Annotated in this window: 57 protein-coding genes and 1 pseudogene (2 of these 58 only partly in view); 28 read left to right on the top strand and 30 right to left on the bottom strand. The window is 69.1% G+C overall.

Annotated features, from left to right (window positions below; all coding sequences use genetic code 11):
* The 6 genes from NK1_RS21755 to NK1_RS21780 all read left to right on the top strand — a co-directional run.
* Positions 1–1,318 carry the 3' portion of an aldehyde dehydrogenase family protein gene (locus NK1_RS21755; RefSeq protein ID WP_063011362.1) on the top strand. Its footprint begins 164 nt before the window's first position, so only the last 1,318 of its 1,482 coding nucleotides appear in the window; its start codon lies beyond the left edge, outside the window; it ends in the stop codon at positions 1,316–1,318.
* Positions 1,315–2,532, top strand: coding sequence for a CaiB/BaiF CoA transferase family protein (locus NK1_RS21760; RefSeq protein WP_063011364.1), 1,218 nt, complete (start codon positions 1,315–1,317; stop codon positions 2,530–2,532). Before NK1_RS21755 ends, NK1_RS21760 begins: the two co-directional genes overlap by 4 nt.
* A 22-nt stretch (positions 2,533–2,554) precedes the next feature.
* Entirely contained in the window at positions 2,555–3,742 is a 1,188-nt protein-coding gene (locus tag NK1_RS21765; protein WP_063011366.1) for an OB-fold domain-containing protein, read from the top strand.
* A complete protein-coding gene (locus tag NK1_RS21770) occupies positions 3,739–4,899 on the top strand; it encodes a thiolase C-terminal domain-containing protein (RefSeq protein WP_063011368.1) in 1,161 nt (386 codons plus the stop codon). The genes NK1_RS21765 and NK1_RS21770 overlap by 4 nt, the downstream gene beginning before the upstream one ends.
* Before the next feature lies 1 nt (position 4,900).
* A complete protein-coding gene (locus NK1_RS21775; RefSeq protein WP_063011370.1) occupies positions 4,901–5,284 on the top strand; it encodes a hypothetical protein in 384 nt (127 codons plus the stop codon).
* A gap of 85 nt (positions 5,285–5,369) precedes the next feature.
* On the top strand, positions 5,370–6,314 hold the full coding sequence (locus NK1_RS21780) for an alpha/beta hydrolase (RefSeq protein WP_063011372.1): 945 nt from the start codon (positions 5,370–5,372) through the stop codon (positions 6,312–6,314).
* Positions 6,315–6,458: 144 nt separating this feature from the next.
* Here the strand turns inward: NK1_RS21780 and NK1_RS21785 are convergent, their stop codons facing one another.
* A complete protein-coding gene (locus tag NK1_RS21785; RefSeq protein ID WP_063011374.1) occupies positions 6,459–7,028 on the bottom strand; it encodes a CGNR zinc finger domain-containing protein in 570 nt (189 codons plus the stop codon).
* Between the two features lie 130 nt (positions 7,029–7,158).
* Here NK1_RS21785 and NK1_RS21790 point away from each other — a divergent pair, with 130 nt between their 5' ends.
* The 4 genes from NK1_RS21790 (at position 7,159) to NK1_RS21805 (ending at position 11,930) form a co-directional block, all read left to right on the top strand.
* A complete protein-coding gene (locus tag NK1_RS21790; RefSeq protein WP_063011491.1) occupies positions 7,159–8,334 on the top strand; it encodes an epoxide hydrolase family protein in 1,176 nt (391 codons plus the stop codon).
* Between the two features lie 46 nt (positions 8,335–8,380).
* On the top strand, positions 8,381–8,836 hold the full coding sequence (locus tag NK1_RS21795; RefSeq protein WP_218023153.1) for an HIT family protein: 456 nt from the start codon (positions 8,381–8,383) through the stop codon (positions 8,834–8,836).
* Positions 8,837–9,022: 186 nt separating this feature from the next.
* Positions 9,023–9,928 (top strand): hypothetical protein, encoded by a 906-nt coding sequence (locus NK1_RS21800; protein ID WP_063011376.1) that lies wholly within the window; start codon positions 9,023–9,025, stop codon positions 9,926–9,928.
* A 70-nt stretch (positions 9,929–9,998) separates the two neighbouring features.
* Positions 9,999–11,930, top strand: a complete 1,932-nt coding sequence (locus NK1_RS21805; RefSeq protein WP_063011378.1) for a M3 family metallopeptidase — start codon at positions 9,999–10,001, stop codon at positions 11,928–11,930.
* Positions 11,931–11,986: 56 nt separating this feature from the next.
* On the opposite strand, the gene NK1_RS21810 is transcribed toward NK1_RS21805, so the two are convergent.
* A complete protein-coding gene (locus tag NK1_RS21810) occupies positions 11,987–12,598 on the bottom strand; it encodes an NUDIX hydrolase (protein WP_063011380.1) in 612 nt (203 codons plus the stop codon).
* Positions 12,599–12,670: 72 nt separating this feature from the next.
* On the bottom strand, positions 12,671–13,600 hold the full coding sequence (locus NK1_RS21815; protein WP_063011382.1) for an NmrA/HSCARG family protein: 930 nt from the start codon (positions 13,598–13,600) through the stop codon (positions 12,671–12,673).
* A gap of 92 nt (positions 13,601–13,692) precedes the next feature.
* Between NK1_RS21815 and NK1_RS21820 the strand changes: the two genes are divergently transcribed.
* Entirely contained in the window at positions 13,693–14,298 is a 606-nt protein-coding gene (locus NK1_RS21820) for a TetR/AcrR family transcriptional regulator (protein WP_063011384.1), read from the top strand.
* A complete protein-coding gene (locus NK1_RS33915; RefSeq protein ID WP_369689826.1) occupies positions 14,295–14,597 on the top strand; it encodes a LysR family transcriptional regulator in 303 nt (100 codons plus the stop codon). The genes NK1_RS21820 and NK1_RS33915 overlap by 4 nt, the downstream gene beginning before the upstream one ends.
* Here NK1_RS33915 and NK1_RS21825 read toward each other — a convergent pair.
* From NK1_RS21825 to NK1_RS21870, 10 genes are all read right to left on the bottom strand, one after another.
* On the bottom strand, positions 14,515–15,765 hold the full coding sequence (locus NK1_RS21825) for an acyl-CoA dehydrogenase family protein (RefSeq protein ID WP_063011386.1): 1,251 nt from the start codon (positions 15,763–15,765) through the stop codon (positions 14,515–14,517). The two genes, NK1_RS33915 and NK1_RS21825, sit on opposite strands and share 83 nt — an antisense overlap.
* Positions 15,762–16,895, bottom strand: coding sequence for an acyl-CoA dehydrogenase family protein (locus tag NK1_RS21830; protein WP_063011388.1), 1,134 nt, complete (start codon positions 16,893–16,895; stop codon positions 15,762–15,764). The genes NK1_RS21825 and NK1_RS21830 overlap by 4 nt, the downstream gene beginning before the upstream one ends.
* A gap of 157 nt (positions 16,896–17,052) precedes the next feature.
* Positions 17,053–17,355: a DUF4286 family protein gene (locus NK1_RS21835; protein WP_063011390.1), complete on the bottom strand. Its 303-nt coding sequence runs from the start codon at positions 17,353–17,355 to the stop codon at positions 17,053–17,055.
* Positions 17,356–17,402: 47 nt separating this feature from the next.
* Positions 17,403–18,653: an amidohydrolase family protein gene (locus NK1_RS21840; RefSeq protein WP_063011392.1), complete on the bottom strand. Its 1,251-nt coding sequence runs from the start codon at positions 18,651–18,653 to the stop codon at positions 17,403–17,405.
* Positions 18,654–18,811: 158 nt separating this feature from the next.
* A complete protein-coding gene (locus NK1_RS21845) occupies positions 18,812–20,197 on the bottom strand; it encodes an amidohydrolase family protein (RefSeq protein WP_063011394.1) in 1,386 nt (461 codons plus the stop codon).
* Positions 20,191–21,519 carry a CoA transferase gene (locus tag NK1_RS21850; protein ID WP_084461334.1) on the bottom strand — a complete coding sequence of 443 codons (1,329 nt, stop codon included), beginning with the start codon at positions 21,517–21,519 and terminating at the stop codon, positions 20,191–20,193. Before NK1_RS21850 ends, NK1_RS21845 begins: the two co-directional genes overlap by 7 nt.
* 36 nt (positions 21,520–21,555) lie before the next feature.
* Positions 21,556–22,614, bottom strand: a complete 1,059-nt coding sequence (locus NK1_RS21855) for an enoyl-CoA hydratase/isomerase family protein (protein ID WP_063011495.1) — start codon at positions 22,612–22,614, stop codon at positions 21,556–21,558.
* A 50-nt stretch (positions 22,615–22,664) separates the two neighbouring features.
* Positions 22,665–24,092, bottom strand: coding sequence for a FadD3 family acyl-CoA ligase (locus NK1_RS21860; protein ID WP_063011398.1), 1,428 nt, complete (start codon positions 24,090–24,092; stop codon positions 22,665–22,667).
* A 40-nt stretch (positions 24,093–24,132) separates the two neighbouring features.
* The gene (locus tag NK1_RS21865; protein WP_063011400.1) at positions 24,133–25,314 is read right to left on the bottom strand and encodes an amidohydrolase family protein; all 1,182 of its coding nucleotides are present in this window, start codon (positions 25,312–25,314) and stop codon (positions 24,133–24,135) included.
* Between the two features lie 35 nt (positions 25,315–25,349).
* Complete coding sequence (locus NK1_RS21870; protein ID WP_063011402.1) at positions 25,350–26,903, bottom strand: AMP-binding protein; 1,554 nt, start codon at positions 26,901–26,903, stop codon at positions 25,350–25,352.
* 111 nt (positions 26,904–27,014) lie between these two features.
* Here NK1_RS21870 and NK1_RS21875 point away from each other — a divergent pair, with 111 nt between their 5' ends.
* Both NK1_RS21875 and NK1_RS21880 read left to right on the top strand, forming a co-directional pair.
* The gene (locus tag NK1_RS21875) at positions 27,015–27,755 is read left to right on the top strand and encodes an enoyl-CoA hydratase/isomerase family protein (protein WP_063011404.1); all 741 of its coding nucleotides are present in this window, start codon (positions 27,015–27,017) and stop codon (positions 27,753–27,755) included.
* A 165-nt stretch (positions 27,756–27,920) separates the two neighbouring features.
* Entirely contained in the window at positions 27,921–28,193 is a 273-nt protein-coding gene (locus tag NK1_RS21880; protein WP_063011406.1) for a hypothetical protein, read from the top strand.
* A 9-nt stretch (positions 28,194–28,202) separates the two neighbouring features.
* On the opposite strand, the gene NK1_RS21885 is transcribed toward NK1_RS21880, so the two are convergent.
* Together NK1_RS21885 and NK1_RS21890 are read right to left on the bottom strand one after the other, a co-directional pair.
* Complete coding sequence (locus NK1_RS21885; RefSeq protein WP_063011408.1) at positions 28,203–28,409, bottom strand: ferredoxin; 207 nt, start codon at positions 28,407–28,409, stop codon at positions 28,203–28,205.
* Positions 28,406–29,701 (bottom strand): NADH-ubiquinone oxidoreductase-F iron-sulfur binding region domain-containing protein, encoded by a 1,296-nt coding sequence (locus tag NK1_RS21890; RefSeq protein ID WP_063011410.1) that lies wholly within the window; start codon positions 29,699–29,701, stop codon positions 28,406–28,408. Before NK1_RS21890 ends, NK1_RS21885 begins: the two co-directional genes overlap by 4 nt.
* Before the next feature lie 74 nt (positions 29,702–29,775).
* Here NK1_RS21890 and NK1_RS21895 point away from each other — a divergent pair, with 74 nt between their 5' ends.
* A complete protein-coding gene (locus NK1_RS21895; protein ID WP_063011412.1) occupies positions 29,776–30,249 on the top strand; it encodes a hypothetical protein in 474 nt (157 codons plus the stop codon).
* Positions 30,250–30,260: 11 nt separating this feature from the next.
* Here NK1_RS21895 and NK1_RS21900 read toward each other — a convergent pair whose 3' ends face one another.
* From NK1_RS21900 to NK1_RS21935, 8 genes are all read right to left on the bottom strand, one after another.
* A complete protein-coding gene (locus NK1_RS21900) occupies positions 30,261–31,118 on the bottom strand; it encodes an alpha/beta fold hydrolase (RefSeq protein ID WP_063011414.1) in 858 nt (285 codons plus the stop codon).
* Between the two features lie 23 nt (positions 31,119–31,141).
* Positions 31,142–31,537, bottom strand: coding sequence for a Rieske (2Fe-2S) protein (locus NK1_RS21905; RefSeq protein ID WP_063011416.1), 396 nt, complete (start codon positions 31,535–31,537; stop codon positions 31,142–31,144).
* A 1-nt stretch (position 31,538) separates the two neighbouring features.
* Entirely contained in the window at positions 31,539–32,693 is a 1,155-nt protein-coding gene (locus NK1_RS21910) for an amidohydrolase family protein (protein ID WP_063011418.1), read from the bottom strand.
* Between the two features lie 27 nt (positions 32,694–32,720).
* Positions 32,721–33,812: an amidohydrolase family protein gene (locus NK1_RS21915; protein WP_063011497.1), complete on the bottom strand. Its 1,092-nt coding sequence runs from the start codon at positions 33,810–33,812 to the stop codon at positions 32,721–32,723.
* 304 nt (positions 33,813–34,116) lie between these two features.
* A complete protein-coding gene (locus NK1_RS21920; RefSeq protein ID WP_063011420.1) occupies positions 34,117–35,412 on the bottom strand; it encodes a TetR/AcrR family transcriptional regulator in 1,296 nt (431 codons plus the stop codon).
* Between the two features lie 65 nt (positions 35,413–35,477).
* A complete protein-coding gene (locus NK1_RS21925; protein WP_157104385.1) occupies positions 35,478–36,974 on the bottom strand; it encodes a CoA-acylating methylmalonate-semialdehyde dehydrogenase in 1,497 nt (498 codons plus the stop codon).
* Positions 36,975–37,015: 41 nt separating this feature from the next.
* A complete protein-coding gene (locus tag NK1_RS21930; protein ID WP_063011422.1) occupies positions 37,016–37,234 on the bottom strand; it encodes a GIY-YIG nuclease family protein in 219 nt (72 codons plus the stop codon).
* Between the two features lie 58 nt (positions 37,235–37,292).
* Positions 37,293–38,114: an SDR family oxidoreductase gene (locus NK1_RS21935; protein WP_063011424.1), complete on the bottom strand. Its 822-nt coding sequence runs from the start codon at positions 38,112–38,114 to the stop codon at positions 37,293–37,295.
* Positions 38,115–38,188: 74 nt separating this feature from the next.
* Here NK1_RS21935 and NK1_RS21940 point away from each other — a divergent pair, with 74 nt between their 5' ends.
* The 3 genes from NK1_RS21940 (at position 38,189) to NK1_RS21950 (ending at position 41,243) form a co-directional block, all read left to right on the top strand.
* Entirely contained in the window at positions 38,189–39,766 is a 1,578-nt protein-coding gene (locus NK1_RS21940) for a methylmalonyl-CoA mutase family protein (protein WP_063011426.1), read from the top strand.
* Positions 39,766–40,179, top strand: coding sequence for a cobalamin-dependent protein (locus tag NK1_RS21945; protein ID WP_063011427.1), 414 nt, complete (start codon positions 39,766–39,768; stop codon positions 40,177–40,179). Before NK1_RS21940 ends, NK1_RS21945 begins: the two co-directional genes overlap by 1 nt.
* A gap of 323 nt (positions 40,180–40,502) precedes the next feature.
* Positions 40,503–41,243, top strand: a complete 741-nt coding sequence (locus tag NK1_RS21950) for a PP2C family protein-serine/threonine phosphatase (RefSeq protein ID WP_051025388.1) — start codon at positions 40,503–40,505, stop codon at positions 41,241–41,243.
* Here NK1_RS21950 and NK1_RS21955 read toward each other — a convergent pair.
* Positions 41,234–42,334, bottom strand: coding sequence for a lycopene cyclase family protein (locus tag NK1_RS21955; protein ID WP_063011429.1), 1,101 nt, complete (start codon positions 42,332–42,334; stop codon positions 41,234–41,236). The genes NK1_RS21950 and NK1_RS21955 overlap by 10 nt on opposite strands.
* A gap of 150 nt (positions 42,335–42,484) precedes the next feature.
* Here NK1_RS21955 and NK1_RS21960 point away from each other — a divergent pair, with 150 nt between their 5' ends.
* Positions 42,485–43,345: a hypothetical protein gene (locus tag NK1_RS21960; RefSeq protein WP_157104381.1), complete on the top strand. Its 861-nt coding sequence runs from the start codon at positions 42,485–42,487 to the stop codon at positions 43,343–43,345.
* 21 nt (positions 43,346–43,366) lie between these two features.
* On the opposite strand, the gene NK1_RS21965 is transcribed toward NK1_RS21960, so the two are convergent.
* From NK1_RS21965 to NK1_RS21980, 4 genes and pseudogenes are all read right to left on the bottom strand, one after another.
* Complete coding sequence (locus tag NK1_RS21965; protein ID WP_063011433.1) at positions 43,367–44,131, bottom strand: SDR family oxidoreductase; 765 nt, start codon at positions 44,129–44,131, stop codon at positions 43,367–43,369.
* A gap of 11 nt (positions 44,132–44,142) precedes the next feature.
* A complete protein-coding gene (locus tag NK1_RS21970) occupies positions 44,143–45,054 on the bottom strand; it encodes a DUF1003 domain-containing protein (RefSeq protein ID WP_063011435.1) in 912 nt (303 codons plus the stop codon).
* On the bottom strand, positions 45,051–45,527 hold the full coding sequence (locus NK1_RS21975; RefSeq protein ID WP_063011437.1) for a DUF1003 domain-containing protein: 477 nt from the start codon (positions 45,525–45,527) through the stop codon (positions 45,051–45,053). The genes NK1_RS21970 and NK1_RS21975 overlap by 4 nt, the downstream gene beginning before the upstream one ends.
* A gap of 142 nt (positions 45,528–45,669) precedes the next feature.
* Positions 45,670–45,960, bottom strand: a pseudogene (locus tag NK1_RS21980) (TetR-like C-terminal domain-containing protein); the annotation flags it as partial.
* Positions 45,961–46,043: 83 nt separating this feature from the next.
* Between NK1_RS21980 and NK1_RS21985 the strand changes: the two are divergent.
* On the top strand, positions 46,044–46,637 hold the full coding sequence (locus NK1_RS21985) for a TIGR03086 family metal-binding protein (RefSeq protein WP_063011441.1): 594 nt from the start codon (positions 46,044–46,046) through the stop codon (positions 46,635–46,637).
* Here the strand turns inward: NK1_RS21985 and NK1_RS21990 are convergent.
* Positions 46,615–47,496 carry an alpha/beta fold hydrolase gene (locus NK1_RS21990; RefSeq protein WP_063011443.1) on the bottom strand — a complete coding sequence of 294 codons (882 nt, stop codon included), beginning with the start codon at positions 47,494–47,496 and terminating at the stop codon, positions 46,615–46,617. The two genes, NK1_RS21985 and NK1_RS21990, sit on opposite strands and share 23 nt — an antisense overlap.
* Positions 47,497–47,565: 69 nt before the next feature.
* On the opposite strand from NK1_RS21990, the gene NK1_RS21995 reads away from it, so the two are divergent.
* The 7 genes from NK1_RS21995 to NK1_RS22025 all read left to right on the top strand — a co-directional run bounded on the left by NK1_RS21995 (position 47,566) and on the right by NK1_RS22025 (position 55,014).
* Positions 47,566–49,491 (top strand): AfsR/SARP family transcriptional regulator, encoded by a 1,926-nt coding sequence (locus NK1_RS21995; RefSeq protein WP_063011445.1) that lies wholly within the window; start codon positions 47,566–47,568, stop codon positions 49,489–49,491.
* 30 nt (positions 49,492–49,521) lie between these two features.
* A complete protein-coding gene (locus tag NK1_RS22000) occupies positions 49,522–49,749 on the top strand; it encodes a hypothetical protein (RefSeq protein ID WP_063011447.1) in 228 nt (75 codons plus the stop codon).
* Between the two features lie 18 nt (positions 49,750–49,767).
* Positions 49,768–50,787, top strand: a complete 1,020-nt coding sequence (locus NK1_RS22005) for an alpha/beta hydrolase (RefSeq protein WP_063011449.1) — start codon at positions 49,768–49,770, stop codon at positions 50,785–50,787.
* A gap of 20 nt (positions 50,788–50,807) precedes the next feature.
* Positions 50,808–51,710 (top strand): SDR family NAD(P)-dependent oxidoreductase, encoded by a 903-nt coding sequence (locus NK1_RS22010; RefSeq protein ID WP_063011501.1) that lies wholly within the window; start codon positions 50,808–50,810, stop codon positions 51,708–51,710.
* A gap of 1 nt (position 51,711) precedes the next feature.
* Positions 51,712–52,632, top strand: coding sequence for a ferritin family protein (locus NK1_RS22015; protein ID WP_063011451.1), 921 nt, complete (start codon positions 51,712–51,714; stop codon positions 52,630–52,632).
* Positions 52,629–54,155, top strand: coding sequence for a flavin-containing monooxygenase (locus NK1_RS22020; RefSeq protein WP_063011453.1), 1,527 nt, complete (start codon positions 52,629–52,631; stop codon positions 54,153–54,155). The genes NK1_RS22015 and NK1_RS22020 overlap by 4 nt, the downstream gene beginning before the upstream one ends.
* An 85-nt stretch (positions 54,156–54,240) precedes the next feature.
* Positions 54,241–55,014: a MerR family transcriptional regulator gene (locus NK1_RS22025; RefSeq protein ID WP_310398583.1), complete on the top strand. Its 774-nt coding sequence runs from the start codon at positions 54,241–54,243 to the stop codon at positions 55,012–55,014.
* Positions 55,015–55,030: 16 nt separating this feature from the next.
* Here the strand turns inward: NK1_RS22025 and NK1_RS22030 are convergent, their stop codons facing one another.
* A complete protein-coding gene (locus NK1_RS22030; RefSeq protein WP_063011457.1) occupies positions 55,031–55,750 on the bottom strand; it encodes a TetR/AcrR family transcriptional regulator C-terminal domain-containing protein in 720 nt (239 codons plus the stop codon).
* Between the two features lie 202 nt (positions 55,751–55,952).
* Here NK1_RS22030 and NK1_RS22035 point away from each other — a divergent pair, with 202 nt between their 5' ends.
* On the top strand, positions 55,953–56,273 hold the beginning of the coding sequence (locus NK1_RS22035; protein ID WP_063011459.1) for a TetR/AcrR family transcriptional regulator. It continues 336 nt past the right edge of the window; 321 of the gene's 657 nt are visible here — the first part of the coding sequence; its start codon is at positions 55,953–55,955; the stop codon falls past the right edge of the window.

Consider the following 56,273-nt stretch of genomic DNA (forward strand, 5'->3'; position numbering starts at 1 on the left):
GGCGATCGCGGCCGCGCGCCGGGCCTTCGACACCACCGACTGGTCCACGAACACCGAATTTCGCGCGCACTGCCTCGAGCAGTTCTACGCGGCCCTGCGCGCCGACGTCGAAGACCTGCGCGAGCTGACCATCGCCGAGGTCGGCGCGACCCGGATGATGACCCACGCCAATCAGCTCGAGACGCCGTTCGAAATCGTGCACTACTTCGCCGGCCTCACCCGCACCTACCCCCGCATCGAGGAGCTGGGTGAGGTGGAGGACCGCGGCCGGATGCACCGCCGCTGGGTGGAGCGCGAGGCCTCCGGTGTGGTCGCGGCCATCGCGGCCTACAACTATCCGCATCAGCTGGCGCTGGCGAAACTGGCCCCGGCGCTGGCGGCCGGCTGCACCGTGGTGCTCAAGGGCGCACCCGACACGCCACTGGCCACGCTGGCCCTCGGCGAGGTGATCGCTCGGCACACCGACATCCCCGCGGGCGTGGTGAACGTGCTGTCCGGATCGGATATCGAGGTGGGCAAGACCCTGACCACCCACCGCGACGTCGACGTCGTCAGCTTCACCGGATCCACCGCGGTCGGCCGCCAGATCATGGCGGCGGCAGGCGATTCGCTCAAACGGGTCTTCCTCGAACTGGGCGGTAAATCCGCGATGGTCGTGCTCGACGACGCCGATTTCGGCACCGCCGCGATGTTCGGCGCCTTCAGCATCTGCAGCCACGCCGGGCAGGGCTGCGCCATCACCACGCGCATGCTGGTGCCACGCGAGCGCCACGACGAGGTGGCCGAGATGGTCGCCGGATTCATGTCCAAGGTCAGCTACGGCGATCCGGGCGACCCGAACAACTATATGGGCCCGCTGATTTCGGAACGCCAGCGCGACAAGGTGCACGGCCTGGTGCAGCGCGCGGTAGAGGCCGGCGCGAAACTGGTGTACGGCGGTGAGAAGGTCGACCCCGGCTACTTCTACACCCCGACCCTGCTCGCGGGAGTCGACCCGGACAGCGAGATCGCCCAGGAAGAGGTGTTCGGGCCGGTGCTTGCCCTGATCCCGTTCGACGACGACGAGGACGCGGTCCGCATCGCCAACAACTCCGTCTACGGGCTCTCGGGCGGCGTGTTCTCCGCCGACGAGGACCGGGCGCTGGCGGTGGCGCGGCGCATCCGCACCGGAACGATGAGTATCAACGGCGGCAACTACTTTCACCCCGATGTGCCATTCGGCGGCTACAAACAGTCGGGCATCGGCCGTGAGATGGGCGTGGCCGGCATCGAGGAGTTCCTCGAACAGAAGTCCTTCGCCGCGGTGGTGGCCCGATGAGCGGCGGCGGCAAACCCCTGGACGGCATCCGCGTCCTCGAGGTCGCGATGTACGGATTCGTCCCCTCGGCCGGCGCGGTGCTGGCCGAATGGGGCGCGGACGTGGTGAAGGTGGAGCACGCCCGCACCGGTGATCCACAGCGCGGGTTGCGCCAGATCGGCCGATTGAAGGTCGAGGGCGATCCGAACCCCAATATCGAACACGCCAATCGCGGCAAACGCAGTATCGGGCTGGACATGTCGGTCCCCGAGGGGCGCGAGGTGATCTACGAGCTCGCGAAGACGGCCGATGTGTTCCTCACCAGTTTCCTGCCGCAGGCGCGCGCCAAATTCGGTATCGATGTCGACGACATCCGTGCGGTGAAGCCGGATATCGTCTACGCGCGCGGCAGCGCGCTGGGACCGCGCGGCGAGGAATCGACCAAGGGCGGCTTCGATATGACCGCCTTCTGGTGCCGGGGGTCGGTCGCCGCGACCATCACCCCGGAAGGGATGGACGGGCTGATCTCCCCGCCCGGGCCGGCGTTCGGCGACACCATCTCCGGAACGAATCTCGCGGGCGGCATCGCGGCGGCGCTGCTGAAACGCGAACGGACCGGCGAACCATCGGTGGTCGACGTCTCGCTGCTGGGCAGCGGCCTGTGGTCCATGGGTCACACCATCGCGCTGTCTGGGCATCTGCGGCAGCCGTTGATCGCGCCCGCTCCCGGTTCGCACGGGGCGCCGACCAATCCGCTGTCGGGTCTCTACGAAACCGCCGACGGCCGCTACCTCTCGCTGGTCATGTTGCAGCCCACCAAGTTCTGGGCCGACGTCATGCGCCATATCGATCGCCCGGAGCTGGCCGACGATCCGCGCTTCGCCACCGCGGAGTCGATCGCCGCCAATACCGAAGCGGGCGTAGCCATTCTGCGCGAGGCGATCGGACAGCGCACCCTCGCCGAATGGACCGAGAAGCTGGCGACCATGGCAGGACCGTGGGCGCCGGTGCAGGACAGCCTGCAGGTCGGGTCCGATCCGCAGATCCGCGCCAACGACTACCTGGTGCGGGTCGGCAGCCTCGAAATGGTCGCCAACCCGGTGCAATTCGATCTCACCGCACCCGATACCGGGCCCGGTCCGGAATTCGCGGCGCATACCGAGGAAGTGCTGCTGGAGCTGGGATTGGACTGGGATCGCATCATCGCGCTCAAGACCGCCGGCGCCATCACGTAGTTCCCGCAGGAAGGCTGACGGCATGCCCTGTGTCGCATCGATCGGAACCTATCTGCCCTGCTGGGGCGGACCTCGCGGCCGCGTTCCCGGCGCGGACGAGGATGCGGTGACCCTGGCGGTGGAGGCCGGGCGGGCCGCCCTGTCGGGCGCCCCGCGCGCCACCGCCTACGTCGAGCGCGTCGTCGTGGTGAGCCGGGATCTGCCGCTGCTGGAGAGCAGCAATGCCGCGGTGCTGCTGGCCGGGCTGGGTCTGGATCCCGAACTCGAGGTGATCGAACGGCTCGGCGGCGCGCCCGCGACACTCGACGCGCTCAGCTCCGCCCGCCCGCGCACGCTGATCATCGGCGTCGACCTGGATCCGGCCGGGGCGGCGGCGGCTCTGGTCGCCGAGCGCGGATTGGCGGTGCGGACCGCGGCCCGGGTGGCGCGTAGCCTGCCGGTGCGCACCCGCAACGCCACCGGCGACGTCCACGACTACGGCGATCCGCGGCTGCTGCACGAGCGGGGCCTGCTGGCATCACTGGCCGCGGCGTGGGTGGATACGCCGGTGATCGTGTCGGGCGTCGACCACGCGCAGGCGGCTCACCTGTGCGTCGGTGATCCGCCGCGACTGCCGACGACGGGGGCCGGGTCGAGTCTGTTCGCCCTTGCGGCACTGGCCGACTGGGAACAGACGGGTCTGCTGGTCGGGGTCGAGCAGGCCAGTCTGTCGGGGGTCACGGTGTCTGCCGGGCCCGTGCGGGTGTACCGGCGGGAACCGGCGGTGCGAACCGAACCGGAGGCGGTCGCGGTACCGGGTGCCGACATCCCGATCTCGCTGGCCGCCTACGAGCGGGCCTTCGAGGCCAAGGTGCGCTGGGAGGCCGGTCGCCACCCGGGCCGCGACGAGCTGGATTTCCCACCGCGCTACCGCCTCGGCGAAGATGGCAGCCTCAGCACCGACTACACGCTGATTCCCTTGCCGCGCAGCGGAACCGTGTACACCGAGGTGACGGTCCACGTGCCGGTGCCCGGGCTGCGGACACCGTATTCGCTGGTGATCGTCGAACTCGACGAGGTGGACGTGCGGGCACTGGTGAAGGTCACCGGAACCGATCCGGGCACGGTCCGCATCGGCGACCGCGGGCGCATGGTGCTGCGCCGGGTCGCGGTGCGCTCCGGGGTGCCGGATTACGGGTACGCATTCGAGCCGGATACGGAGGCGGTATGAGACGGGTGGCGTTGGTCGGTGCCGGGATGACGCCGTTCGCCGAACATTTCGCGCTCGGCATCAAGGATCTGCTGCCGATGGCCTTCGCCGAATGCGCGGCGTCGGTGGACAAGGGCATCGCGAAGTCCGACCTGCAGGCGGCGTGGTTCGGCGCGATGGGCACCCCGGACGGATTCCCCTCGGGCATTCTCGCCGACGTGCTCGGCGTGCCGGACCTCCAGGTCACGCGCGTCGAAAACTCCTGTGCCACCGGCAATGACGCGGTGCGCAACGCCTTGTACGCCATCGCCTCCGGTGCCTACGATGTGGCACTCGTGATCGGTGCGGACAAACTCCGCGAAACCGCCTCCAAGGACATGTTGTGGGAGTGGGAGGCGATGACCCGCGATATGGCGTGGGACTACCCGCTCGGGCTGATCGCACCGGCCGGCTTCGCCCTGCACGTCGCCCGCTATCTGCACGAATCACCCGCCGGCCGAGAACATCTGGGCATGATCGCGGTGAAGAACCACCGTCACGGCGCGTCGAATCCCAAGGCGCGCTTGCGGTTCGAGATCTCGTTGGAGCAGGCCCTCGCGGCTCCGATGGTGGTGGATCCGTTCGGCGTGTACGACTGCGCCCCGCAGAGCGACGGTGCCGCCGCGCTGATCCTCGCCGCCGACGATGTGGTGGACCGCTACACCGATCGGCCGGTCTGGATCAGGGGAGTGGGCCTGGGCCTGGATTCGGTGATGCACCAGCACAAACGGGATATGACCACATTCCCGGCGACGGTCCGCGCCGCGAAACAGGCCTTCGCGATGGCGGGGCTCACCCCGGCCGATATCGATGTCGCGGAGGTGCACGACTTTTTCACGGGCATCGAACTGATCAGCTACGAGGACCTCGGTTTCGCCGACCGCTTCGAGGCCTGCAAACTGGTCGACACGGGCGCGACCAGCGTGGGTGGCCCGTTGCCGGTGAATCCGAGCGGCGGATTGAAATCCAAGGGCCATCCGCCGGGGGCGACCGGTGTGGCGCAGTGCGTGGAGTTGTTCGAGCAGTTGCGTGGTCACGCCGTCAATCAGGTCGACGGGGCGCGAATCGGGTTGGCGCACAACCTCGGCGGCCCCACGGCGGTGTCGGCGGTGACGATTCTGGAGGGTCCCCACGGCTGAGATGTCTCCGCGCTGCGAATCCGAGGTCGTCGCGCTCGTCACCGGGCGCGTGGCCCGGCGGCGTGTGGTACTGGATTGGGCCGCCCATTATGTCGGCCGCGACGGAACGGTGCATGTCGTCTGTGACGGGACGCTGGCTCCGGCGCTGGTGAGTTCGATCATGGTCGGCATGTTCGTCGACGCCGAACAGGTCGAACATGCCGATTTCGCGCAGACCGCGATGCTGCTGTCGCCGCACGGCTGCAACTGGACGTGGCAGCACCTGCCCTTCGGCGCCGTCGGGCACGCGGTGGCCCTGGCGCGGCGCAAGAGCCTGCTCGCGGTGGTGCCGGCGCGGTCGCAATTGCTCCGGCCGCCGTCGGTCCGGATCGTCTGCCCGCAGTGAGTGTCACTGCGCTACCCGGCAATCGGCAGCTGTGGGACACCTGTCCGAACTATAGTTTCGTTTCGGGTGTGAGAAGGAGATCGCGATGGACCTGTCTCTCGTAGCGCCGGAACTGCGCGGACCCGCGCGCTGGTTGCCGCCGCTGACGATCGGCCGCCGCTGGGCATTACGCCTGGTGCGCCTGGCCGCCGCCCACCGGCCCGCCCGACGGGTAGCGGGCGTGCGCGTCGAGCATCTCGCGGCCGGCCGCGTACCGCTGCGGATGTATCGCCCCACCGGTGCCCATTCGCCGGTCGCGGTGTTGTGGATCCACGGCGGCGGCTACGTCCTGGGCAGCCCGGTCCAGGACGACACCTTCTGCTCGATCACCGCCCGCGACCTCGGCGTCACGATCGTCTCGGTCGACTATCGCCTCGCACCCGAACATCCCTTCCCGGCTCCGCTGCAGGACTGCTGGATCGCATGGATGTGGCTGCAGCGCAACGCTTCCCGATTCGGTGTCGACCCCGCCCGGGTGGTTCTCGGTGGACAGAGCGCCGGCGGTGGACTGGCCGCGTGCCTGTGCCAGCGCCTCGTCGCCGACGGCGGCTCCCGCCCCGCCGCCCTCTGGCTGAGCGCGCCGATGCTCGACGACCGCACCGCCGCCCGCCGCGACCTGGACGCCCTGCGGCATCTCGGCTGGACCAACGACAACAACCTCTACGGCTGGAGCAGCTACCTCGCCACCCCGCCCGGCGCCTCCGACGTGCCCGAATTCGCCGTTGCCGCCCGCCGCGACGACCTCACCGGCACCCCGCCCACCTGGATCGGCGTCGGCACCATAGACCTGTTCCACGACGAGGACGTGGCCTACGCCGAGCGTCTTCGCGCGGCGGGCGTGGAGGTGGAACTCGACATCGTGCCGGGCGCGCCCCACGGTTTCGACAGCTGGGCGCCGGGGGCGGGACTTGCGCGGGAATTCCATGCACGGGCCCGGCGCTGGCTGGCTACGACGATGGGGTTGACCGTTCACGAGCGCGCGCGTCCCTGATCATCGTTTCTCCGACCACGTTTGCGTCGGTCCCGACGCAGGTGTCGCCCCATCGGGCTCCGAACTGACTCCGCGGTGTAGTTCATGGCGCTGCATGGTGTTCGACAGAATCGAATACATTGCGAGCCAGCGACTTTCGCGTCGTCAGCTCCGGGTGTTCTTGCGGTGGGTGGCGTTGAAGCGTGCTTTCTTCTGGCGGTTACCGCAGGTGTTCATATCGCACCATTTGCGGGTGCGGCTCTGGCTGGTGTCGAAGAAGGCGGCTCGGCACGTCGGCGAAGCGCACAAGGCCAATTTTCCGTCTCGCTCGCCGGAGATGATGTCGATCGCGTCGGCGGCGATGACGCCCAGTGCGTCTTCGACGCAGGAGGGCGAACTGAGCCGCCATCGGCGATGGCCCTCGGGCGTCAGGATTGCCGCGGCCCGGCCCTGAATGCTGCCGTCGTTGATGATTCGGACGGCAGACGCGGGAAGCGCGTCGCCGAGTGCGGCCGCTGTCGCGGCGGCGTGTATTGCTTCCCTCAATTCCCGGGCCAGGTCGAGCTGGGCGGGGGTGCAGGAATCGACGGCCAGGCCGTTCACCTCCAGCCAATCGACGAGTCGCTGCGGTGTGGGAATGCGTTCCACAGGCTCGCCGTGCCGCTCCGACAGAGTGCCCGTGAAGCTGGTCGCCAGCACGGTGCCGAGGCGGAAATCAGGAAACCCAGCAGGCATGGAACCACCTTAGCTGGTTGCGGCCTGCCACGCCGTCATGTTAGAACCGTCTTAGCCGGTTCACGACAGGCGGTAGCCGGTTCCGCGATGACCAGGAGGTCTCATGTCCGCACTCGGCCACCTCGATCCGATGTCCACGTCCGATTCCATCGACGTACAACCATGTGAAGCCCGCGCAACCGACGCCGACCTCGACGACCTGCGAGCTCGATTGGCCGCCGCTCGACTACCGGAGGCCGAGACGGTCTCCGGCGCCGCGCCCGGCCCTCAGCGATGGGCACAGGGCGTTCCTCTTGCGGACCTCGTCGATGTCGTGAACTACTGGCGCACCGAGTACGACTGGCGGTCGTTCGAAGAGCGCCTCGATCGAATCGGCCAGTACCGCACCACAATCGATGGCCTGGGAATCCACTTCCTGCATCGGCGATCCGCACGGGCGGATGCCACTCCTCTGATCCTGACGCACGGTTGGCCGGGCAGCATCGCCGAATTCATCGATGTAGTAGACGAATTGGCGGATCCGAAAGACGCGGCCGCGCCCGCGTTCCACATCGTGGTCCCGTCGCTACCGGGCTTCGGCTACAGCGATAAACCGGCCACCACCGGGTGGGGCACCGAAAAGATCGCTGCCGCATGGGTGGAACTGATGGACAGGCTCGGCTACCGGAAGTTCCTGGCCCACGGCGGCGACTGGGGAGGCAATATCACCACGGTTCTCGGCGGCAGGTTCCCGGAACACGTTCTCGGCATCCACTCGCTGTTCGCGGAAGCGCCGCCCGGGATGCCAACGGACGGTCTGACCGCGACCGAACGCCAGTGGGCCGAGGAAACCCGTCATTTCTGGCGCCACCGCGCCGCCTACGCGAAACAGCAGGCCACCCGGCCGCAGACCATCGGCTACGCGCTCGTCGACTCACCGGTCGGACTCCTCGCCTGGATCCTCGACAAATTCGCCGAATGGAGCGACACCGAAGACAGCCCGTTCGAAACGATCTCCAGAGACCGCATTCTCGACGATGTCACCCTGTATTGGCTGACACGCACCGGCGCATCCGCAGCCCGCATCTACTACGAAAGCCACAACTCACTCGACCCCGACCTCCGAGTCGACGTCCCCGCGGCGATCACCATGTACCCCCGCGACATCGAGAAGTCGCCGCGCCCCTGGGCGGAAAAGCGGTACCGCCAGATCGTCCGATGGAACGCACCCGAATTCGGTGGACATTTCCCTTCGCTGGAAGTTCCCGAGTATTTCGTCAACGACCTGCGAGAAGGTCTCGCCGCGGTACTGGCCGCCCAGCGGTGAACGCGGATGAGCCGGACGTCCCGGCCCACTGGGTACAGTCGGGGAAGTGGGGAGTGAATGTCTGATCTGTAATAAGCACCGTGGTGTCGGCCGCCTGGTCGGTCCGGTCATCTACGCCGGCGATCTGGTGGTCGTGACACACCGTCCGCTGTCCGAGGGGGCACCGATGCCCGGGTACCTGTTCGTCGAAACCAGGCGTCATGTACCAACTTTGGCCGATTTGACCGACGATGAAGGTGCCGCTGTCGGGTGGGCGGTCCGTCGGTCCGCCTACGCGCTGCGGACGGAACTCGCTCCTGAGTTCGTGTTCTCCGTAATCACCGGCCGAAGCGTCGCGCACTTTCATCAGCATGTATTCGTTCGCCCTGAAGGTACGCCCGAGGTCGTGAACTGGTTCGACAGCGACTCGTGGGACGGCGGCCCGCGCATCGGGCAATCCGCCCTGACTGTGCTGTGCGAACGTCTTTCCGCACATTTCGTGCAGGGGGACGAGCCGAAGTAGTACGCCGGCAATCCGGCAGCACCCGCATAGGTGTAGTTACCAATCGCGATTGGCGCCGATGAGCCACAACACCGCAGCCGGGTCGGCGCCGGCCGGCCGCCGGGCCCTTGACACGGCGTCACGCGTGGCGTTTGACTGGTGCACTACCTCGTGTTACCTCGCGCGATGATTCGGAGAGGTTGACGTATGCAGCGCATCGGGTTGGCAGGGCTCGGTCGCCGGCGGGGATCGAGTTGCCGGGGAGTCAGTGTGGTGGCGGTCCTGATCGGGCTCTGCGTCGTCTCGCTGGGGGTGGCTCGGACGGCGACGGGCGAACCGGTGGCAACCGCTGCCGACACCGGGTTTGCCGTTCCCTTCTCCGGTGCGCCGGGATATGAGCAGGTGGCGCCGACGCAGATGGTGAGCCCGGATCAGTTGAATCAGCCGCTGGGGGAGGCGGCGGCGGATCGGGTCGCCGCGCAGATCGGGCTGGACCGCGCGGATGCGTTGACCGATCAGCAGTATCAGGACCTCAGCTCCGGTGGGGGAGTCGGCGGTGATCGTGACGCGGCGAATGTGATCAATGCGTGTGTCGACATCCTCGCCAATACGGTTGGCCGCCCGATCTATTCCGATGTCGCGGGGCGACGCACGCCCTCGACGCTGGGGAGCTACGGGCTGTATGTGAATCCGAGCGGCATGTTGGAGAGCCCGGCCAACGCGGATGCGCCGACGCGGCAGGTGAACACCCTGATCGCGCCCGGCGGATATGTGGGTAACTGGTTGCGGGACAACGGTGCGACTCGGAGTCTGATCGCGCTGTACCGGTCGGCCTATACGGTGCAGGCGGCCTACGGGTTTGTGGCGCAACAGATTTCGGGTGCGGCCCAGCTGGTCACCAATACGAAGGGAAATGAGAGCACCGTGGTCGGCATGTCGATGGCGCCGCCGCTGTGGATCGTGAACTTCGCGCTGATCTACATTTTGAAGCCCTCGCTGGCGGCCGCGATGCCCGCCTACTGGGCACCCATTCCGGGCCCAGTGGTCGATGCCGTCAAGGCGAGTCCCACCGGGCAGGTTCCGTTCGCGGAGTACGCCTCCTATCTCCGGTGAGTCCCGAACGCGGTTCGGCAGGGGCGATTCCCCGCGGTCCAGCCATCCCGGCCGCGGTTAGAGTCGGGGCATGAGTAGCGAACCGCTTGCACTGCCCGCGGCCGGGTGGCCGGACTGGCTCGGCGATTACGTCCGCGACCGGCTGCGGACGGCTGCGGACACGGTCGAGCAGCTGAAGGCCGCTACCCCGGGCGACACCGCGGATGTGCTCGGACTGTGGAACGACGCCGATATCGCGTTGCGCGGGGCCGATTCGGCCGCGCACCTGTTCGCCGAGGTCCACCCCGATTCCGAGGTGCGCCGGCTGGCCGAGGAACTGGTCCAAGACGTCGACCGGGCCAGGACCGAGCGAGATCTCGACCGCGCCCTCTACGACATCGTCGCCGCCACCGACTCCTCGCACCTGGACGAGGTGTCGGCGCGCATGCGCGCGCATGTGCTGCGCGATTTCCGGCGCAGCGGTGTGGACCGTGACGAGGGAACCCGGAGTCGGCTGCGGGAGATCTCCGAGCGGCTCACCGTGCTCGAACAGGAATTCGGCCGGGCCATCCGGGAAGACGTCCGCTCGATCCGGGTCTCACCCGGCACACTCGAGGGACTGCCCGCGGATTTCGTCACCGCGCATCCGCCCGCGGCGGACGGGCTCGTCACGGTCACCACCGACTATCCGGATTATCTGCCGTTTCGCACCTACGCCCAGGATGCCGATGCCCGCCGCGCCCTTACCGTGGAGTTCGAAAGCCGCGGGTGGCCCGCCAACGACGCTGTGCTGCACGAGATTCTGGATCTTCGGGCCGAGAAGGCCCGGCTGCTCGGCTTCGACAGCTGGCCCGATTACGACGCCGACGTGAAGATGATCGGCAGCGGCCACGCCATCGCCGAATTCATCGAGCGCATCGCGAGCGCCGCCGACGCCGCGGGCCGGCGCGACCTCGAGACGCTGCTCGCCCGCCGCCGCGAGGACGAGCCCACCGCCACCTCCCTCGACCGCTCCGAGGTCGGCTACTACACCGAACTCGTGCGCCGCGAACAGTACGACGTCGACGCCCGGGAGGTGCGCCGCTATTTCGATTTCCCGCGTGTGCGGGCGGGTCTGCTCGAGGTCACCGGCCGCCTCTTCGGACTGGAGTACCGGCCCGTCGACGTAGCGCGCTGGCACGAGGACGTCGCCGTCTACGACGTCTACGCCGACGGTGAACGACGCGGGCGGATTTATCTGGACCTGCATCCCCGCGAGGGCAAATACAAGCACGCCGCGCAATTCGACCTCGTCGGCGGTGTCGCCGGGAAGCTCCTGCCCGAGGGCGTGCTGGTGTGCAACTTCTCTCGCGGACTGATGGAACACCAGCACGTCGTCACGTTGTTCCACGAATTCGGGCATCTGATCCACCACGTCGTGGGCGGGCATCAGAACTGGGCGCGCTTCTCCGGTGTCGCCACGGAATGGGATTTCGTCGAGGCCCCGTCGCAGATGCTGGAGGAATGGGCCTGGGACGCAACCATTCTCGCCACCTTCGCCGTCGACGAGACCGGCGCGCCCATCCCGGCCGAACTGGTCGAGCGCATGCGGGCGGCGAAGGAATTCGGTAAGGGCATTTCGGTCCTCACGCAGGTCGGCTACACCGAGATCTCCTATCTGCTGCATCAGGATCGGCCGGCCGACCACGACCCGGTGGTTGTCGATGCCGTGACGCGGCACAGCGGGATAGCCGAGGTGCCGCGAACCCATTTCCAAGCGTCGTTCGGACATCTGGCCGGCTATACCTCGGCGTATTACACCTACCTGTGGAGCCTGGTGATCGCGAAGGATCTGTTCTCCGCGTTCGACGCCGGCGATCTGTTCGATCCCATTGTGGCGCAACGGTATCGCGACAGTATCCTCGCGCCGGGTGGTTCCCGCGACGCGGCCGATTCGGTGGCGGACTTCCTCGGCCGTCCGTTCACCTTCGACGCATTCGCGGCCTGGCTGGACCGTGCGCCCATACCTCATACACCGGCGTAACCCGAGAAGTCGTTCCACAAGCGCCCGGCTGCCCCGGTGACACGACGGGGGTTCGCCTACTTGTGCGTCCAATCGGGTTGCAGCAGATCCGCCACCCGGGTATCGCGGCCGAGAAGCACGACATCGCGGAATTGCAGCAGGATGGCGCCGGTCGGTGCGTGGATCGTCATCGAGTCGCCGATCCTGAGCTGCAGCAGCCGGGAGCCGTCCGGCCGGTCGACCCAGTGCGGCACATCGTCGGCCGCGAGCCGGTCGAGCCGCACGAAATGCACGGCATGCACCTCGTCGTCGTTGGGGTAGAGGGCGCCGGGATCGTCGAGCGCGACGACGATGGGGGTGATCGCGAAACCGGACGCCGCCGGGAAGTCGTCGAGCCTGCCCAGGACACTGGTGGGCGGGGCGACCAGGCCGATTTCCTCGTGCAGTTCGCGTAATCCCGCCGCGACGGCGGTCTCGTCACCGTCGACCCGGCCTCCGGGCAACGCCCACTGCCCCGCATTGCGTCCGCGATAGGCGCGTTTGATCACGACCACGCACGGCTGCCCGTCGTGTTCCAGTACACACAGCACAACGCTCGCGCGTCGCATTCCGGGCACGTCCGCGACCGTTCGAAACTCGAACTCGCGCAAGCGGCCCGCGGCGAGTTCCCGGAAATCCTGCACACTCATACCTCGATGGTGTCAGTACCGGCCCCGGCGTGATCCGCCCGGTCCGCACGGACGGCAACCGATGCGCGCGGACTACCCGCCCGCCGAGTCTGTGCGCAGGTGCGTGCGAGCCCACTGCTCGAAGCTGGTGAGCGAGATGCCGAGGGCGGTGGCGTAGTCGGGTCGACCCGGCTGGCCGGCCACATTCAGCCATTCGAGTGCGGCGCCCATGGGCGGCATGCCGGCAGCGACGGCCTGTGCCACCGTCATGTTCGGAGCCTCCAAGGCAATGCCGAGTACGCGGGACAGGGTGGCGGCGATCTCGGTCATCGACAGGTAGTCGCTGGCCAACTCGAGTTCCACCCGGTCGAATCGTTCGGGTTCGGTGATCGCCGCCGCGGCCGCACGGCCGATGTCGTCGACAGCGACCAGCGACAGCCGGGTCTCCGGCGCCAGGACGCTCACCAGCCCACCGTCGATTCCGCGCGGAAACATGTACCGCATGGACGGCAGGAAGTTCTCCATGAATGTGCCCGGCTTCACCAGGGTCCAGCGCGGAAACCCGGCCGCGCGCACCGCATCCTGCACTGCGGCCTTGGCCGTCAGGGAGTCCTCGACCGCCCACCGGCCAGGAGCCCAGCCGGGAACGTCGGTGTGCTGACCGGCTCCGGTCACCGAGGTGTGCACGAACTGATCGACCCCCGCGATCCGCGCGCCGTCGATGAGAGTGAGGCCCTGGGCGACCTCGCCGTCGAAATCGAAGCCCGCGTCGGTGAGCGCGGGCATCTGCACGGAGAACACCGCGCGGGCGCCGTCGGCCGCGCGGATCACCGACTCGCGGTCGTGCAGATCGCCGGTGACCAGCTCGGCTCCGAGCGATTCGATTTCCTTGGCGCGGACGTTGTTTCGGTCGCGCACCAGGGCGCGGACGTGGACGCCGGCGGCGAGGAGTGCGCGGGCGGTGGCGCCGCCCTGCCGGCCGGTGGCGCCGGTGACCAGGACCGGTGCGGAATCAGTGGACATGCTGCACCTCTCACTAAACGGCGTGGCCCGCCGTTTCTGTTTCGGCTACGATATGGCGGGGCCCGCCGTTTAGCAACCCGGGAGGTGACGCGATGCCCGAACGCCGACGCGCCGATGCTCGGCGCAACTACGCGCTGGTGCTGGCCGTAGCCGAGAAGGAAGTCGCGGCGCACGGCGCCGGGGCGTCACTCGAGCAGATCGCGCGCGTCGCGGGAGTCGGGTCGGCGACGGTGCGGCGGCACTTTCCGACTCGCCGCGCCCTGCTGGAAGCGGTCTCGCGCACCCGGATCGACGCGCTCTGTGCCCGCGCGCGGGAACTCGCCGACGCGGAGGACAGTCGCGGCGCGCTGCTGGAGTGGTTGCGCGCTGTCGTCGCCTACTGTGTCGGCGCGCGCGGGCTGGCGGTCGCGTTGTCCTACGACAGTGCCGGCTCGGATCCGGTCCACGACAACAGCTGTGGGGCGGCGCTGGAAGAGGCGGGCGAGCCGTTGCTGCGCCGCGCCGTGCGGGAGGGCACGGTCGCGACCACGTTCACGGTGGCGGACCTGATCACCCTGATCGTGGGGATCGCGCTGGCGACCGAACACGGCCCCGACCCCGCCGCGCAGGCGGAGCGGCTGTTCGGGTTGGTCGTCGCGGGCCTGAGCCCGCGGTACGCGCCGGCGGACGCCGCCCCGGTGCGGGCGGGGAAACGATGAGCCTGCGGCAATTCGAGTACGCCCTCGCCGTCGCCGAGGAGGGGTCGGTGACGGCCGCGGCGGAACGACTGCACGTCGCGCAGCCGTCGATGTTGCAGCAGATCCGCAGTCCGGAGCGCGAGCTCGGCGTGACGCTGTTCGACCGCACGCCGACCGGGCTGGTGCCCACGGTGGTCGGCCGCGCATTCCTGCGGGATCCGAGCAGGCGCCGCCCGCCTACCGCCCCCGCCGCACCTGATCGAACGGCACGTCCCGGTCGGCGGCGTATTCGCGGGGCATGCCGAGCACCCGTTCGCTGATGATGTTGCGGGCCATTTCGGTACTGCCGCCGGCGAGGCTCCAGGCTTGGCGGTAGAGGTATTCCTGGCCGGCGCGGCCGAGGCCGGGTTCGCCGTCGGGGTCGCCGGTCGCGGCGGCGGCGCCGGCGATACGCACGGTGGCATCGGCCTGCAGCCACGAGTTGCGGGCACTGAACAGGCGCACGATCGAACCGGCCGCGGGCGCCAGATCGCCGGCGGCGATACGGGCGCCGACATGCGCGATGAGCTGATCGTGGACCAGGTTCATCGCATACGCCTCGCCGATGTCCTCCCGCACGCGGGGGTCGGCGAATTGCCCGGTGCGGCGGGCGATGTCGAGCAGGCTGTGCACGTCGCGGCCGCTGTGCCGGCCGACGCCGCTGGCGTAGGGGGAGCCGCCGCCGACGGCGTTGCGTTCGTGCTGCAGCAGCCGGGTCGCCACCGCCCAGCCGCCGTCGACCTCGCCGACGACGGCGTCGGCCGGGACCCTCACGTCGTCGAAGAACTCCTGACAGAATTCGGTGGATCCGTCGACCTGGGTGATCCGGCGGATGGTCAGTCCGGGGGAGTTCACCGGCACCAGGAACATGGTCAACCCGGCGTGTTTGGGCACCTGCCAGTCGGTGCGGGCGAGGCACAGCGCGTAGTCGGCGGCGTAGGCGCCCGAACTCCAGATCTTGGAACCGTTGAGCACCCAGTCGTCGCCGTCGCGCTCGGCCCGGGTGGTGAGACCGGCCAGATCGGATCCGCCGCGCGGCTCGGACAGGAACTGCACCAGCAACTCCTCACCGCGCAGCGCCGCGGCGATGTGGGTGCGCTTCTGCTCCTCGCTGCCCATGTCGAGAAGTGTTGCGGCGCAGATGGTCAGGGTCGGGATGTTGAGTGCCAGCGGCATCTCGTACGGGCGCGACTCCTCGGTGAAGGCTCGCTGGTGGGCCGGGCTCAACCCCAGTCCGCCGTATTCGACGGGAAAGCAGATGCCGGCGAAGCCGCCGTCGTGGAGGATGCGTTGCAGTTCGCGCGCGCGGGCCCACACCTGCGGTGACTTCTGCTCGCCCGAGCGGACCGGCGGCGCGGGCGGCAACGTGTCCCGCAACCAGCGCCGGGCGCGGTCACGGAAGCTGTCGACCGATTCGGTTGCGGCGGTGACGGATTCGGTGGTGCTCATGCGGGGATCGTCTCCAGCAGATCGGTGAGCCGGCGCCGGTGTTCGGCCGGGGTGCCGTAGAGGGCCCGGCCGAGCGTGACCCGGCGCAGATACAGGTGCAGATCGTGTTCCCAGGTGACGCCGAGCCCACCGTGGATCTGCACGCATTCCTGCACGATCTCGCCGGCCGTGGCGCCGACGAAGGATTTCGCGACGCTGACGGCCTCGGCGGTGTTCGCGGTGTCGTCGCCGAAGCTCGCGGCCGCGGCCCACGACGTGGCCCGGCACGCCTCGAGTGTGGTCGCGATATCGGCGGCCCGGTGTTTGAGCGCCTGATAGGAGGCGAGCGGACGGCCGAAGGTGTAGCGGTCGAACATCCACTGCACCGTGGCCTCGAAGGCCCGCTGCGCGGCTCCGGTCATTTCCGCGGCGCTCAACGTGGCGGACACGAGCAATTGCTCCTCGGCGGCGGCCGCGGCGGCTTCGGGATCGCGGTGCACGACGGCGGTCGCGGGGACGGGGACATCGTCGAAAACGACTGTGGCCGTGCGGCGCACGACATCCAGCGTCCAGACCGGGGTGACCGTGACGCCGGGCGTGTCCGTGGCCACGAGCAGTTGCACCGGGCCCTCGGGTCCTTGGGCGTCGACGACCAGCAGATCGGCTCGAGCGCCGAATTCGACGCGATCCTTCACCCCGGACAGCCGGAATCCGGCACCGTCCGGCGTGGCCGCGGTCTCGAACGGGGCAGAGCGCAGACCGGCCCCGGGTTCGTAGTGGGCCCAGGTCGCGATCGCGGCTCCAGCGACGACATCTGTGATCACAGTCTCGAAATCGCCTGTGCTGCGGAGCAATCCGGCCAGTGCGGTATTCACCGCGAGCAGCGGACCCGGCGCGCAGGCGCGCCCGAATTCCTCGGCGATCAGCGCCAGGTCGGCCATCGGAGTGCCCGATACCGCGCCGCCGCCGAGCTGTTCGGGGACCAGCGGTGCGGTCCAGCCCAGTTCGGCGCCGCGCCGCCACCAGTCCCCGTCGAAGCCGTCGGGGGAATCGGCGAGGCGGCGCACCGTGTCCACGGGCACGGTGGCGGCGAGGAAGTCGCGGGTGGTGGTCCGGAACAGTCGTTGGTCGGCGGTGGGAGCGGCAGTCACGAATGTGGTCCTTACGCAGGGGCCTCCCGCGAACCCGGTGAGGTGTGCGGATATCGAGTTCGCGGGAGGCGGGGCACCCATCGGCGGCGTCGAGAGGCCGGCGCGCCGCCGATGGGAGTGGTGGCCGGTCGCCACCCCGGGGTGGCGACCGGAGTTTCTACAGCGGTTCCCAGAAGGTGATCTGGGTGGCCTTCGGATCGATCGCGGGGCTGAGGGTGGATCTGCCCTCGGCCGAGTCGGCGCGTAACTGCTCGAAGACCGCCTCGGCGTCGCCGTCGATCTCGTACACCGCCAGATACCGGTGGGTGGCGCCCTGCCCCTCGAGCTGCGGGGCCCGATAGCGCGAACACGAACGGATGCCTTCGATCTGCAGCAGTTCGGGAATGTGCACCTCGGTGTACCAGGTGTTGTATTCGTCGTCCATCCCCTCGTGCGGGGTGGAGAAGACCAGCATCTGCATGGTGTCGACCTATCGAGAAGTGAAGGGGGACGGCCGGATTCGAGTGATCAGGCGCGCTGGGCGTACAGTTCGGCCCATTCCTTGCGCGGGCGGACGGTGAGATCGACATCGGCGGCCTGGGCCCGCAGCGCGCCGACGGTCGCCTGGTCGCGCGGGATGTGCGCGAACGGTTCCCAGTTCAGGAAGCGGCAGGCGTTCTGCCAGGTGATCTTGTCGATATCGGCGTCGTCGGCGCCCGCGGCCTCGAGTTCGGCCACGACGAATTCCGGGGCGTCGGGCCACAGCGAATCCGAATGCGGGTAGTCGCATTCCCACGCGATGATGTCGATGCCGATCTCGTGGCGCAGTTTCAATGAGGTCTTGTCGGTGACGTAGCAGGCCATGACGTGCTCGCGGAACACATCCGAGGGCATTTTGCCGCCGAAGTCGCGGCGCAGCCACTTCTGGTTGGTGTAGTGGCGGTCCGAGCGGTCGAGGAAATACGGGATCCAGCCGATGCCACCTTCGGACAGCGCCACCTTCAGTCCCGGATAACTGCGCAACGCGGGACCCCACAGCAGATCCTGGATCGCGATCTGGGACACGCTGGGCGCCAGCACCATCAGATTGTCGATGGGCGCGTCCGGGGCCATGCGCAGGGCGCCGAAACCGGGGCCGATGTGCAGGTTCATCACCAGGCCGGTGTCGGCGAGCGCCGCGAACACCGGACCCCAGTGCTCGATGTCGTGATAGGAGGGGTGGCCCTCCACGTGCGGGATCTCCGACATGGTGACACCGTGGAATCCCTTGGCCGCCACCCGCTGGATCTCCGCCACCGCCAGTTGCGGATCCCACAGCGGCAGAATGGCATTCGGGATGAACCGGCCCGGGTAGGTGGCGCACCACTCGTCGATGTGCCAGTTGTTGTAGGCCTGGATCATCGTGACGGTGATCTCGTCTTTGAACTGGCTCAGGTGGCCCGCGCTGAAGCCGGCGAAGGTCGGAAAGCACATCGAGGCGAACACCCCGTTGGCGTTCATATCGCGCACCCGTGCGTGAATGTCGTAGACGCCCGGCCGCATTTCGGCGTAGCGGGTGGGATTCTTGTCCCACTCCTCCTTGGGCCAGCCGACGACCGCGTTCAGTCCGGTGACACCGACCGGCCGGCCGCGATAGGTCCACTGATCGATGCCCTGTTCGTTGGTGAGCAGTTGCGGCACGTACTCGGCGTACTTCTTCGGCGTATGCCGGTCGAACATGTCGGCCGGCTCGACCACATGGTCGTCGATGCTGACCAGGATCATGTCATCGGTATTCATGAGGTTCCTCGTGCTGGTGCGGACGGCGGCGCCCCGCTGCGGCGGGCGACGTAGGAGATTCACAATCTCTGTTATGGAGAATCATACTCTCCTACTCGCCTGTGACGGTACACCCGAATCCGCGCCGATACGGCGAACTCCACGCCACGCTGCTCGCGTCAGGGCGCGCGGTAGACGACCTGCCCGGCGACGATCGTGGCCGCCACGGGCGGCGAGTCGAGCGCATCGCCGAGTTCCGCGGGCGGGACCTGCAGCAGAGTCAGGTCGGCGTTGTGGCCCGGGGCGAGAGTCCGGGGAATGTGAGGCCGGGCGGCGGTGCCGAAGAACAGCGACAGCGCGGTGGCCGGCGACAGCGCCTCGGCGGCTGAGCGGCCGAGTCCGCGATCGGTGGCGGCGCGCACCACCGCCCACGGATCCGGATCGCCGAACGGCGCGTCGGTGCCCGCCGCCACCCCGACGCCCGCGGCGAGTAGCGAACCGAGCCGCCACAGATCGGGCCGGTCCTCGGCGGGCACCTCGCGCGCGTACTGGGCGGCACGCTCGATCAGGAAATGCGGCTGGGTGATGACCGGAATGTCGTTGCGGCGCAACCAGGTCAGCACCTCGGTGGGAACGACGGCACCGTGTTCTATGCGGTCGCCGGGCACCACGCCCGCCAGGTCGAAGGCGGCCATGGTCAGAATCAGCTGCACCCGCGTGACACAGTGCACCGCGGCGGCCCGGCCCGCACCGTGCAGCCGGCGCAGCCGCACGACGAAATCGTCGAGGTCGGGCAGTGCGGTGTCGTCGAGCAGGATTTTGGTGGGGCCCAGGCGGAATCGCTCGACGTGCGGATCCTCGATATCGGGCTCGGCCATGCAATAGACGCGTTGCACGATGCGCCCGTCCAGTACGGCGGCGGCCAGGGCCCCGACCTCCGGACGGGTGAGATCCGGTGTGGCATCGGTGAATCCGGTGATCCCCCGCGTCGCTGCCACCGCCGAGATCGGCGCCGGATCGGGCGCCAGGCAATCGAGCCGGTCGCCGAGCCAGGTGTCCATCCGCCACAACCGGCCCGTGGCCCGGCCCTGCGGATCACGTTCGACTCCCGGCAGCGGACAGTTGTCGATATCGAGCAGTGCGCAGGCGCTGGAGTCGAGGATCCACAGCGCGCCGCAACGATGCTGCACCCGCACCGGCCGGCCCACCTCCATGCGGTCCAGCGCCCACCGGTCGATGGCCCCCGCGACATCGTCGTGGTAGTCCACGGCCCGGAGCCAGGCGTGACCCGGCGTCCGGCGCGCGGCGTCGCGCAAACGGTCCGCCAGTGCGCGGGCACCACGAATCCGGTCCGGCCCCACCGGAATCGACTCCGAGCGCGCGGCCAGTGAGCGCAGATGGATGTGGTGGTCGTGCAGGCCCGGCACCAGCCACCCACCGCGTGCGTCGATATCCTCCTCGCCGGTCCGGGGCCGCAGCCCGCGCCCGCATTCGATGATGGTGCCGCGCTCGCAGCGGATATCGGTGTGGGCACTGCCGAAAACGACGGCATTGCGGATCAGCATGCGACACCACCCGGAAAGCCGGACGCGGCGCGGGCCTGCGCGGAGCGCGGGGACAGGACGGCCTGGGTGGTCGCCGTGTGCGCGCACCGGACCTGCCAGCGCCCATCGTGAGTGAACACCCGGTGCGGGCCCGGGCACCGTGGTGGCGCGGCGGCGAAGGCGGCCGTGACCGCGCGCATCGAGACGTCGGCCAGGACACCGCCCCCGGCCCGCACGGCCGCGCAGACCGCCAGCGCCGCGGCGATTCCCGACAACGGGTCGCCGATCGCATCCGCGCAGAACACCGGCATGCCGTGTCCGGTGCCGACCAGCCCGCCGGCGACGGCGGCGTCGTCGCCGAAGGCCACCCGCATCGGCTCGGACCGGCCGTAGCCGGTGAGACCGACCCAGATCTGCCCGGGACGCAGCCCGCGCCGGTCGGGTCCGAGCCCCAGTTGCGCCAGCGCGCGAGGCCGCGACGCCTCGATCACGATATCCGCGGCCGCCAGCAGTGTCGCCAATTCCGTTCGACCGGAATCGGTTCGGAAGTCGATCGCGCGGAATTCGTGTCCGGCGTGCAGCGTGCCGAAGAAGTGGCGATCCGCGCGCGCACCGTCGGGCCGGTGCGGACTCTCCACTGTGATCACCCGCGCCCCGGCGCGGCCGAGGATGTGGGCGCACAACGGGCCCGCCCACATCGAGGACAGGTCCACCACCAGCCGGCCGGTCAATTCGCGCCGGGGCGTCGGCGCCGCGAGCCGCGACAGCTGCCACGGCGGTGCGCACGGATCGGCCGTCGCACCGTCCGGCGGAAGGGCGGCGGCCGGGACGCCGAGCAGCTGGGCGCGGTCGGCGAGCTCGGCTGCGGTGACCTGAACGGCGCACTGCGCCAACGCCTTCCAGTGATCGTCGGCCCGGTGGGCGCCGATGATCGCGGGCACGGCGGCGATATCGTCGACGCGAGACAACGTCAGTGCGCACCAGCCGTCGGCGGTGCGCAGCAGGCGAGTGGACCCGCCCGCCGACCGCGTTCCCGCCCGCCGGAAACCGTGGTCGACGGCGCGCACGGTGAGTACCGGACCGGGGGCCAGGGTGACCGCACGGCCCAGCGCGGCGGTGGTGCGCGCGAGCAGGTCCAGCGCGTCACCCAGCCGTGCGAAGGCGGGAGCGGGGGAGATGTCGGGCGGCCCGCCCGCGGGACCGGTGAGGTCCATGGCTCCCGAGGCCGCCCACCTGCGGACCTCGCACCCGTACCGGGACGTGTCGGTCGCGCACGGCGGCCACAGTTCGGATACCGGATGCGGCAACGCGGCCGGTGGGGACTGTGCGGCTGGGTGATTCATCTCCGACCTCCTCGGCGAGGGTGTGCGCGGCCGTCGCTACGACGGCCCGCCGGTGGGCTCGATGCGATCCACCAGACCCCAGCGCAGGGCGGTGTCGACGTCGATGGTGGCGCCGGTGAGCATCGCCCAGGCGGCACGCCAGCGCCCGATCCGGCGCGGCACGCTCACCGTGCCTCCCGCACCCGGGACCAGACCCATGCCGACCTCCGGGAAGCGGAACCAGGTGCCCGGCGCCGCGGTGACGATGCCGCCGAACGCGGCGATCTCGGCGCCCGCGCCGACACAGGCGCCGTGGGTGTCGATGCGCAATCGGGCGGACAGGCGGTCCAGCACGCGCCACGGCGCCCGGTCCAGGCGCACCAGATAGGCCGCCACCGGATCTGTGGCACAACCGAATTCGGCGAGATCTCCGCCGCTGCAGAAGGCCGGTCCCGCACCCGCGAGGCGTACCGAGGTGATGCTGGGGTCGGCCTCGGCCACCTGTGCGGCCGCGAGCAATTCCTCGCGCAGGGCCGCGCTGAGCGCGTTGCGGCGGTGCGGACGATTCAGCACGATGGCGAGTTCGGCACCCGAGCGGTCGATCCGCACCAGCTCGCCGGGCTCGCCGTCCGGAATGCGGGCGGGTCCGCGAGCGGCCAGCCACGCGCGGAATTCCGTGCCGCCCAGCAGCATCGAGTAGACCGCCGCTTCGGCGGCCAGCGCCGGGAGGGTGGGCAGCGCGGGCGTCTGCCGCAGCAGGTGCCCGCAGGCCAGCGCCGCCCGGGGCGCGTGATCGACGGCCGCGGCGAGTATCTCGACCGCGGCGGCGCGATCGGTCACGGTGACCACGCGCCGATCGCGATGCGCGGACTCGCTCACCGCGACGGTCGCCGCATCGAGAATCGGATGCAGTCGGGCGGGAACCGTCTCGCCGGCGACGGCGACGGTGAGTGCCGCTGCGTGGGCGATCGAGGCGGCGACCTCGGCGATGTGTCCGGGACTCGAGTGCCGCAGTTCATCGACGTCGACGACCCTGAGCGGCTGCCGTGGCTTCCCGTCACGGTCCAGGCTCAGGTCGGCGAATCGCAGGTCTGGGTCACCAGCGCTGGTGGTCATCGGCATCGCCGTTCTGTGCGGCCGCGAGTATTCGCGGGCAACCGGATTCGTTACCGCAGGTGGTCTTTCATCACCTTTCCGGTCGCGTTGAGGGGTAATTCGTCCAGGAACACCACCGCGCGCGGCGCCTTGTACCCGGCCATGTTCTCGCGACCCCAGGCGATGAGCTCGGCCTCGGTCAGCGGTGCGCGCGTGACGACGAACGCCTTGCCGACCTGACCCAGCCGCTCGTCGGGGATACCGATCACCGCCGCCTGCACGACCGCTGGATGCTGCAGCAGAAGCCCCTCGATCTCGGCGGGGTAGGCGTTGAAGCCGCCGACGATGAACATGTCCTTCTTCCGTCCGATGATCCGCAACCGGCCGCCCTCGTCCAGCGCGCCCAGATCGCCGGTGTGCAGCCAGCCCTCGGCGTCGATCGCCTCCGCGGTGGCCGCCGGATCGTCGAGATAGCCCTGCATGACGGTGTAGCCACGCAGCAGCACCTCACCGTCGGCGGCGATGCGGACTTCCACACCGTCGCAGGGGGTTCCGGCGGTCGTCGCGATCTGCTCGAAGGTGTCGCCCGGGCGCGAGGCGGTCGCGGTACCCGCCTCGGTCAGCCCGTATCCGGTCATGATCGAATGGAACGGCAGTTCGGTCTTCACCCGGCGGATCAGCTCCACCGGGATGTCGGCCGCGCCGGTGACCGCGGACCGCAGCGACGACAGGTCGTAGCGTCCGCGCGCCTCCAGCAGCGAGTGGTAGAGGGTGGGCGGGCCGGGCAGCATCGTGATCCGTTCGCGCGCGACGAGTTCGCAGACGCGGTCCACATCGAACACCGGCACCGGCAGGATCGTGGCCCCGCGGATGAACGACGCCAGCACGCCGGCCTTGTAGCCGAAGGTGTGGAAGAACGGATTGACCGCCAGATAGCGGTCCCCCTCGCGCAGATCCGCCAGCTCACACCATTCGGTGTAGAGCCGCAGATTCTGGCGGTGGTTCATCATCACCCCCTTGGGGCGGCCGGTGGTCCCGGAGGTGTAGATGATGTCGGAGATGTCGGTCCCCGCCACCTCGCGTTCGAAAGGTGAACCGCTGGACAGGAATTCCGAAGCGAGGTCGATCACCGGCACACCCTCGGGCCCGCTGAGCTCGCGCCCGAGGAAGCCCTGCTGGACCAGCAGGAGCTTGGCACCGCTGCGGCCGATCACATCCGCCGCCTCGGCCGCCTGGAAGCGGGTGTTCACCGGAACCAGCACCCCGCCCGCGGTGAGCAGGCCGAAGGCGCCCACGATCCAGTCGGCGGAATTGGGCGCCCAGATCGCGACCCGGTCGCCCTTGCCGACCCCGGCCTCCGCGAAGGCGCCCGCGGCCCGGCGCACCCGGTCGACGAGTTCGGTGTAGTTCAGCCGCAGATCGCCGTCGACGACCGCCTCGGCGTCGCCGAAGCGGTCGGCGCAGGAGGCGACCATCTGCGGGATGGTCTCCCAGCTCATGCTGTGTCCTCTGCGGTAGGCCGCCTTCGCACCGCACCGCTCATACCTTCAGCAACCTCGCCAGGTTGCCGCCCATGATCTTCTCCTGGTCGGCCAGCGGCATATCTTTGATCTCGTTGATGTAGCGAGCCGGTTCGGCCAGGCCCTCCGGATGCGGATAATCCGAGCCGAACAGTACGTTCTCCACACCGATCAGATCGGCGATGGCCTGCAGATCCTCTTCCCAGAACGGGCTGACGTGGATGCTGCGCTTGACCGCCTCGACCGGATCCTGGAAGCCGAAGCCCTCCGGCGCCTTCTTGTACGTGTCGTGCAGGTTCTCGAGCAGCGGGGCCAGCCAGGAGGCGCCGTTCTCGATGACGGCCACCTTCAGCTCGGGGTGGCGGAACAGCGCGCCGTGGCACACCCACGAGGCCACGGCGTCCTGGATCGGCCGCCATTCGGTGGTCATCCGGAAGGTGTTGGTCTGGAACGGCAGCATCTCCAGGCTGCTGCCCTCCCATTCGGCGTTGAACCGCGAATATCCGCTGTCGGAGGAGTGCATCGTGACGAGGACGTCGTGTTCGACCACGCGCTTCCAGAACGGGTCGAATTCCGGCAGCGCGAACGAGCGCGGCCCGCGCAGACCCGGAACCGGGGCCGGGCGCACCAGAATCGCCTTGGCGCCGTGTTCGACACACCAGTCGAGCTCCTCGATCGCCTTCTCCACGATCGGCAGGCTCACCACCGGCACGGTGAAGATGCGGTCCTTGTAGGTGAAACCCCACTCCTCGAGCAGCCACTGATTGAGCGAATGCACCACGGCGTGAATGAGATCGGGGTGATGGCGCATGCGCTCCTCGATGAGGCTGGCCAGCGTCGGGAACATCAGCGTGCGGTCGAGTTGGAGTTCGTTCATGAGCTCGAGGCGCGGACCCGGCTCGTGGAACGCGGGAATCGAACGCATCGGCTTACCGAAGATCTCCCGGCGGCTCTTGCCCTCGGGATTGCCGTTCTTGAAGTACTCCTCCATCGCGCCGGGCCGCGCGACCACCTCGAAGGTGGGGTTGGGGATGTACTCGCTGATCTGGCCGAGAACCGCGATCTTGGTGCGGCCGCCCAGTTCCACGTACTGGATGGCGCCCTCGTACTCCTTCGGCAGGTACCGGGTGAGGGCCTCTTTGGTTTCGTACAGGTGGTTATCGGCGTCGAAGAGCTGATACGGCAGCTCGATCTTCGTCATAAGAGTCTCCTTTGTTCATTGTGAGAATCATATTCTCAGTTTTTGCGTGTGGCAACGGCCTGCCCGGCGATGGCGGCGCGCACGCGGTACTTCTGGACCTTGCCGCTCGGGGTGCGGGGAAAGTCGTCGACGATGTGCAGTTCCTCGGGCCACTTCTGCTTGGCCAGCCCGGCCTCGGCCAGATGCGCCTGCACGTCGGCCAGGGTCGGAGTGGTGGTGCCGGGACGCGGCCGCACCACCGCGGCGGCATGTTCGATGAGCCGTGCATCGGGCGCGGCGACGACAACCGCTTCCGCGACGGCGGGCATGCGGTGCAGAACGTCCTCGACCTCGACCGCGCTGATGTTCTCGCCGCCGCGGATGATCAGGTCGGTGGTGCGGTCGGTGATGGTGAGATAGCCGTCCTCGTCGAGGCGGCCGACATCCCCGGTGCGATACCAGCCCTCGTCGTCGAACGCGGCGGCGGTCAGTTCCGGATCGGTGTAACCCAGGCACAGATCCGGTCCGCGACTGTAGATCTCACCGTCGTCGGAGAGCCGGATCTCCACGCCCGGCAGCGGGCAGCCGTCGGTGTAGAGGCGTTTGTCCTGTGGATCGGTGTAGTCGGAGCCGGTGATGGACGGATGTTCGGTACTGCCGTAGGCGCGGTAGGCGATGATGCCGAGGTCGGTGAGCCGGGTGGTCACCGCGGCCGGCACCGAACTTCCGCCCAGCCCCGCGTATTTCATCTGCCGCAGATGTGCATCGGTGAACGACGGATGGTCGAGCAGGCTGGTCAGGTAGTAGGGCACCCCGCCCGCCACGGTGGCGCCGACATCCGACATCAGCGCCAGGATCCGGCCGGGATCCCACACATCGACCACATTGATCTCCGTCCCGTCCAGCACCGGGATGAGCAGGGCGTTGACCATGCCGATGAAATGCCCGACCGGTGCGGCGGTGAGCTGGGCGCCCAGATCGGGCGGGTAATGCGCACTGAGCTGGCGAGTTTCGAAGCCGAGGGTGCGGTGGCTGTGGATCACGCCCTTCGGGTCGCGGGTGGTGCCGGAGGTGAAGGCGATCAGCGCGGGGGAGTCCGGTGACACCGTGACGATCCCGGGCATCGGCTCGTCGTCGAGCAGGGTGTCGAAGTCGCGGCCCACCACGCCGACGATCGGCACCTGCGCGCACAGATCGGGCTGAAACTCCAAGGCGCCGAAGCGTTCCGCGGTGACGAACACCTTCGGGCGCACGGCGTCGAGGATGTAACCGAGTTCCTTGCGGCCGTAGAAGTGCACGATCGGCACCAGGGTGGCCCCGAGGAAGGAGGCGGCCCAGAAGGTGGCCGCGGACTCCATCCAGTTGGGCAGCTGGAAGGCGACCACATCGCCGGGGCGCACACCGCGCCGGCGCAATCCGGCGGCGAGCCGGCGGGCGATGTGCTCGACTTCGCGCACCGTGCCCGACCAGGGGCGCAGCTGGGAATGCACCCGGAACGGGACCTCCGGTGCGTCGGCCAGGCCCCGCGCCAGCATCTCGCCCAGGGATTCGCGCCGCCACCAACCGTGGGCTTCGTATCGATCGACCAACTGCTGCGGGATCTTTCGCATGGCTCAGCTCCAATGCCCGACGAAATGGGGAAGGCCGGGTGTCCGGACCCGAATACGGAGATGATATTCTCAGATTAAGAGAAGCAACGTATCTGGAATGGAGAACGTGCGATGGTCGAGCTCGAACTGGACGGCGGGATCGCGGTGCTGACCATCAACCGTCCACAGGCGCGCAATGCCATCGCACCGGAGACGATGGACCAGCTCGATGCCGCGATCGACGCCGCGGCCGGCGCCCGGGTGCTCGTCGTGCGCGGTGCGGGAGAGCGCGCGTTCGTCTCCGGCGGAGATCTCAAGCAACTGGCCGCGATTCGCACCGAGGACGGTGCGGCCCAGATGGCGTGGCGGATGCGCGGCATCTGCGATCGGCTCGCCGCGTTCCCGGCGCCCGTGGTCGCGACGCTCAACGGTCACGCCCTCGGTGGCGGCGCGGAATTCGCGGTGGCCGCCGACATCCGGATCGCCGCCGACGACATCACCATCGGGTTCAATCAGGTGGCGCTGGCGATCATGCCGGCTTGGGGTGGGGCCGAACGGCTCACCCAGCTGGTCGGGCGCAGCCGTGCCCTGCTGCTGGCCGGTACGGGAACCGTCCTGACCGCCGCGGAGGCGCAGCGGTACGGCCTGGTGGATCGTGTGGTGTCGCGCGCCGATTTCGAGCAGGAGTGGCGATCGCTGGCGACCGCGCTGGCTCACCCGGCATCGGAACAGATCAAGCGGGTCGTCTCGGGTGCCACGCCGGAGCAAGCAGTGAAAGCCTTTGCCCGGCTGTGGGTTTCGGACGAACACTGGGTAGCGGCCGACCGGGTGCTCAACCGCGGCTCGGGTCGCGGCTCCACCGCGCGAGTCTAGGAACTGTGCCACAGCGAGACGGCTCTGGCCGACATTCGGGCGTGGTTTGCCGGACTCAGCGGCGGTCAACACTATGTTTCGGCCTCGTCGGCCTGGTTCCGGCGGGGCCGTCATTGCTGTCTGCCATCGGATGACCTGCGCCGCACCGGCGCAGAAGGAGGATACGTGCGCATCATCACCACCGGGATCGCCACCGCGGCACTGGCCGTCGCCGCGATGGCGGGAGCCGGCGCCGCTGCGGCCGACGACGACCCGGGGTTCAACCCGCCCAAGGAGATCGTCACCGTCGACATCAATCTGCTCGGATGCTCGATCGGCGCCGGGCTCGGCGCGCAGCTGGTTCCCACTCTGAGCGCCGGCGGTTTCGGTGGGCCGGTGGGGATCGACGCCGGATTGGCCTCGCGGCTGCGTAGCGCGGGCTGCCTGCCGTGGCGCTGACGGCGCGAATTATTCGTTCGCGCTGTCGATTTCGGTGATGGCGTGCACCGGGCAGTCCAGGAGTGCCCGGTGCACGCCGTCGCGATCGGCGGGCGGGACGGCGCCGTCACCCTCCAGGGACGCGTACCCCCAGTCGTCGAGGGAGAAGTACTTCGGCGCGTGCTTGGCGCAGGTGCCGAAACCGTCGCAGACGGTGCGATCGAGTCGAATCTTCACAGGGATGTCACCGCTTCCACATCGAAGGGCCGGACCGCGGCGAACGGTGTCGCCGCGCAGATCGCGCAGCCGCCGGCGAGGTGGCGCGCCACCGCATCCGGGAATTCGTCGAGCAGGGTCCGGGCCGCGTTCGTCGCCGCATCGAGAGTTCCGCAGGCGCCGCGCCCGCGCAAAACGGTCGACCAGCGGCGCAGCCGGTCCAGATCGGCGGCCTCGGCGCGGCCGTCGCGTAGCGCGGAGGCGACCGCGCTCATCGCCGCGGTGCCGTTGAAACACGAGCCGCACTGGCCGGCATTCTCCCGGTCGAAATATTCGAGTACCGACGCCGCCACGGCGACCGGGCAGTCGTCGGGCGTGAGCAGCGCGACCGCCCCGCAGCCCAATCCCGTCCCCATCGCCCGCAGCGTGGCGTGATCGAGCCGGGCGTCGAGGATGCGGCTGTTGGTGAGGCCGTTGAAATAACCACCCAGCAGCGCGCCGTGCACCCGTTTCGCGGCGACGCCGTGCAACTCGAGTAACGCGCGGAACGAATAGCCGTGCGGCAGTTCGTAGATGGCCGGTCCGCGCCCGGCTCCGGTGACGGTGGCCAGGAAGGTGCCCGGTGAGTCCGCCGTGCCCACGGTGCGGAAGGCCGCGGCGCCGAAGCGATGGATCCACGCCAGCTGGGCAAGCGTTTCCACATTACTCACCATTGTCGGGCGTCCGCCGACACCGGCCGCATACGGACGCGGTGGTTTGTCGGTGGGCGTGGCGGGCCCGCCGTCGATCGCGCGCACGGCCGCGGTTTCCTCCCCGGCCACGTATCCGGCGGCGACGGTGACGATCTCCGTCGGCACCGGCAGTTCGGCGGGGCCGAGCTCGGCCACCGCGGCGGCGACGGAATCGGCGGCCCGGTCGTCGGAGACATACACCACGGCGCGGTCGGCGCCGAGAATCGTGGTGGCGGCGCGCAATCCATCCAGCACCAGATGCGGGCGCCGGCGCAGCAACCAGCGATCCTTGCCCGAGGCCGGTTCGCCTTCCTCGCCGTTGGCGACGACCACCGGACGTGTCCCGGCACCGCAATGCCGCTGTACCGACAGCAATTTCGCGCCCAGCGGAAAGCCCGCGCCGCCGCGCCCGCGCAGGCCCGACTCGACGATCTCGGCCAGCAGCCGCGCCGGATCCTCGATCGGCGCGTAACCGCCGCTCGCCCGGTACGCCGGCGCCGATTCGGTGCCCGCGCCGCGGCCGACGATCCGCGGCGCTGTCCCGGGCGGCGCGGTGACTATCGGATTCGCGATCGCATCCATCAATCCGTCCTTCGGAATATCGTCCGCCGCCGAAAAGTGACGGCGCGGAAATTGCTGTGCCTACAATCGGCGGCATGCGTACCGCAGTAATTCGCGTCGATGTGGATCCCGCCGGGGACCTGTCGCCGGCGGAATTCGGTGAAAAGATATCCGCGCTCGCCTCGGCTGCCGCGGAATCCGGAATGACCGTGACCGCACCCGAAATCGACCGGCTGCCGCCGCGTCGGCGCGATATTCATCTGCTGATCGACGGTGCGGACACCGCCGCGATGCGCGAACACGCGGTCGGGATCTGCGCCGAGATCTTCGGCCCCGCCGTGCGGCCGGGCCCGGTCACCTTCGTCAGCCGGGGGACCGATGACGACGCCCACGGCGTCCTGGCCGGATTCGGCATCACCGGCGAGATCGAGCGCACCCACGACGGGGCCGGCTTCGACACCCTCACCGTCCGCCTGGCTCACACCGATCTGGAACGCATCCCCGAGAGCCGGATTCAGACCGCACTCGAGGCGGCGACCAACGCGGAAGTGATCATCGTCGTGCGGTGAAGCGACCATCGCTATCGCGCGACGAAGTCCAGGATCGCCGGAGCGGCCTCCACCCAGCAGTCGAACGGATGTCCCTCTCCGCGCGCGCGGGCCCGCTGACCCTGTTGCCAGGCATCCTCCGGCCACGGCGGATCGATCAGGATCGACCCCTCGATCAGGCAGTGCACTTCCATCGAGGTGCGCTTGGGATGGTCGATATCGTGCTCGCCTCCCCGGATGATCAGCGTCGGGAGCTTCAGCTTCGAGAATTCGTAATCGGTCACACCCGGGATAGTCTGGCCCGGTTTGGGAACATAGGCGTCGAGCCAGCGCAGCATCTGCGCCTGGAATTCCTCCGCGTCCCACGCCAGCAACCGGTCCTTGTTCTTCGGATTGTCCTGAATCCGCTCCTGCCATTCCGGCAATTCGATCAGGCCCTCGATGCCCTTGATCTTCGCCGCGGTGATGTTGGGAATGATGTAATGCGAACCCAGGGCGATCGATCCGTAGTTGCCGCCGACGATATTCCACACGATCAGCTTCGTCGCGATTTCCGGATACAGCATCGCCGTCAGAAGAGAATCGCGCGCCCCGCCGGAACCGCCGGCGATGATCACCGGGCCCGTGTCGAGATGTACGAGCAGATCGTGCAGGACCTCGGCACGCATATGCGATTCGGTGGGACCCCAGAACGCGACCTCGCTGCGCCCGCAATTGGGCCGGTCCCACAGCAGGACGCGGTGGCCGCCGGCGACCAGGGCCTCGGCCAGCGGGCGCAATCCGGGAATCTCCGTGCTGAACCTGCCGCCGGGAGTGAGCACGATCAGCGGACCGGACTCCCCGAGAATTTCGTAATAGACTTCGCCACCGCGGATTTCGGCGATCGACATTGGACAGACCTCCTCGTCTGTAATCAGGCGGTGACCAGAACGTCGTTGCCGACCACCCGCACCGGATAGGTGCGGATACTCCATTCCGGTTTCACCGCGGTGGTGCCGGTGGCGAGTTCGAATCCCCACTGATGCCACGGGCAGTAGATGTATTCGCCGCCGCGCACACTGACCGCGTCGCCGGGTACCGATTCGTCGACCGCGGTCAGTCCCCGGGTGCGGCCCGCGCACAACGGCCCGCCCTCGTGCGGACAGTAGTTGGCGATGGCGTAGAAGGTGCCGTCGACGTTGTAGACGCCGACGCCGTGGCGGCCGATCGGCACGAGTTTATGTGTGCCGGGCGGTATTTCGTCGACGGTGGCGACGGCGTGCTCACGTCCCTGCGGCAGCCGCGGTGTGGCGGCGAGATCGTCGTTCATCTCAGAACACCCGCACTTGCCCGGGCAGTGCCGGCACCGTGTCGGGCACAGTGGCGTAGGTCTTCAATCCGTTGCCGAACATCACCGCCTCGCGGGTGTGCTCGGGTAGGTGTTTGACCAGCCAGCGCGGATCATCGAAGGTCCAGTGCGGATAATCCGAGGAGAACAGCAGAATCTTCTCCGCCTCCATCCACTCCAGCGCCCGGGTCAATTCCGTCTTGTCCTCGGGATAGTCCAGCGGCTGGGTCGTGAATTTGATGTGTTCCTTCACGTACTCCGAAGGTTTGCGCTTGATCTCGACCCACGATGTGCGTGCCTCGTAGATCGCGTCCATCCGCCACATCAGCGGCAGAATCCAGGTGAACGCGTGCTCGACCAGGATGATCCGCAACGCCGGGAAGCGGTCGAAGACACCGTCGAAGATCAGGCTCATCACCTGATTCATCGCCAGCAGCGAGTAGGTGACCATGAAATCGTGGTTGTAGCTGGGAAATCCGACCGGCGGCATCGGCAGCATCTCGAAGTTCCCGCGGGAGAGGTGGCAGGCCACCGGCAGGTCGTGCTTCACCGCGGCCGCCCACACCGGGTCGTACATCGGATCGCCCCACGCCGGCCGCGGTTCCGCGCGGATGAGGATCTGCGCCATGTACGGATGTCCGGCCCATTTCTCGATTTCGCGGACCGCGCCGGCCGGATCCTCGGCCGCCGCGCTGATGGAACCGCGATAGCGCTGATGCCAGTTGTTGTGGGAGTCCAGCCAATCCTCGTCCAGCCACGTGTTCACCGCCGCCGCGGCCGCCGAGGTCGCCTCGGGCAGCCGGGCCTGGTACAGCCCCGGCTCGAGGATGGCGATATCGGAACCGGCGCCCATGATGAGCTGCCGGAACAGGGTGTCGGGATCGCTGCCCGGGAAACCGCCGGCGGGTGTGAACGCGTCCACGCGCATCGCGTAGGCATACGCGAAGTCGGGGGCGTCGTAGAAGATGGTGCTGCCGACCTGGCGATTGAGAAAATACCTGCTGCGGAACGGTTCGGGGTACAGCTCCGCGAGCCGTCCCGGCCGGGGCACCGGGTGGACATCGGAGTCGACCACCCGCACCGCGACTCGATCCGAGCTCGGAACCCGCACCCGTACTTCGGTATTCGCCTGCGTCATGGAAATCCCTTTCGATTCCGATACCGGTTACCGCGTCGTCGCCGCGGCGGGAATGTCGATGCCGTACAGTCCGGCGGCATTGCGCCACAGCACCTTCTCGCGCTGGGCGGCGGTCAGCGCGGACGGCAGCCGCGCCGGATCGTCGAGTTGCCAGTGCGGATAGCTGGAGCCGAACATCACCATGTCGTCCTTACCGGTGAATTCCAGCCAGTCCCCGGCGAAGTCGACATCGCCGGGCCCGTCCAGGCGGCCCCGAACGAAGTAGATCGAACCGGGGAGGTAGTCGCTGGGCATGCGCGGCGCCCACGGCGTCTGCTCGAGGTGCGGACGGCCGAAGGTGTCCATCCGCCACATCATCGGGGTGAGCAGGTCGGCCGCGCCGTCGGCCCACACGAAGCGCAGATCGGTGAAGCGTTCGAACACACCCTCGGCGATCATGTTCATCTGGTGGTAGAGGTAGTTCAGCGCCATGAAGCCGACGTACTGCTCATAGGTGCGCGGATGTCCGGACGGGGTGGGCGGATAGGCCACGCCGGAACCGGTTTCGATGTGCACCGCGACGGGGAGACGCGCGGCCGCCGCGGCCTCCCACAGGGGCCAGAACTGCGGCTTTCCGTACAGTTCGCGGGACTGCAGCGGAATGCCGATCTGCACGACGCGCGGATGGGAACCCCAGCGTTCGATCTCGCGGACCGCCCCGGAGATGTCTTCCGGATTCACCCGCAGCGTGCCGCGGTAGCGGTCGGCGTAGGCGCCGGAGTCCAGCCAGCGCGAGATCATCATCTCGTTGTGCGCGCTCGCGATCGCCGTCCCCAGATGGCGGTCGGGCATGATGCCGCGGGTCATCGGATGCAGGATCGCGATATCGGCGCCGCGCTCGCCGAACAGCACCTGCCCGACGGCGTCGGGCTCGGAGCCGGGATATCCGCCGTCGGACAGGACGGTGCCCGGCGCGTATTCACCGCCCGGCGCGCCGTACCAGTCCATCTCGACATCCGGGTAGCCGCGGGCGCTGTACGGTTCGCGCAGCCAGCTGCGCAGTTCGGCATTGCCCTGGAAGAAGATGTGCACACTGGCGTCGATCAGCGCGCTGGTACTGCCGTCGGGGAGGGTGATCATCGGCCCTCCCCCGAGAGGTGCCGGGGCGCTGAGGGATTCGGTCGAGGCGAGGCGGAACGGATCGGCTCGGGGTGGTCGGTCATGCGGGCTCCGTTGCGGGAAGTCGGCGCGTTCGCGGGCTGCCGTCGGTCCGGCGGCGGGGGAGAGTGCCCGGAAAGCGGTGCGGACGGGCCGGGGCGCATTCGCCCGGGCGAACTCGTGGGCGAACTCGTGGGCGAACTCGTGGGCGAACTCGCGAACCAAATATTTGTTCCGCAACTGTACGTCGAAGCCCGGCCGGCGCACAAGGGCCGGCGTCCGGCGGTCAGGCGGCGGGGGCGGTGCGCGTGGCGCCGCACAGCAATGTCGCGCGCGAATGCGCTTGTGCGGCACGGATTCCCACGCGCGCGACCACCTGCGGCGGCATCCAGATCAGGTCGCGGACACAGGCCGACAACCGGCTCTTGGTCATCCCCTCGAGCGTGATCTCGCCGTCGGCGCGGCCCTGATCGACGACGCTCGCGATCTGCCGGGCACGCCGGCGCAGCACCTCGATCACATCGCTGGTGTCGGGGGGAGTGGAGCGGAACCAGGCGCGCTGGATCGCGAACTCGAGGTCGAAACGCCGCAGTGCGTTGAGATTGATCCAGGTGAGCGCGTCGAGCTTGGCGACGGCGGAACTGTCGGTGCCGACCACCGCGGCGTAGGCGCGCGAGATCTCGTCGTGGAACGACCCCATGATCGAATCCAGCAGCGCCTGTTTCGATTCCACGGCCCGGTACACGCTGCCCGCGCCCATTCCGGCGGCGGTGGCGATATCGCGCATGGTGGTCGCCTCGTAGCCGCGGCGGGCGAATTCCACCCGCGCCACCGCGCGCAGCCGGGCGGTGCGGTCGTCGTCGCCGGTGTCGTCGGGCGCCGCCCAGGTGGCGATGCTGTCGCGCGCCGCGCGCAGGGCCGCCGAGCGATCGAGTGCGGCGGGGGACGCCGGCTCGGCGGGCAGGCCGTAGAGCAGCAGGCGGCACACCACGGTCGCGACGCGATCCGCGGAATTCTCACGATGCAGGACCGAAAGGCCGATGTGCAGCATGGTCTGGCACAACTGTTCGGCCAGCACCGACCGATCCACGGTGGCGGCGAGGTATCCGTGCGCGGCGCCGGCGTCGAGCAGGACGCGCATGGCCGCGGTCGGCGCGGCCGGCGGATCGGCGGCCAGGGCGATCAGCGCGGTCCCGGCGCCGGTGTGCGGTTCGTAGATCGACAACTGCAGTGCCGCACGGTGTTCCAGGGCGCAGGCGGCGAGAGCGGTGGCGTACCCGTTCACGACATCGAAAGCACCCTCGGCGCTCGTGATCGCCGACGGTGGCGGTGCGGACCGGGCCACGGCATCCAGTGCGGAGTGATAGCGCTCGAGCAGTTCGACCGCGATCGCTTCCTTCGAATCGAAGTGGTGGTACAGACTGCCGGGCAGGATGCCGCAGGCGTCGGCGACATCCTTCACGTTCGTCCCGGCGTATCCCGCCGAAGCGAACAGGTCCGCGGCCGCGCGCAGGATCTCCGACCGTCGTGCGCTGTCGGCGCGGGCGGCGGCCGGTGCGGCGGGGATCCGTGTCCGTGGCATCTGCTCAGTGTGACCGATATGCCTGCCCGCGCGTTACGGTGACCCGGCCCGGGCTGCGCTGGGCGTCAGTCGTTGCGCGGGAAGCCCAGATTCAGCCCGCCGTGGCTCGGATCCAGCCAGCGGCTGGTCACGGCCTTGGTGCGGGTGAAGAAGTGCACGCCCTGCACGCCGTGCGCGTGGGTGTCACCGAACAGCGAGTTCTTCCAGCCGCCGAAACTGTAGTAGGCCATGGGAACCGGAATGGGCACGTTGATGCCGACCATCCCGACCTCGACCTCGTACTGGAAGCGCCGGGCCGCGCCGCCGTCGTTGGTGAAGATCGCGGTGCCGTTGCCGTAGGGATTGCCGTTGATCAGTTCGAGGGCCTGCTCGTATCCGTCGACCCGCACCACCGAGAGGACCGGGCCGAAGATCTCCTCGCGATAGGCGGCCATCTCCGGGGTCACGTGGTCGAGCAGCGTCGGCCCGAGCCAGAAGCCTTGGGACACATCGATATCGGCGTCGGCGGTGCCCATCGCGCCGCGGCCGTCGACGACGATGCGGGCGCCTTCGGCCTCGGCGGTGTCGATGGCGGCGGCCACCTTGTCGCGGTGCGCGCGGGTGACCAGCGGACCCATATCGGCCTCGCCGTGCCCGTCGCCGAGGCGCAGACCGCGGGTCCGCTCCGCCACCCGGGCCACCAGGTCGTCGGCGATATCCCCGACCGCGACGGCCACCGAGATGGCCATGCAGCGTTCCCCGGCCGAACCGTATCCGGCATTGACCAGCGCGTCGGCGGCCAGGTCCGGATCGGCGTCGGGAAGGATCACGGCGTGGTTCTTGGCGCCGCCGAGTGCCTGCACCCGTTTACCGGTCGCGGTGGCGGTGGCGTAGACGTACTCGGCGATCGGAGTCGAGCCCACGAAGGAGACCGCCTTGATCGCCGGATCGAGCAACAGCGCGTCCACGGCCTCCTTGTCGCCCTGTATGACATTGAAGACGCCGGGCGGAAGTCCGGCCTCCTCCCAGAGCTTGGCCAGCCACAGTGCCGCCGACGGATCCTTCTCGCTGGGTTTGAGCACGACGGTGTTGCCGGTGGCGACGGCCAGCGGGAAGAACCACATCGGCACCATGGCCGGGAAGTTGAACGGTGAGATGATCGCGACCGGGCCCAGCGGCGCCCGCACCGAGTACGCGTCCACGCCGGTCGAGACGTTCTGGGTGAAACCGCCCTCAACCAGATGCGGTATACCGCAGGCGAATTCGACCACTTCCTGGCCGCGGGAGACCTCACCGAGGGCATCGGAGAACACCTTGCCGTGTTCGGCGGTGATCAGTCCCGCCAGTTCGGATTTGCGGGCGTTGAGCAGTTCGCGGAAGCCGAACATGATCGAGGTACGCCGCGTCAGCGAGGTGTCGCGCCAGCCGGGGAAGGCGGCCGCCGCGGACTCGACGGCGGCGCGGACCTCCTCGCGTCCGGCCATGGCGACGGTCCCGGTAACCCGGCCGGTCGCGGGATCGGTCACCGGTGCGGTGCGCGCGGCGACGCCGGGCCGGAGGCCGCCGTCGATCCAGTGGCCGATATGCGCGAGGTCGGTGCCGACGGTGGGTTCGATCGTGCCGGTCACGCCCGCACCCCCGCGTGCGCACCGGTGATGGTGGTCAGCGGCGTCGCGCCGTACCAGCCGCAGGACAGGCCGCAGCCGGCGGTGATCTCGACGTCGCGGCGATGATCGGCGAAGGTGCGGACGGTGCGGACCGCCTCCGCGGCATAGCCGCAGCGCGGGCAGGTGCCGAAGTAGTCCAGTATCTGGCGGACCGCGATATCGACGGGCGGCTGCATCAGTACCTCCGGGTCACGAGTTGAGTTGTGCGGCAGTGGTTTCGCGGCAGACGGGCGGTCAGTCGAGGAACAGATCCGGGATCGGCCGCTCCCCGCCGCCGTAGCCCGACAGGTCGCAGACCCCGGATTCGATGAGCACCTCGGCGTCGATGTAGCAGTTGCCGGTGGTGTATTTCGCCGGGCGGGAGAGGATCTCGGCGGCGGCATCGCCCATGATGGCCGGATCGCGCGCCGAGTCGAGCAGTGCGGACCCGTCGGCCATATTCGCCACCGCCGAGGTCGCGATGTAGGTCTGCGGCCACAGGCAGTTCACCGCGATCGCGCCGGCGAATTCGGTGGCCCAGCCGAGGGACAACAGCGTCATCGCGTATTTGGACTGGGTGTAGGCCGGATGCGCGCCGAGCCAGCGGGGGCTGAGATTCAGCGGCGGCGAGATGGTCAGCACGTGGGCTTCGGGTGCCTCGCGCAGCGCGGGCAGACAGGCCTGGGTGAGCAGGAAGGTGCCGCGCACGTTGATCTCCTGCATCAGATCGAACCGTTTGGCCGGAAGCGATTCGGTCGGCTCCACCGCGATCGCGCTCGCGTTGTTGACGCAGATGTCGATGCCGCCGAAGCGGTCCACCGCGGTCCGCGCGGCGCGCCGCACATCCTCCTCGCGCCGTACATCGCCCACCACCGCGACGGCTTTCCCGCCCGCGGCCTCGATCTCGGCCACTGCGGAATGGACGGTGCCGGGGAGTCTCGGATGCGGTTGCGCGGTCTTGGCCAGCAGCACGATATTCGCGCCCCGGGTGGCCGCGGCGACGGCGATGGCGAGGCCGATCCCGCGGCTTGCGCCGGAGACGACCATGGTGCGGCCGGCCAACGGATATGCGGGCATGACGCTCCTCGAAGTCAGTCGTTCGCCTCCGATGGTATTGGCATTCTCTTTTTTTGCAAGTAACGTATTCAAGGATGAACGACGACGTCCAGACCTCTTCCGGCATCCCGCTCGCCCCGGTCTACGGCCCGGGCGATCGCGTCACCGAACCACCCCCGCCGGGCGAATATCCCTTCACCCGCGGCAATTTCGGCACCGGCTACCGCGGGCGACTGTGGACCTTCCGGCAATACTCCGGTTTCGGCACCGCCGAGGAATCCAACCGCCGCTACCGCTATCTGCTCGAGCAGGGCGGCACCGGCCTGTCGGTGGCCCTGGATCTGCCGACCCAATGTGGTTACGACTCCGACGATCCCGAGGTGAGCGAGGAGGTCGGCCGGGTGGGCGTGGCCGTGGACACCCTCGCCGACGCCGAAATCCTGTTCGACTCGATTCCGCTGGACAAGATCAGCACCAGCTTCACCATCAACGGCACCGCCGCGATCCTGCTGGCGTTCTACGTGGCCGCCGCCGAACGCAAGGGTGTCGCGCGCGCGACACTGACCGGCACCATTCAGAACGACATCCTCAAGGAATACGCGTCGCGGGGCACCTGGATCTGGCCGGCGCAGCCCTCACTGCGGCTGATCGCCGACACGATCGAATTCTGTGCGGCCGAGGTGCCGCGGTTCAACGCGATCTCGGTGGCGGGCGCGCACTTTCGCGACGCGGGCGCGACCGCGGTGCAGGAGATGGCGTTCACCCTCGCCGACGGAGTCACCTACTGCGACACCGTGGTCGAACGCGGCCGCATGAGTATCGACGACTTCGCGCCGCAGATCTCGTTCTTCTTCTACACCCACGGCGACTTCTTCGAGGAGATCGCGAAATACCGTGCCGGACGGCGTCGCTGGGCCACGCTGGTGCGGGAACGCTACGGCGCCACGACCGACCGCGCGTCGATGTTCCGGTTCGGCTGCGTCTCCGGCGGCGCCTCGCTGTACGCACCGCAGGCGCAGAACAATCTGGTGCGCGTGGCCTACGAGGCGATGGCCTCGGTCCTGGGCGGGGTGCAGTCGATGTTCACCGCCGCCTGGGACGAACCGTTCGCCCTGCCCAGCGAGGAATCGGCGACACTGGCGCTGCGCACCCAGCAGATCCTGGCCTACGAAACCGGCGTCACGCGGGTGGCCGATCCGCTGGGTGGCTCCTATTTCGTGGAGGCGCTCACCGATGCGACCGAGGAGCGGATCGGCGAGATCATGGCGGATCTCGACGCGCACGGCGGCATGGTCCGCTGCATCGAGGACGGCTATCTGCAGGGGCTGATCGCCGACGAGGCCTACCGCGCCCACCAGGACATCGAATCCGGTGCGCGCCCGATCGTCGGGGTCAACCGATTCACCTCCGACGAACCCGCTCCCGAGATCGGCACCTACGAATTGGATGCCGCCGGAAGGGATCTGCAATTGAAGCGACTGGCCAAGGTCAAGGCGGACCGGGATTTCGGCGCGGTCGCCGCCACGCTGTCGGCGCTGTCGCGCGCCGCCGAGGGAGACGAGAATCTGATGCACCGGCTCATCGACTGTGCCAACGCCTACTGCACGGTGGGGGAGATGACCTCCGCGCTGAAATCGGTCTGGGGCGAATTCCGGCAGCCGGTGGTGTTCTGATGCCCGCGCGCGTGCTGGTCGCCAAACCCGGGCTCGACGGCCACGATCGGGGCGCGAAGATCGTCGCCCGCACCCTGCGCGACGCCGGTTTCGAGGTCGTCTACACCGGCATCCGCCGCCGCGTCGAGGAGATCGTGTCGATCGCGGTGGCCGAGGATGTCGCGGTGGTGGGGCTGAGCATTCTCTCCGGCGCGCATCTCGGGCTCACCACCAAGGTGGTGGAGGGACTGCGCGCCGCCGACGCCGCCGATATCGCGGTCGTGGTCGGTGGCACCATTCCGCAGGCCGATGTGCCGAAACTCCTCGACGCGGGCGCGGCGGCGGTGTTTCCCACCGGCACCCCGCTGGATCAGCTGGTGAGCGAGATTCGCGCGCTCACCGCGACGGTGGCGGGGCCGCCCGAGCCGAGATGACCGCGATCCTGAGCCCGGCGCAGGTCACGGCCGGGCGAAGCGCCGGCGTCGCACCGATCACGAACATGCTCGACCGAGCGAACAGAGATGAACATTTCGGGCATTTCGGGCACCGAACGTGGTGGGTAACCGCCGCGATGTGGCGCGGGACGGCGGCCTGTGATGAACTCGTGCCCCTTTTCACAGGTTGAGCACGGTCCCGGCTGACATAGTCTGAGCAGGCGAGTTCTGTTCAGGGCAGTTCGGTGCCGGTCGCTGTTCGGGCGATCGCCGGCGAGAACGAACGGAACCGCAGTCGGCAGGGGCAGTCGAGGAGGTCGGCCGTGCACACAGCGGTGACGACGGCAATCACACGGCGTGAGTTGATGCGGCTCACGGGAATCACAGCGCATTCGGTCAGCCGGCGCGGCGGCCGATCGCTCAATGCCGACGCGGTGTCGGGCTATATCGACTCCGCGGTCGGGCGCAGCGCCTTCGCGGTCGCCGACGGCATCGGCGATCATCTGCTGGCCGCGCGGGCGGCGCGCAGCGTGGCGCAGGTCGCGGCGCGGGTGGCCGTCGGTGGCAGCGCGGCCGCCGGAATCCTTGCCGCACAACAACAATTGCTGCGCGAATTCCCCGAACCCTCCGCCGACAGCGTGGTGGTCGTGGCCGTGTGCCCGACACCGGACCGCATCGACGGACCCTGTGATATCGCGTGGGTCGGCGACTGCCGGGCCTACCACTGGAACGGGCGAGTGCTGCATCAGATCACCAGCGATCACACCGTCGCCGAGATGATGAACGCCCGTGGCGTCACCGTCGCGCCCCGGATGCACCACATGGTCACGACCTCGGCGCGGACCGTGCGGCCGGACGCGGTGGGCCACGGCATCACCGGCACGGGCAACGGCCGCTGGCTGCTCAGCACGGACGGGGTGCACAAGACCCTGGCGATGACCGAGATCAAGCAGATCCTCGCCGACGCCGATTCCCCGTCGAGCGCCGCGGACGCCCTGGTCGAGGCGGCGATCACCGCCGGTGCCACCGACAACACCACCGCACTGGTCTTCGATCACGGCTGACCGGCGGGCAACCCGGTCGCGGCCGCGGCGGGTACACCGGCCGCTGCCGCGGCCAGGACCCGGCGCAGCGGCCACGGCAACTCGCGAAACAGCGCGGTCATCGCGGCTGCGGTGCCGCGCGGATCGGTACGCCCGGACAGGTAGGCGCGCTGCAGGTCCGGTGGCAGGGCGAAGAAGGCGTCGAAGAACGCCGGAAGTTCGTGCGGCGGCAGCGCCAGCAGCGCCCGCAGTCCGGCCCTGCGCAGGGCGAACACCAGCCGCGCCGAGACCGGCCAGAGACTGCGGCCGGTGGCGACGGCGTCGGCCGCGGCGAGTGCGGCGCCGACGCTGTAACCGGTCGCCGGATGCAGCAGTCCGCCCGCCGCCCCGAAGACGCCGTCGCGGGCCCGGCCGCCCTCGACCGGGAAGCGCACCCGTTCGACCGGGGCGTCCGCGCCGAATTCGATTCCCCGGCAGCGCAATCGGTGTTCCAGCCGGCGCCGCAACTCGTCGAGGCCGATCGCCGGCCGCCCGGCCAGGCAGGTCTCCTCGAACAGCACTCGGTCCCCGCCCAGCGGGATCGTGTACAGGAACGACGCCGGTTCGGCGGCGCCCGCACCGTTGTCGCGCGACCAGTCCATGAAGACGGCCGGTTCCCGATCACGGTGCAGCACAATGCCGTACGCGGTCTGCTCGGCTCGCCGCGCGTCGCGGGCCAGTCCGCGCGCGTCGACCACGCGGAGTGCGGTCAGGATCCGGCCCGAGGCCAGCCGCACGCGCTCGCCTCCGTCGATATCCAGCACCCGGTCGGCGATCACCCGAACCCCGGACAGGTCCAGCGCGTCCTGTAGCGCGGCGGTGCCGAAAACCTGGTAGGCACGGGCGATGTCGACCTCTCGCGTACCCCGGGCGAGCGGTCGCTCGACCGTCGCGGCCACGACCCGGGCCGGTAACCAGTCCGGCAATTCGTCGGCCCAGGTGGCGTAGGTCGCGGGCCAGCGGCGCCACGGATGTGGATCGATCGCGGTCACGGCGAGTCCGTGGACGGCCGCGCGATGGGCCAGCGCCCGCCCCGCCGGGCCGAGCCCGCAGACGATGAGATCGGCACTCATGCCGCCATTGCAGCAGATCGACCGGCCGCGGTGTGCCCGCCCGTCGCATCACGGCGGGTGTGTCGGGTCCGGTAGGGTCGACCCACGATGCCCGGGGGGAGACCACGACCGCGGAGGGCGCTGCCCCGGGGACGCGGAAGGTGGCAGCAGATGACGTATCCCCCCGGACCCGGGCCGTACGGTTACGGCCCGCAACAACCCCACGACGCGGGGTGGGGACGCGACCCGAACCAGCCCGGCGCCGGCTGGGACGCGGCGCCCGGCGGGTGGGAGACACCGGGATGGGATCAGCAGATGCCCGCCCCGAACTGGGGGCAGCCCGCTCCCGGCGGCTATCCGACACCGCCGCCGCCCAAGAACAACACCGGGCTCATCGTCGGCATCGTCTTCGGCGTCATCGCGCTGCTGGTGATCGCGGGCGGCATCGTCGTGGTCGCGACGCGCGACTCCGGCGGCGACAACCAGGCCGCCGCAACCAGCACCCCCGCGCTCGTTCCCGCCACCACCGACGCCCGGACCACCACCGCCGCACCCACCACCAGTGCGAGTCCCGGAACCTCCGGCCGGCTGAGTTATCAGGAATACGGGCACGACTGGAACTTCAAGGCCGGCGATGTGGAATTGCACGCCGACTGGGTGGAGGGCCGCGATCATCCCAGCTGCGCCGATATCGAGGTCGGCGGCAAACTCACCTCGCTGGGCTGCCAGTACGCGGCGGAGATGGTGTACAAGGCCGAGGGCGGTTCGCTGATGCTGACCCAGTTCATCGTCGGCATGTCGAGCAGTGAGAAGGCCGCGGCCGCACCGGACGCCTACACCGACGACGACCTGAAACTGCGGCCCGGCACTTACATCTCGAACTTCGCGACCGGCAAGTGGAAGGACGACGCCGAAAAGCAGTTCCTCGTCATCACCTTCGCCACCGCCACCAGTTCGGTGGACGAGGACACCGTGAAGAAGTACCTGAAGTACCGGCACGGCGACATCCTCGGCGCCCTCGCCTTCCGCTGACGGGGTGTGCGGCCGTCCGGCTCAGATTCCGCCGGTCGCGAGCAGGCCGCCGTCGACCCGCACCACCTCGCCGGTGATCCACGCGGCCTGATCCGAGACGAGGAATCCGACCAGCGCGGCCACGTCCTCGGGCGTGCCCAGGCGCCGCAGCGGGTAGGTCGCCGCCACGGCCTCCTCGTTGTCGGTGACCAGCGCGTCGGCGAATTTCGTCTTGACCACGCCGGGCGCGACGGCGTTGACCCGGATCGCCGGACCCAGCTGCCAGGCCAGTTCCTCGGTGAGCCGGATGAGGGCCGCCTTGGACGCGCCGTAGGCGGCGATCACACCCGTCGAGCGGATTCCGGCCACACTCGCGAGGTTCACCACCGCGCCGCCGTGCTCACCCATCCACGCCCGGTAGGCCTGCTGCACATAGCCCAGCGCCGCGACCACGTTGACGTCGAAGATCTTGCGCACCGCCCCGAGGTCGGCCTCCATCAGCGATCCGTAGACCGGGTTGATGCCGGTGTTGTTGATCAGGATGTCCAGGGATCCGAATTCGGCGACCGCGGTGTCCACCTGCTCGGCGCGCGCCGCCTCGTCACCCGAATTGCCGGCCAGCGCGACGACCGTGCCCGGATGGCCCAGCGCCCGCAGCCGGTCGGCCGCCTCGGCCAGCGGTTCCGGTTTGCGGGCGGTGATCAGCACATTCGCCCCGCGCCGCAGCAGTTCGGCCGCCACCGCGTACCCGATGCCGCGACTCGCGCCGCTGACCAGCGCACCCTTACCCAACAGATCCTCGCTCATGGGTCGCGACCTTACGTCAGGTCGGCGTGGGCGGCGCCGCGGACCCGGGGCGGGGTGCTGCGCAGCACCTGGAAGCCGGCGCCGGAGACCATGACCGGAATGCGCCGCGCCGCCTGCAGGTAGCGGATCCGCGCGGACTGGGGAAGCTCCGGCCACGGCAGCGGTTCGGCGTCGTCGGGATCGGGGTGTGCGGCCCCGCCGAGCAGGGCGCGCCGATCCGCGATCCGGCGTTCGTAGTCGAGCCGGGCCAGCAGCCCGATCTCGTCGTCGTCGAAGGTGACCGCGAAGGCCGGATCGAAGGCCGGCACCATGAAGCAGCCGATCGCGGCCAGGTCCTCGCCGATCCCGCGGGCCTGCAACCGATAGCTCCGGCGAGCCTGGTCGCTGAGCTCGTTCCAGTGACGCAGGGCGGCGGCGTCGGCCGGCGCCTCACCGGTGGTCATGACGGTGTGGGCGCGGGCCTGATGGTCGACCCGTTCGCTGGTTTCGTGCAGGGCTCTGCCGAGTTGTTCGCTGACCCGGTCGGTGACGTATCCGGTGAGGCTGTCGATGACGCGGTCCTGTGCGGTCAGCCGGGCCTTCATCCGCCGGCATTCGTGCAGCACCGCCTGGGCATCGAGGAAGGTCTGCTCGGAACGGCGGTCACCGGTGCGCCCGAACACGTCCTGACCGACCATGATCACGATCATGAACACCAGTTGCGCCAGCGTGGACAGAAATGCCATGAGGGCGAACGGATAGGGATCCAGACGCTGAATTCCCGCCTGCGCCAGTACAACCCACAGAATCTGGGAACCGAGCGCGAGGTAGAAACCCCAGACGCTGCCCAGCCGCTCGGTCAGCCACACCGCGATCCGGTCGTTGGTGCTGACCGCCTGGTCGGCGGCCTGCGGTGGCGACTGCACCCGATGGCGTTCGATCACGGATGCGGCGTCGATTCGAGCAGGCTCAGGCCCCGGCTGAGCGCGCGGTCGTGGTGGTCCAGATGTGCCTGCAGATCCGCGACCTGGGCGAAGATCGCCTCGGTGTTCTCGTAGGTCTGCACCGACCGGCGGTCGGCGGCGGCGCTGAGCACCCGCTGGCCCACCAGGATCACCAGACACAGAATCAGTTGGGCGACGTTGTCGACGAACAGCAGGAACGGGAACGGATACGGGTCCACCGGGCGCAACGGCCCCCAGGTCGCCAGCGCCATCCAGGTGCTGAACCCGACCAGCACCAGATACAGCGCGGGCATCGACCCTATCCAGCGGGTGAGGGCGGCGGCCACGGCATCGTTGACACCGAGGCGTTCGTCGGCCATCGTCACCGCGCCGGTGGGCGCATCGGCCGTTGCGCCGCTGTGCGCGTTCGGTTCGGCGCCGCGTATCTCGCCGGCTCGGCTGTCGCTGCTCACCTCTACGGCCCCCTCGCCTGCGCTCGTCCGATATCGCGCACTGTACGTGCCCGATATGGCGAGTGCGTATCCGAGACGCGGAGGAGCACGGCGCATGGTGGTGAAACCTGCGGCGGTGCAGGGGCTTCGGTCCGCAGCGACGTCAGCTCGCGCGCGCCGACGTGTGCGACAACAGCGTGGCGACCAGTTCGTGGGCGTAGTCCGCGGTCACCGGGCCCGTTCCGAAGAGCGTGCGAATGTACATGGGCGCCAACAGGTGATCGAGGATGTCGAGAGCACTGAGCGCGCGGTCGCCGCGGGCGTGGGCCCGATCGAGCATGCCCTGGATCTGGCGGCCGCGTTCGGCGAGGAAGGCGTCGCGCGCGCGCAGGCCCGCGTCGCCCGCACTCGACAGCGCGATCATCAGGCGCAGCACCGCCACTCCGTCGGGGCCGCTGAGGTCGTGGGCCTTTACGGTTCAAAAGCAGCTGACAGCTGCGTTAGATATTCCGCCACACGAATCCGCATGGAGTCGCCATGACCACTCCCATCGACCACATCGACGCCGCCTTGGACGCGACCACGCGGATCGTCGCCGGTCTGCGCGCCGATCTGCTCGCGACGCCGTCGCTGTGCGCCGGCTGGGATCTGCGCTTCGAACTGAATCACCTGGTCGGCGGGATGCGGATCTTCGCCGCCGAACTCGCCGGAACCGAGGCGGAGCAGGATCATCACGACGAGTGGCTCGGCGGTGATCCACACGGGGCCTTCGCTACCGCCGCCGAACTCGATCGCGCGGCCTGGCATCGGCCGGATGCCCTGTCCGCGACCGTGCGGCTGGGATTCGGTGCGGTACCCGCGGCCCTGGCCGCACAGATCCATCGCACCGAAATCCTCGTTCACGGAATAGATCTCGCCGTCGTCGCGGGCCTGACGGATCGCATCGACGAACGGCAGAGCGCCGAATTGCTGGCCACCATGCGGGCGATGGACTTCGACATGTTCCGCCGGCCCGGGATGTTCGCGGCGGCGGTCCCGGTCCCCGCGCAGGCGCCGCCGCATCGGCACCTGCTGGCCTTCCTCGGCCGCGACGTGCCCGACGTGTCGCTCAGCGTCGCAGCAGATCGGTGATCACGTCGACCACCGCGTCCGGTGCCTCCTCGGCCATGAAATGCCCCAGGGCGAGAGTGCGATGGTCGAGATCGGTGGCCCACTCGCGCCATACCTCGGCGGCGTCGTATCCGAGTGCGGCGCCCCAATCCTGCTGAATCACCGTGACCGGCATGGCGAGTCGCCGTCCGGCGGCGCGGTCGGCGCGATCGTGGTCGAGATCGACGGTGGCCGAGGCGCGGTAGTCGGCGACGATCGAATCGACCGCATCGGCGCACGCACGCAGATACTCCGCGCGGACGTCATCGGGAATCGCCCCGGGGTGCAGGCACCAGGCGTCGAGGAAATGGCCGAAGAAGTCGTCGGCGCTCGCGCGGATCATGCGCTCGGGCAGCCCGGGCGGCTGGGCCATCAGATACAGGTGGAAGGCCACCGCGGCGGTGTGACCGTGCAGGACCTCCCACATGTCCGGCGTCGGCAGCACATCCAGCACCGCGAGGTGGGAGATCCGATCGGGACGGTCGAGTCCGGCGCGAATCGCGACCAGGGCGCCGCGGTCGTGGCCGGCCAGCGCGAACCGATCGAATCCGAAGTGGTCGGCCAGTGCGATCACATCGGCGGCCATCGTGCGTTTGGCGTAGGTGCCGGGCTCGGCGGCGACCGGTTTGCCGCTGTCGCCGTATCCGCGCAGATCCGGGCACAACACCGTGTGCTCGCGGGCCAGCGCCGGGGCGACGTGGCGCCACATCAGATGCGTCTGCGGGAAGCCGTGCAACAGCACGATCGGAGTTCCGGAACCGGCGTGCGCCACGGACAACGCGACATCCTCGGCGACCGGAACGCGGTCGTAGTCGAAACCCGGGACGGTGGGTGCGGACATGCGGTGACGATCCCTTCTCTAGGCTGGTTCGGTGCGCAATCGATACTCGGCGGCGGGAATGAGCAACCGATGAGTGCGCAGCTCACCGACCCCGACGCGGCACCCTCGGCCGGCGTCCTCGGCCCGGTGCGGGCCGTCGCCGCCGACGGGACGCCGCTGCCGTTGCACGGCCCTCGCCACGCCGAGGTGCTGGCTCGCCTGATCGCCGCCGGGGGACGGGTGGTGCCGGTGCCGGCGGTGGTGGGAGACCTGTGGGAGGAGCCGCCGCCGGGAGCGGTCGCCGCCGTGCGCACCTTCGTCGCCGCACTGCGCCGTGCCCTGGAACCCGGCCGCGCACCGCGCACCCCGTCCCGCGTGATCGTCACCGAGGGCACCGGATACCGGCTGATGGTGCCCCGCGACCACGTCGACGCCTGGTCCTTCGACGATCTGGTCCGCGCGGCGGCGAATCAGGCCGGGCCCGCGCGGATGGAGACGCTGGAGACGGCCCTCGCGCTCTGGCGCGGAGAAGCCTACGGCGACTACCGGTGGGCGCGCGGAGAAGCGGCGAGACTCGGCGAACTCCGTTCGGCCGCAGTGGAAATGCTCGCGGAGGCACGGATCCGGCAGGGGCGCCCGGAACAGGCCGTCGCCGAACTCGAATCGCATCTGCACGCCCATCCCGCACGCGAACGGGCCTGGCTCCTGCAGGCGCGCGGGCTGTGGCAGGCCGGGCGGCGGGAGGACGCCCTGGCGGCACTGCGCCGGGCCCGCACCCGGCTCGGAGCGGAGGCCGGGCTCGATCCCAGCGCCGAACTGATCGCCCTCGAGCGCGAAATCCTCACCGCGGATACGGCATTCGGCGAGCACCGATTGTGGCGTGAGACCGTCGCCGCCTCGGGTGCCCTCGGTCCCCGCAGCCGTCTCACCTCCTCCGCCGACCTGTTGCGCGGCCTGGCCCTCACCGACGCGACCGGTCTGATGACCGCTCAGGACCGCCGGGCGCGCGCGATCGACGACCTGTCCGTGATCGACGATCCCGAACTCACGGCCACCGCGCTGACCCGGATGGAGGTTCCCGGGGTCTGGTCGGTACTCGACGACCCGGCCCGGTCGGCGCGCGTGGCCGAGGCCGCCCGCACCACCCTCGAACGCTTGGACGCCGAGGCCGCGCCCGCGTTGCGCGCCCGGCTGCTCGCGCTGTTCGCCGTCGAAACCCGCGGCCGCCGTGGCACTTCCGGCGCCGAGGCCGCGCGCGCCGCCGAACGCATCGCTCGCGACCTGGGTGATCCGTCCGTGCTCGTGCTCGCTCTCGACGCCCGATTCCTGCAGTCCTTCCACGCCCCGGGCCGGTGGCCGATGCGGGCGCGGCTCGCACATGAGCTCATCACGGTGTCGAGCCGGCACGACCTGTCGACCTACCTGATCCTGGGACATCTCGTCGCGATGCAGGCCGCGGCCGCACTGGGCGACGTGGCCGCCGCCGACGAGCATGCCGCCGCGGCCGACCGGCTCGCGGTGCGTTACGAGCGTGACCTGGTCGGCGTGTTCACCACCTGGTACCGCGCGCTGCGCACGGTCCTCACCGACCGGCCGGAGCCGGAGGTGGCAGACGCCTACGAACGCGCACTCGCCACCCTCCCGGACTGCGGAATGCCCGGTGTGGCAGCCGGTCTCGCGCCGCTGACCCGCCTGTGCCTCGCGCTGCGGGCCGGCCGCGATCCGGCCGAATTCGACGGGGTCGACTTCGGGCCGAACGCCCCCTACGTCGCCGCGCTGCTCCGACCCGGGCGCGCTCACGAGCTGCTGCACGCGGCGCCGGCCCCGCCGCCGGACCACCTGGCCGAATTGCGTTGGGCGCTACTGGGAATCGCCGCCGACCGATCCGGGGACCGGGAGACCGCGCGCCATGTACACCGCACGCTGAGCCCGGCGCGCGGCGAACTGCTGGGGGCGGGAACCGGCATGCTGAGCCTCGGTCCGGCCGACGCGCTCCTGGATCGTTGGGCACTGTAACGAAACATCCGGCGGTCCGATCCCTCGGATGTGAGCATCAACGGCCTCTCGGCCGCCCAGCAGCGCGCCGCGTTGCGCCGCCTCGTGGTGGCCTACGGTGAACTGAACACCATCGTCGAACTCGCCGCGGCCGAGGCCTCTCCGGATCTGCGCGAACATGCCGAAATCGCGCGGGACATGCTCGGCGCCCTGGTCACGGAGGTGGCGCAGCCCTCCCGTGACCGCCGATGCTATCTGCCATTGACAAATGGCACATAGGTAGCTGATGCTCGGTACATGGAGACGAGAAGGTCAACGGAGACCTCGCCGTCGGCCACCGCACCGGTCCCGTCGTCACCGTCGCTGCGTGCGCGGCTGGCGCTGACCGCGGGACGGTACGGGATACGGCCGATCAACTGCCTGCTGCCGGCGAATCCGCTCGGCATCGCCGCCGCCCGTGGGCTGGTCGCGTCGATCATGGCGCTCTGCGGACCGGTGTTACCGGGAACCCGTGTGACACAAGTCCGTTCGGGCTCGCTGCGCGGAGAATGGGTGCGCGCGCCCGGAGTCGGCCACGGCGATCGAGCCCTGTACTACGTGCACGGCAGCGGCTATGTCATCTGTTCGGCGCGCACCCACCGCGGCCTGGCATCGCGGCTGTCGCGCGCTACCGGACTTCCGGTCTTCGTCGTCGACTACCGGCTCGCGCCCGAACACCCCTTTCCCGCCGCGGCCGACGATGTGGCCGAGGGCTACCGCTGGCTGCTGGCCCACGGCTACCGAGCCACGGACCTGGTGATCGGCGGTGACTCGGCCGGCGGACATCTGTGCATGGACCTGCTACTCGACAATGCGCGCACCGGACGCGCGCAGCCGGCCGGCGCGGTGCTGTTCTCGCCGCTGATCGATCTGACCTTCGAACTGGCCCGCACCTGTGAACGCCGGGCCGCCGAAGCCATGGCCTCCGCGCGTACCGGCCACGCCGCGGTGCGGTTGTACACCGGCGACGAACCCGGCGATTCGCCACGGCTACGGCTGCGCATCCCGCCCGGAACCGCGTTGCCGCCGTTGTTCGTTCAGGTGAGCGGCGCGGAAATGCTCGCCGACGACGCCCACCACCTCCGCGATCTCGCCCGTGCCGCCGGCGTGCCGTGCGAACTGGAGGTGTGGCCCGGCCAGATCCACGTCTTCCAGGCGTTGCCGCTGGCCGTACCGGAGGCCGGCGTCGCACTGCGCCGCGCGGCCAGCTTCATCACCGGTGTGCTCGCGCGACCCCGTGCGGCACAACCGGTACCGAGCGCCCGAGAGGCGGGATAGCGATGTGGAACGTGGATGCGATGGCCGGGGCGAATGCGGCGCTACGGTCGGTGATCGGCGGTGGTGACCGCACCTACGGAGCGAAGGCCGTCGTCACCGGCGCCGGCAGCGGCATCGGGCGCGCCTTCGCGCTGGAGCTGGCCCGCCGCGGGGGAGAGGTGGTCTGTGCCGATATCGACCTCGGCCGCGCCGAGGAGACGGTCGCGCTCATCGATCGGACGCACGGCCGCCGCGCGCACGCCGTCCGCTGCGATGTGGCCCAGCGCGCGGAGGTGGAATCGCTGGCGCGCCACAGTGTCTCGCTCTTCCACGGGCCGCCGACCCTGGTGATCAACAACGCCGGTGTCGGCATCGGCGGAAAGCCGGTGGGCGACATCGGCTTCGAGGACTGGCAGTGGGCGCTGGGCATCAACCTGTGGGGCGTGGTCCACGGCTGCGAACTGTTCGTGCCGCAGCTGCGCCGCGCCGGCCGCGGTGGCATCATCAACGTGGCCTCGGCGGCCGGATTCGCCGCCGCACCCGCGATGGCCCCCTACAACGTCTCCAAGGCGGCCGTGGTGTCGCTGTCGGAAACCCTCGCCGCCGAACTGTCCGGCACCGGCGTGGCCGTGACGGTGCTGTGCCCGACCTTCGTGCGCACCAACGTCGCCCGCGACGGACGTATCACCGCCGGATCGGCCCGGCTGGCCACCGAACTGATGCGCTGGACCGGCTTTTCGCCCGATCACGTCGCGCGCATCACCCTCGACGCCCACGAGCGCGGCCGCCTGCATGTGCTGCCGCAGCTGGACGCAGTGGTCGTCTGGCATCTCAAACGACATTTCCCGGCCACCTACACCCGCGCCCTCGGCGTGCTGAACCGGGTTCTGCCGCGCGACGATTCGGCTCCGGCACCGGCCGGCAACGAGAAGACAGGAGTCTGACATGCCCTTCGACTTCGACGATATGCTGGCCAAGATCAAGTCCCGGCAGTGGGCGCTGGCCGATATCGACTGGGACGCACCGGGCGCGGAACTGATCGAGCCCGACCTGCACGCCAAGCTGACGCCGTTCATGGCGGATCTGATGTGGATCGAGAACGTCGGTGCGCGGGGCTTCGCGGCGATGGCGAAGAAGGCCCCGACGCAGACGCTGCGCGAGATCTACCGGTACTTCCACGCCGAGGAACAACGCCACGCCAACGCCGAACTGGCCCTGATGCGGCGCTGGGGCATGCTCGACGGCGACGAGATCCCCGAACCGAACATCAACGTCAAGCTGGTCATCGACTTCCTCGACAAATACGCCGACGGCATGTCGCTGTCGTTTCTGGGCACGGTGATTCCGATGCTGGAGGTGGCCCTCGACGGTGCGCTGATCAAATTCGTCACCGACGAGATCGCCGATCCGGTCGCCCAGGAGGTGTTCCGCAAGATCAACTCCGACGAATCCCGGCATCTGGCCACCGATTACGCGGTGATGGAACTGCTCGGGCACTCCACCGCCCGAAAACTGGCGATCGACCTGGTCGGCGGCTGGGCGAAGCCGTCGCTGATGATCGGTGTGCTCAGCTATGTGCCGCTGCTGAACAAGATGCGCGACAACATCGTCGCGATGGGCGTCGACGAGGACAAACTGTATGCCGCGATGCGCCGGTTCAAGGCGGTCGGGGAGCGCACACCCGTGGTGAACCGGGTGCCGATGTACCGGATCGTCAAGATGCACAGCGATTGGGTGGTCAACCGCGACCACCCCTACCACCTGCTGGCCGACGTGCTGGTGAAGGTGACCGCCCGCATTCCCGACCGGGTGCTGCCCGCGCAGCCGACCTGGTCGAAGGAACTGACCTACGAGCCGGTCGCATGAATGCGGGCCGATACACCGTGTTGGACGTCGCGATCGTCGGAGCCGGATTCGCCGGAATCGGGGCCGCGATCCGGTTGCGGCAGCGCGGAATCACGAATATCGCGCTCTTCGAACGAGACCGGCGCGTGGGCGGCACCTGGCGCGACAACACCTATCCGGGCGCGGCGTGCGACATTCCGTCGCGCCTGTACTCCTACAGTTTCGCACCGAATCCGGATTGGTCGCAGACCTACTCCGGCAGTGCGGAAATCCTCGGCTACATCGATGCGATGGTCGAGAAGTTCGCGCTCGGTGATTCGATTCGCTTCGGGCACACCGTAACCGGACTGGCCTATGACGAGGCGGCGGGGGAATGGGAGATCGTGTTCGACGCCGGCCGCGCACCGGTGCGGGCCCGCTCGGTGGTGGTCGCGTCCGGACCGCTGGCCGACGCGAGCCTGCCGGACATCCCGGGGCGCGACAGCTACGAGGGCCATATGATCCACTCCGCCCGCTGGGATCACGACTACGACTTCACCGGCAAGAAGGTGGCGGTGGTCGGCACCGGCGCCAGTGCGGTGCAGATCGTCCCCGAACTGGTCGAGCGGGCCGGGTCGGTGAAGGTCTTCCAGCGCACCCCGGGCTGGGTCCTGCCGCGGATCAACCGGCACACCACCGGCCTGACCCGGCAGCTGTACCGGCAGCTGCCGCTCACCCAGCAGCTCGCCCGGCAGGCCTGGTTCTGGGGCCATGAATCGGTGGCGCTGGGCGTGGTGTGGAATACGCCGCTCACCCGGATCGTGGAGTCGGTGGCACTGGCCCATCTGCACAGCCAGGTCCGTGATCCGTGGTTGCGGCGGCAGCTGACGCCCGATTTCCGGGCCGGATGCAAGCGGCTGCTGATGAGCAGCGATTACTATCCGGCGCTGCAGCGCGACAACTGCACGCTGGTCACCTGGCCGATCGCGGGAATGTCGCCGGCGGGAATCCGCACCGCCGAGGGGATCGAGCACCGGTTCGACTGCATCGTGTTCGCCACCGGTTTCGAGGTGTCCAAAGCGGGTGCGCCGATCCCGATCACCGGCCGGGGCGGGCGCGTGCTCGACGACGAATGGCGCAGGGGCGCATACGCGTACAAGAGTGTGACCGTCGCCGGTTATCCGAATCTGTTCTTCACGTTCGGACCCAATTCCGGCCCCGGGCACAATTCGGCGCTGGTGTACATGGAGGCGCAGATCGACTATCTGGCCGCGGCGATCGGCATGCTGCTCGAGCGGAATCTGCATTCGCTCGAGGTGCGCCGCGACCGCCAGGACCGCTACAACCACCGCCTGCAGCGCAGGCTGCGGGCGACCACCTGGAATTCCGGCTGCCGCAGCTGGTATCTGACCGAGGACGGGTTCAACGCGACCATGTTCCCGGGCTTCGGCAGTCAGTTCACCGGTCAGCTCGCCACCCTCGATCCGCGCGACTACGTGCTGATCCCCGGGCGGGGCGGCGGGCGCGCGCCTGTCGCCGATCGGGCGGTGACCTCGTTGGGCTAATGTCGACACGATGCGTCGCGCCCGGGCCGCTCACCCGGGCCGGGGGGCGGGTGCGACGCGGGTCGGCGTCCGGCACGAGGAAAGGGTGGGCGAGAACGGGATGGCGGAGTACCGCATCGATGAACTCGCCCGTGCCGCAGGCACAACCAGCCGCAATGTGCGCGCCTACCAGGAACGTGGCCTGCTGCCGCCGCCGGTGCGCCGGATCGGGCGCGCGCTGATCTACGACGACTCCCATCTGGAGCGGTTGAAGATCATCGACGTGCTGTTGCAGCGCGGGTTCACCACCGCCCATATCGCCGATTTCATCACCGGCTGGGAAACGGGTAAGGACCTCACCGAGATCCTGGGACTGCAGCACGCGGTCACCGCCGCGTGGGGACAACCGAACGAGACGCTTCAGGTGCCCCGCGAACTGATCGACACCTTCCTCGGCGAGGAGGCGGCCGATCCGGAGATCCTGGAACGTCTCGCGAAGCTCGGGCTGGCCCGGATCGGTACGGAGACAGTCGAATTCACCGACCCGCAGCTGCTGGAGAATTTCGCCGAACTGCACGGTTACGGGTTCCGGCTGGGCCGGCTGGCCGATCTGCAGGCGGCCGTCAGCGGCCGCCTGGACGAGATCGCCCACGACATGATGGCGGCCGCCAAGGAACATATCGTCGACACGCACGGCCCCGGCTGGCTGCCCGACACCGACGACGAAATCGCCGAAACCGCCAAGATGCTCACTCATTTGCGCGGTCTCGCCGTCACGGCGGTCAACAACACCCTGGCACGGTCGCTGGACCGCGTGCTGCGGGAGGAACTGGGCGACTACCTCGCCGAGGCCGTGGACCGCCGCGCCAGGGAGAACTGACCCGCGCCTGCGCCGGTCAGGGCGAGCCATTCCCGGGCGCCGCCGCAACGCCCGCGCCGTGCCGGATTTCCAGCCGCCGTTCCAGTCCGTCGATGATCAGGGCGAGGTCGAATTCGAACTGCTCACCGACGCGCCCGTCCGTTTCGCGAGCAGCGGCGACCGCACGCAGCAGCGGAAATCCCGACTCGTTGCCCAGCGTGCGCCGCACCGCGGCCGCCTGCGGGTCGATCGGCCCGCCGCCGGCGTCGAGCGCCTCGCGTGCGGCCGAATAGGCCATCGCCGCAACGAGTTTCAGCGTGCGCCCGGCTTCGCTCGCGTCCAGTCCGGCGCGGACCAGCGCGGCCATGATCCGCTCGACCAGCTCCAGCGCCGACAGCCCCGCCTTCCCGTCGAACCGTACGTAGACGATGAGCGCCCCCACCTGCACCAGGGCGTCGACCACCGCGTGGCCGAACAATCGCAGCAACTCGCGCCAGTCCGCCCGCTCGGGCAGATCGACCCGGCCGAAACCGGTGTCGAACGCGTCGAACGCGACCAGTTCGAGCAGGCCCTGGCGATCGCTGACGTGGTAGTTGAGCGATTTGCGATGCACGCCGAGCGCATCGGCCACCGCCTGCATGGTCAGATTCTCCGGCTCCAGATCGCGTGCGGCGGCGAGGATGCGGCGGCGGTTCAGCCGGGGCGGGCGCCCGCGGCGACGCCCCGCAGCGACCACGGCCTCACCGGAATCTGCCATGGGTGGCCTCGCTGTTCCTCGGAAGGCGGCGGTCGGCACGACGCGTCGCACAGCACTGGGCGAGCGCGCCGCATGTCGAGCGTAGCTGCTTTTTCCCGGTCGGAGAAAATAAATTGGGAACTTTCCGGGGTCTCGGTGAGGCCGTGCGCCGGGCTAGGATCGACGATCGGTCCTCGGGGCGAAGACCAGGCAGGAGTATGTGATGGCGTCGAAAGCCGCCGGGCAGCGTCGCCGGCCCACTCAGGAGCGGGCCAAGGCGACCCGGGAGCACATCCTCGACACCGCCGCCCGGCTTTTCGGCGAGCGTGGCATCGCCAACACCTCGACCAACCGGATCGCCGCCGAGGCCGGTATGAGCATCGGCACCGTGTACCGCTACTTCTCCGATCGCACCGTCATCGTCGAGGAGTTGCTCGCGCGCCTGCTCGAGAATATCGAAAAGCGCGCCACCGACAGCATTTTCGACCGCTCGGACGCCGGCATGCACGAGCTGACCTCGCGCCTGCTGAACTCGATCGCCGAG

It is taken from the genome of Nocardia kruczakiae NBRC 101016, from assembly GCF_001612965.1.
GTDB lineage: Bacteria > Actinomycetota > Actinomycetes > Mycobacteriales > Mycobacteriaceae > Nocardia > Nocardia kruczakiae.

Bases quoted from the DNA above. Each gene is read 5' to 3' on its own strand.
- NK1_RS21760 (WP_063011364.1), top strand. From the start codon at position 1,315: ATGAGCGGCGGCGGCAAACCCCTGGACGGCATCCGCGTCCTCGAGGTC.
- NK1_RS21765 (WP_063011366.1), top strand. From the start codon at position 2,555: ATGCCCTGTGTCGCATCGATCGGAACCTATCTGCCCTGCTGGGGCGGA.
- NK1_RS21770 (WP_063011368.1), top strand. From the start codon at position 3,739: ATGAGACGGGTGGCGTTGGTCGGTGCCGGGATGACGCCGTTCGCCGAA.
- NK1_RS21775 (WP_063011370.1), top strand. From the start codon at position 4,901: ATGTCTCCGCGCTGCGAATCCGAGGTCGTCGCGCTCGTCACCGGGCGC.
- NK1_RS21780 (WP_063011372.1), top strand. From the start codon at position 5,370: ATGGACCTGTCTCTCGTAGCGCCGGAACTGCGCGGACCCGCGCGCTGG.
- NK1_RS21785 (WP_063011374.1), bottom strand. From the start codon at position 7,028: ATGCCTGCTGGGTTTCCTGATTTCCGCCTCGGCACCGTGCTGGCGACC.
- NK1_RS21790 (WP_063011491.1), top strand. From the start codon at position 7,159: ATGTCCACGTCCGATTCCATCGACGTACAACCATGTGAAGCCCGCGCA.
- NK1_RS21800 (WP_063011376.1), top strand. From the start codon at position 9,023: ATGCAGCGCATCGGGTTGGCAGGGCTCGGTCGCCGGCGGGGATCGAGT.
- NK1_RS21805 (WP_063011378.1), top strand. From the start codon at position 9,999: ATGAGTAGCGAACCGCTTGCACTGCCCGCGGCCGGGTGGCCGGACTGG.
- NK1_RS21810 (WP_063011380.1), bottom strand. From the start codon at position 12,598: ATGAGTGTGCAGGATTTCCGGGAACTCGCCGCGGGCCGCTTGCGCGAG.
- NK1_RS21815 (WP_063011382.1), bottom strand. From the start codon at position 13,600: ATGTCCACTGATTCCGCACCGGTCCTGGTCACCGGCGCCACCGGCCGG.
- NK1_RS21820 (WP_063011384.1), top strand. From the start codon at position 13,693: ATGCCCGAACGCCGACGCGCCGATGCTCGGCGCAACTACGCGCTGGTG.
- NK1_RS33915 (WP_369689826.1), top strand. From the start codon at position 14,295: ATGAGCCTGCGGCAATTCGAGTACGCCCTCGCCGTCGCCGAGGAGGGG.
- NK1_RS21825 (WP_063011386.1), bottom strand. From the start codon at position 15,765: ATGAGCACCACCGAATCCGTCACCGCCGCAACCGAATCGGTCGACAGC.
- NK1_RS21835 (WP_063011390.1), bottom strand. From the start codon at position 17,355: ATGCAGATGCTGGTCTTCTCCACCCCGCACGAGGGGATGGACGACGAA.
- NK1_RS21840 (WP_063011392.1), bottom strand. From the start codon at position 18,653: ATGAATACCGATGACATGATCCTGGTCAGCATCGACGACCATGTGGTC.
- NK1_RS21845 (WP_063011394.1), bottom strand. From the start codon at position 20,197: ATGCTGATCCGCAATGCCGTCGTTTTCGGCAGTGCCCACACCGATATC.
- NK1_RS21850 (WP_084461334.1), bottom strand. From the start codon at position 21,519: ATGAATCACCCAGCCGCACAGTCCCCACCGGCCGCGTTGCCGCATCCG.
- NK1_RS21855 (WP_063011495.1), bottom strand. From the start codon at position 22,614: ATGACCACCAGCGCTGGTGACCCAGACCTGCGATTCGCCGACCTGAGC.
- NK1_RS21860 (WP_063011398.1), bottom strand. From the start codon at position 24,092: ATGAGCTGGGAGACCATCCCGCAGATGGTCGCCTCCTGCGCCGACCGC.
- NK1_RS21865 (WP_063011400.1), bottom strand. From the start codon at position 25,314: ATGACGAAGATCGAGCTGCCGTATCAGCTCTTCGACGCCGATAACCAC.
- NK1_RS21870 (WP_063011402.1), bottom strand. From the start codon at position 26,903: ATGCGAAAGATCCCGCAGCAGTTGGTCGATCGATACGAAGCCCACGGT.
- NK1_RS21875 (WP_063011404.1), top strand. From the start codon at position 27,015: ATGGTCGAGCTCGAACTGGACGGCGGGATCGCGGTGCTGACCATCAAC.
- NK1_RS21890 (WP_063011410.1), bottom strand. From the start codon at position 29,701: ATGGATGCGATCGCGAATCCGATAGTCACCGCGCCGCCCGGGACAGCG.
- NK1_RS21895 (WP_063011412.1), top strand. From the start codon at position 29,776: ATGCGTACCGCAGTAATTCGCGTCGATGTGGATCCCGCCGGGGACCTG.
- NK1_RS21900 (WP_063011414.1), bottom strand. From the start codon at position 31,118: ATGTCGATCGCCGAAATCCGCGGTGGCGAAGTCTATTACGAAATTCTC.
- NK1_RS21905 (WP_063011416.1), bottom strand. From the start codon at position 31,537: ATGAACGACGATCTCGCCGCCACACCGCGGCTGCCGCAGGGACGTGAG.
- NK1_RS21910 (WP_063011418.1), bottom strand. From the start codon at position 32,693: ATGACGCAGGCGAATACCGAAGTACGGGTGCGGGTTCCGAGCTCGGAT.
- NK1_RS21915 (WP_063011497.1), bottom strand. From the start codon at position 33,812: ATGATCACCCTCCCCGACGGCAGTACCAGCGCGCTGATCGACGCCAGT.
- NK1_RS21920 (WP_063011420.1), bottom strand. From the start codon at position 35,412: ATGCCACGGACACGGATCCCCGCCGCACCGGCCGCCGCCCGCGCCGAC.
- NK1_RS21930 (WP_063011422.1), bottom strand. From the start codon at position 37,234: ATGCAGCCGCCCGTCGATATCGCGGTCCGCCAGATACTGGACTACTTC.
- NK1_RS21935 (WP_063011424.1), bottom strand. From the start codon at position 38,114: ATGCCCGCATATCCGTTGGCCGGCCGCACCATGGTCGTCTCCGGCGCA.
- NK1_RS21940 (WP_063011426.1), top strand. From the start codon at position 38,189: ATGAACGACGACGTCCAGACCTCTTCCGGCATCCCGCTCGCCCCGGTC.
- NK1_RS21945 (WP_063011427.1), top strand. From the start codon at position 39,766: ATGCCCGCGCGCGTGCTGGTCGCCAAACCCGGGCTCGACGGCCACGAT.
- NK1_RS21955 (WP_063011429.1), bottom strand. From the start codon at position 42,334: ATGAGTGCCGATCTCATCGTCTGCGGGCTCGGCCCGGCGGGGCGGGCG.
- NK1_RS21960 (WP_157104381.1), top strand. From the start codon at position 42,485: ATGACGTATCCCCCCGGACCCGGGCCGTACGGTTACGGCCCGCAACAA.
- NK1_RS21965 (WP_063011433.1), bottom strand. From the start codon at position 44,131: ATGAGCGAGGATCTGTTGGGTAAGGGTGCGCTGGTCAGCGGCGCGAGT.
- NK1_RS21985 (WP_063011441.1), top strand. From the start codon at position 46,044: ATGACCACTCCCATCGACCACATCGACGCCGCCTTGGACGCGACCACG.
- NK1_RS21990 (WP_063011443.1), bottom strand. From the start codon at position 47,496: ATGTCCGCACCCACCGTCCCGGGTTTCGACTACGACCGCGTTCCGGTC.
- NK1_RS21995 (WP_063011445.1), top strand. From the start codon at position 47,566: ATGAGTGCGCAGCTCACCGACCCCGACGCGGCACCCTCGGCCGGCGTC.
- NK1_RS22005 (WP_063011449.1), top strand. From the start codon at position 49,768: ATGGAGACGAGAAGGTCAACGGAGACCTCGCCGTCGGCCACCGCACCG.
- NK1_RS22010 (WP_063011501.1), top strand. From the start codon at position 50,808: ATGGCCGGGGCGAATGCGGCGCTACGGTCGGTGATCGGCGGTGGTGAC.
- NK1_RS22015 (WP_063011451.1), top strand. From the start codon at position 51,712: ATGCCCTTCGACTTCGACGATATGCTGGCCAAGATCAAGTCCCGGCAG.
- NK1_RS22020 (WP_063011453.1), top strand. From the start codon at position 52,629: ATGAATGCGGGCCGATACACCGTGTTGGACGTCGCGATCGTCGGAGCC.
- NK1_RS22030 (WP_063011457.1), bottom strand. From the start codon at position 55,750: ATGGCAGATTCCGGTGAGGCCGTGGTCGCTGCGGGGCGTCGCCGCGGG.